Genomic DNA, 57,671 nt, shown 5'->3' with positions numbered 1-57,671 from the left:
AAGATTGATCGCTCGTTTGTGGCGCAGATTGGTCATAACAAGAAAAGTGAAATGATCATCAAAGCCATTATTTCACTGGCCAATATTCTGTCTTGCCATACCGTTGCCGAAGGTGTGGAAAATAAGGAACAAGAAATTTTCCTGAAAGAGATAGGTTGCGACTTCTTCCAGGGATATTATTATTATCGTCCGCTGGAAGTATCGGCACTCGAATTATTGCTGGTGGAATTGCCGGCCAAAGAAGACCTCCCTCCTTACCAGTTCAAGCTGGCGTAAAGCGCATTTCATCCGTCATGGGCGCAATGCGTTCTCAAGTCACAATCCACAATTCATCATCCACCAGCGCTGTCAGCTTGTATGTGCACTCGCACACATGTGTGCCACATTATTTCTCACCATATTTAACAAACGGGTCAACGTTCATGGGTGATAGTGCGTTGCATGAGAAAGTCTGCATCATGCGTAATAAAGTGAATATGTTTATATCAATGCTGTTGCAAATTTAAGCTAATGTAGTTGTATCGCTATGTTGTTTTGTCAGATGTGAGTACTGCTTGCGCCGTCATTGTTGTTTCGTCCCGGATTTACAACAGTGCTTTGATCCAACATTTTGCACAGAGTAACAATTTGCGCTGCACGTTTTGATAATTTCAACTACACTAAAGTTGTAATGTGCTGGCGGCAATGAAATTGGTGTTGCCACCAGACCGGTTCGGAATTTGCTTTTTGCTTATCCATGGAGGTCGGGATGAATATCTTTGACAACTACACCGCACGGTATGAACGAACACGCGAAGAAGAGTATTCCATGCAGGAATATCTCGATCTGTGTAAAAAAGACAGGCTGGTGTATGCCAGTGCATCTGAACGCATGCTGGCAGCGATCGGTGAACCTGAATTGGTGGATACCCGTCATGACTCCCGTCAGTCGCGTATTTTCTCCAACAAGGTCATCAAGATCTATCCAGCCTTTCGTGAATTTTATGGCATGGAAGAAGTCATCGAGCAGGTTGTGGCGTATTTCCGCCATGCTGCTCAAGGCCTGGAAGAGCGCAAGCAAATCCTGTATCTGCTGGGACCGGTCGGTGGCGGTAAATCTTCGATTGCCGAACGCCTGAAATTCCTGATGGAAAAAATCCCTTTTTATTGCATCAAGGGTTCCCCCGTCAATGAATCACCTCTCGGCCTGTTCAATGAAGAGGAAGACGGTATCTTGCTGGAAGAAGATTTCGGCATACCACGTCGCTACCTGAAAAGCATACCCAGCCCCTGGGCCGTCAAGCGCCTGCATGAATTCAATGGCGACATCAACCAGTTCCGCGTGGTACGCCGTTATCCCTCGGTATTGAAACAGATTGCCGTGTCCAAAACCGAACCCGGTGATGAAAATAACCAGGATATTTCTTCGCTGGTAGGCAAGGTCGATATCCGCAAGCTGGAAGAATATGCGCAGGATGATCCAGATGCCTACAGCTATTCCGGCGGTCTTTGCCTGTCTAACCAGGGTTTGATGGAATTTGTCGAAATGTTCAAGGCCCCGATCAAGGTCTTGCATCCTTTGTTGACGGCGACCCAGGAAGGAAACTTCAAAGGTACCGAAGGCTTTGGTGCCATACCTTTTGAGGGTATTGTACTGGCCCACTCAAATGAATCGGAATGGAAGACATTTAAAAACAATAAAAACAATGAAGCTTTTCTTGACCGCATCTATATCGTCAAAGTGCCGTATTGCCTGCGTGTGAATGATGAAATAAAAATCTATGAAAAACTGGTGCGTACTTCGTCATTGGCGAGTGCCCCATGCGCCCCCGGTACCTTGAAAATGATGGCCCAGTTTGCCGTGTTGTCACGCCTGAAAGAACCAGAAAATTCCAGCATCTTCAGCAAGATGCAGGTATATGACGGTGAAAATCTCAAAGATACCGATCCCAAGGCCAAGTCACGCCAGGAATATTCAGATTATGCCGGTGTCGATGAAGGCATGAATGGCTTGTCCACCCGGTTTGCATTCAAGATTTTGTCCAAGGTATTTAACTTTGATAATACCGAAGTCGCTGCCAATCCTGTGCATTTGCTCTACGTACTGGAACAGCAGATAGAGCGGGAACAATTTGCACCAGAGATCGAGCAAAAGTATGTGTCTTATATCAAGGAATATCTGGCACAGCGTTATGCAGAATTCATAGGCAAGGAAATTCAGACGGCCTATCTGGAAAGTTATTCAGAATACGGCCAAAATATTTTCGATCGTTATGTGACCTTTGCTGACTTTTGGATACAGGACCAGGAATTCCGCGATCCCGATACCGGTGAAAGTTTTGATCGCGATGCGCTCAATAATGAACTGGAAAAAATCGAGAAACCGGCTGGTATCTCCAACCCCAAAGACTTCCGCAATGAGATCGTGAATTTCGTGTTGAGGGCCAGGGCGCAGAATGCCGGCAAAAATCCGGCCTGGACCAGTTATGAAAAACTGCGTACGGTCATCGAGAAAAAAATGTTTTCGAATACCGAAGAATTATTGCCCGTCATTTCCTTCAATGCCAAGGCCAGTGCGGATGACTCCAACAAGCATCAGGAATTTGTCGAGCGCATGGTGGCCAAGGGCTATACCGCCAAACAGGTTCGCTTGCTGTGTGAATGGTATTTGCGGGTAAGAAAATCGTCTTGATGGCAGGAGGACGAATGGGAATCAGGCAAGTGAAAGATTTTGCGGCAAACGGGAGAGCATTTTGGTTCATCTGATTGACCGGCGTGTCCAGGGTAAAAATAAGTCTGCACCGAATCGTGAACGCTTTTTGCGGCGTTATAAAGGGCAGATCAAGGATGCTGTAGCTCGTGCAGTCAAGGGGCGGTCCATTACCGATATTGAGAGCGGTGAACGTATATCGATACCGGTCAAGGATGTCAGTGAACCGACCTTTGGTCATACGCATGGTGGGGTGTGGGAAGGCGTGCAACCTGGTAATGAACAATACCAGCGCGGTGATCAGGTTGCCCGACCCAAAGGCGGTGGTGGCGGTTCTGGCAAAGGGCAGGGTGGCAATAGCGAAGACCCGTCCGAAGATGACTTTGTGTTCCAGCTATCACGCGAAGAATTCATGAACTATTTCTTCGAAGACCTGGAATTACCGAATATGGTCAAGACGCAATTGACTTCCACGACCGATTTCAAAAGCCAGCGTGCCGGTTACAAAACATCAGGCACCGCATCCAGCATGCATGTGCTGCGCTCATTGCGCGGTGCCATGGGGCGACGCATTGCAGTCGGCGGTAAATCAGCACGCAGACTGAAAGTGGCTGAAGCAGAAATGACGACGCTGCTTGATGCTGGCATAGACAACAAAGATAGCAGGGTGATTGAATTAAAACAGGAAATTCATCACCTGCGCACGCGCCTGCTGGCGATTCCATTTCTTGATCCATTTGACCTGCGTTACAGCAACCGCGTCAAGGTACCCAAACCTGCCAGTCAGTGCGTGATGTTTTGCCTGCTGGACGTATCCGGCTCCATGGATGAACAGAAAAAGGATACGGCCAAACGCTTCTTCATTTTGCTGTACCTGTTCCTGACCCGTGCCTATGAAAAAATCGAGGTGGTGTTTATCCGCCATCATACGACTGCGATGGAAGTGGATGAAGATGCTTTTTTCCATTCACGCGAATCGGGCGGTACCATTGTTTCATCTGCATTGAACCTGTTATCGCAAATCGTGCGTGAACGATACACCGCCAGCGACTGGAACGTGTATGTGGCCCAGGCTTCGGATGGTGATAACTGGGACAATGATTCGGCCACCTGCGGGCAACTGCTGACCAATACCATCATGCCGCTGGTGCAGTATTATGCCTACGTGGAAATCACCGATGGTCAGCCGCAGAACCTGTGGCTGGAATATGAGAAAGTGACCGAACATCATGCGCACTTTGCGATACAAAAAATAGAAACACCGGCTGACATTTATCCGGTGTTTAGGGAATTGTTCAAGAAGCAGCCGAAATGAGGTCCAACATGGAAGCCAGCCATGCCAGTACCAGAAGAAAGCATCCCCGTGCCTTGCCCGAGCAATCTGAATGGACTTTTGAACTCATAGAGCAGGCGCATGAAGAAATACGTCGGGTAGCCGAACAGTTTGGGCTGGATACCTATCCCAACCAGCTCGAAGTGATCACTGCTGAACAGATGATGGATGCCTATGCGTCCGTGGGCATGCCTGTGTCCTACAATCACTGGTCATTCGGCAAGCATTTTCTTTCTACAGAAAAAAGCTATAAGCGCGGACAGATGGGGCTGGCCTACGAAATCGTCATCAATTCCAATCCCTGCATTTCTTACCTGATGGAAGAAAACAGTCTGACCATGCAGGCACTGGTGATCGCCCATGCAGCGTACGGACATAACTCCTTTTTCAAAGGCAATTACCTGTTCCGCACCTGGACCGATGCTGAGGCGATTATTGATTACATGCTATTTGCCAAGAATTATATCGCAGACTGCGAGCAGCGCTATGGCATGGAAGCGGTAGAACTGATCATTGATTCTTGCCATGCCTTGCAAAACTATGGCGTTGACCGCTACAAGCGTCCCGCCAAAATATCGCTGGTTGAAGAACGTGTGCGTCAGGCCGAAAGAGAAAAATACATGCAGTCACAGGTGAATGACTTGTGGCGCACAGTCCCGCGACGCAATGAGGTGCCAGAAAGCCTGGCAGAGCAGCGTGTGCCGTCCGAGCCACAAGAAAACCTGCTGTATTTCATAGAAAAGTATTCGCCGTTGCTTGAACCCTGGCAGCGCGAGATTGTGCGCATTATCCGCAAGGTGTCACAATATTTTTATCCGCAACGCCAGACCCAGGTCATGAATGAAGGCTGGGCGACGTTCTGGCATTACACCATACTGCAGCAATTGTATGAAGAGGGCGTGGTCGGCGATGGCTTCATGATGGAATTTTTGCAAAGCCATACCAATGTGGTGTATCAGCCACCGGTTAGCAGCCGCTATTTCAATGGGATTAATCCCTACGCCCTGGGTTTCGCCATGATGCGCGACATACGCCGCATCTGCGAAACACCGACGGCAGAAGACCGCGAATGGTTCCCCGACTTTGCTGGCAGCGACTGGCAAAAGACCCTGCAGTTTGCGATGCGCAATTTCAAGGATGAGAGTTTCATTGCCCAGTACTTGTCACCCAAGCTGATGCGTGACTTTCATTTTTTCGCCATCCTTGATGATGACAGTAAGGATAAGTTGCTTATTTCGGCGATTCATGATGAACAGGGTTATCGTTATCTGCGCGAACAATTGGCGGGACAATACAACCTCGGTAACCGTGAACCGAATATCCAGGTCTGGTCCGTCGATATGCAGGGCGACCGCGCTTTGACCTTGCGTCATACCCAGTATCAGCGCCGTCCCTTGAACATGCAGACGGGCGAAATGTTGAAGCATGTCGCCAGGCTATGGGGGTTTGATGTTTACCTGGAGACTGTGGATCCGACCAATAAAGTGCTGGCCAGGCAGGAATGCAAATGGGAAAAACGCAACAGGGCCTGAGTTTCCTCCGCCTGTGGCGCAAGCATGCCAAATGTCGATAGCCGTGGGCAGACTGATGCGATAGAATAAAAAACGACCATCTGAAGACGGAGACTGCACCATGTATCTGGATCACCCGAAAATTTCTGCTACCAATAGTGAAACCGAGCCAGACCGCATAGAACGTCTGAGCCGTGTTTACGGTTATGCGATAGGCCTGGCAGATATTGATGGCAATAAGGAATGCATTTCCAAGCTGGCCAAGATCCATGACCACAAGGGGACGCTGATGGTGATCTGGTATGTCGCCCCTACCCAGGTAGAGAAAAGTTATTTCGCCCGTGCCTGGAATAGCCGCATCGGTGACGAAACCGAACTGGTGGAACATGCACTGATGCTCGAAGAGCCATTGTAACGACAGGATGGCGAGGCGGATATGACATCCGCCTGCCTCATGCAACTCTCCTTGGTAGCTCTCTTTGCGGTTTTGTGCGCTGAGTTTTACTATTCAATTGTTTGCGAGTTTGTGACCTGCGCTGATGAATGCGGGCATGCTTTGACTAGACGACCTCAGTGTCGCTTCAGTGCAGTTTCAGGTCACCAAGCAGGTCAGAAATACCTGCCCAGCCAATTTCTATTCCTATACACAACAAGATAAAAGCGGACAGGCGCATCAGCACGGTTGCGCCTACGTCACCCAGCAGTCTTTCCATATTGCGGGCGAAGCGATAGCACAGGTAAATCACCAGCGTGGTCAGCAACACACCCAGGGCAGAAGCAATGCTGGTGATCAGCCAGTCCACTGGTTTGTTTGGCATCTGGGTACCCAGGGTCACCGAGGCGGCGATGGTGCCGGGCCCTACCGTCAGCGGAAAACTGAAGGGGTAAAACCCGCGGCTACGCAACTCTTCACGGGTCCAGGTGCTGCCACCATGCGAGGCAGCGACGGAATTACGCAATTTATCCTGGCCCTGATCATTCAACAGCTTCCAGCCTGCCATAGCCACCACGATACCACCGGCAACCCGAACGATAGGCAGAGAAATGCCAAAAAAATCCAGTACGTAAGAGCCGATAAAGACCGCACCCATCAGCAGGAAAAAACAGTTCAGGGCGATACGCTTCGCCAGCCGGTTGGCCAGTTGCGGCTCTATCGGGCCGGTCATGGATAGAAAAATAGGGGCAATCGCGATGGGGTTCAGGATAGGTAACAAGGTGATCGGTACTACGATTAATGCCTTGAAAAAAATGATCATCGTGATACTCATGCTTACTCCTGAAAGATTGGGGTTCGATTATGCAACAGAAATGCCTGCTTGGCGACTGTCAGAGCAGGGCTGGCAGGGTAGGGATGGGTGAATTCAGCATACAAAAAGATACACGGGACAATATTGCATTGCCAGAAATAACATATACAATCAATAACGCTGACAAAAATTGATTTTCCTCTCAAAATAAAGGAAACACATGAAATCCCTGATGAAAGTAGTCATTGCTTCTGCCCTGAGTACCGCATTTCTGGGGGCCTGTAGCATGGCACCGCTATCCTACCTGAATGGCAACCCTGACCGCCCGTTGCCCAATCATGAGTATCCCGTGCGCATTGTTGCAGTGGATCAGCAAGCCTACTTCAAAGGGCCGGTACAAATCGCCCCAGGCAAGCATAATGTCTTGGTACAGATCGGTCAGTCTATGGCCCGCGCACCTTCACAAAAAATGCTGGTGCTGGATGTACAGCCTTGTACACGCTATTACATCACAGCCAAAAAAGACTCCATCATGGAAAACAATTGGGAACCTAAAATATTTGACAGTGAAAATGTAGGTGGTTGTGACGCCAGCGAAGAGCTGAAAAAGGCGAACGCCACTAGCACAGTGACTGCATCCAGGTAATTTTTCATTGCAGCAAGCTGTGTAGAGGTCTTTTCCCTGTGTGAATGCATACACAGGGACAAAGGCCTCTTTTCTATTTGGTGGGGCGAATTGCTCACACCTTGCAGTCCAGAGCGCGTACTGAGGTAAACCCTTCGGGAGCTGGCCGCATTTGCACTTTGCGGGCGCATTGCTGCGCAGTAGTGTCACATCGCGCTTGCTAAGGCAGCTTTAGCTGCAAGAAGGCTTACCCTTACGCCTTGCTCGCACTCATCCCTACGTATGAAGTGAGTTCTGGCTGATGCTGGTACAGTTGTAGTAGTCAGCAAAGAATCAAAAACTGCCAGACCATAATCGAACGAACAGATATAGGACAGCTATGCCACATTTCACCATCGAATACTCCGCCAATCTGCCAATGCAGGCCAGGGAACTGCTGCTGGATATCAATACTGCCCTGGTGGCGACGAATCATTTCAAGGAAATTGATATTAAAAGCCGGGCCATCCGTTTTGACACCTATGTCGTCGGTACCGCCAATGCAGAAAGGGCTTTTCTGCATGCCAAGCTGGTGATATTGAAAGGCCGCACGACCGAAGTGAAACGTGATCTGTCAGAACGCGTACTCGCCGTTATCAACAATGCCGGGCCATGGCCGTCAGGGCTGGATGTGCAATTGTGTGTCGAGGTGCAGGAACTGGAGCGTGAAACCTATGCCAAGGCGCATTTCAGTACCTAAAGCCCGGTCCTGTAAGAACGTGTTTACGATCTGTAGCGAGCGAGCGTCAGCGGGGTGAAGAGCAGCGCAAAAAGCGGAATGTACTCTAAGTACATGAGCATTTTGAGCAGCGCATGAACCCCGATCACGCACGCGCAGTAAGATCGCAAACAGGTTCTAAACAAACAAGCTGTCCATGCCTGAAAGCCTGGATTTCAAAGTATCGATATTTCAAAGTATCGATTTAAAAATCGAATTTCAATTCACCCACGACACTGCGTTGTGTGTACGGGTGGAAGGCCCAATATTTTTTGTTGTTCAGATTGTCTATGCCTATCGATGCCGCCCACTGTCTGGCGAGCTGATAGCGTACCCGTACATCCACCACCACAAAGCTGGAAAAACCCTGATAGGTAAAGGCATTGGTATCGCTATTATCGAGTGAACCATACTGTTTGCCGCTATAGCGCAAGCCCAGGCTGGTGCTGAGTTTTTCATCCGGTCGGTAATTGATTACCAGATTCGCCCGCCAGGCCGGTACACGCGGCTGCCATTTACCCACACTGGCCGGGAATTTGTCGTTCCTGGTGATGACAGAGTCGGCATACGTCAGGCTGGCAGCCAGGTCCAGGCCGTGGGTAAATACATCGCTGGCCTGATACGCCAGCTCCAGCCCCGTGGTATGAATTTCATCGACGTTCTGGATGTTCGTGACGTTCGGCGTTACCAGCGTGTTGACTTGCGAATACAGCGCATCGCGGGTTCTTTCGTGGAATACCGTTGCCCGCAAAAAGCCCTTGCCTTCATCCAGTACACGTTCTGCCGTCCATTCCGTGGTCCAGGATTTTTCCGGTTTCAGCGTCGGGTCATTGTTGACGATGGCGGTGGTGGAAATCGTACCCTGATACAGTTCCGACACGGTAGGCATGCGCACTGCGCGGCCCAGCGATGCTTTCAAGGTCCAGTCGTCACTGGCCTTGAAGGCGAGTGCTGCCTTGGGTGAAAAATAGGTTTCGCTACGGTCGATAAAGTTCAGGCTGGAACTGGCATTGGCAATAGCCCCCTTATCTGCCTGCCATTGTTCGATGCGGCCACCGACGATGGTTTTCCATTGCGGACTGATGCGCCAGGCATCTTGTGCATACAGGCTTTGCAACTGGGTATTACCCTGGAAGGCAGAAAAGCGTTTCATTGCATTACCGCTGATCCAGTTATCGGTATCCGATACCAGGGTGCGCAATTGATAGGCTTCACGCTGATAGCCGAATTCCGTCGTGTGTTCTGCGTTCGGGCGCCAGATACCCTTTAGTGCCAGGGTATTCCAGCCGGTACCATTGCCATCTGTAATGCGGCCAGCACCACCGTTATCTGCCTGGGGAATGGCTACTGTCGGTGCACGGGCTATGTCCTTGCTGTAGTCATACAGGCTGGCGGCGATTTCCCAGTCAAATTCGCCCTTGGTATTGCTTCTCAGGTTCAGGCCATGGGTAATATGTTCGAGCTGGTTTTTACTGTTCGACATATCGGTCGCTGCCAGGGTATATTTTTTGCCGCCTATATTGATGTCGCCGCTATACACGGCATTGCCAGTGGCATCGTGCAGATAACTCTCGACGCCACTGTTCATATTATTGCGCCAGTAACCCAGCGTGTAGCTGGCCCGCAGCGTGGGGCTGAAGTCATACGCCAGCTTGATCTTGGCATGATCTTGCGTGGTATGGTACTGGCCGGTTGCGCCGAGTATCCACCAGTCCATGCCTTGTGGATTTTTATCAGCGATGGCACCGCTGACGACTGTGCCTGCGTTGCTGTTGACACCTGCAGATAACAGTTTGTTGGCAAAGGCGATAGGGTGACCATTGCTATCAAGTTGATTCAAATTCAGCCACCAGGAAAACGCGCCCTGTTTATCGCCCAGGCTGGCACTCAATTGCTTGCCGCTATAGCTTTTGTCCGTGCCATATAGCTGGAAATTTTCACTGAAACCAACCAGCTTGACATGCGCTTCAAATTGTGTGGGCATGCGGGTCACGTAATCCACCACTGCACCGGCAGAGTTGCCGGCATAGGCGGCTGAAAATGGGCCGTACAATACATCAACGCGTTCGATTTCTTCCGGCGTCACCAGGCCCCAGCGCGGGGTAAAGCTGGCACCATTACCCAGCAGGTTGGACAGCAAGATACCATCGGCATAGACCAGCGAACGTGCACTGTTGCCAGTGCCTGATGCCCGCGTCGCCAGTACCGCATGATTGTAATCACCGACATAGCGCTTGCGCACCAGCAGGCTGGGCAGGTATTTCAGTGCATCTTCAGCATCAATGGCATTGATGGTACGTTCCATGGTCCTGGCGTTGATGCCTTCGATGGTGGTCGGTATTTCTTTTGGCAGGGAAGAGGGACGGTCGCCATTGATGGTGACACGTTCCATTTGCTGTTGATCGTCAGTGGTACCTGCGGCAAAGGCTGGCAACAAGGGGAAAGCCGTCATCAGCGCAGCACTCAGGGTGCGCAGACGCAGCTTGGTCAAGGAATTGGGCATGGGTAGTCAGAAAAAAGGACTGCGAAGGAAAGCGCAAAGCAGTCTGTAGCAATGTCAAAAACACTGTTACAGCTGAACCGGATCGTTTTTTTAGACTACAGGTGGGCCGCGTGCGGGCAGCGGGGCAGCAACAATGGCTGCCAGGCGGGCTGCCGGTATGGAGCGGGTGGCGTAAGACAGTGCATGCTGCGGTATAAAGGCATCCATTTGCGGCAGTACCGGGGGCAGGGCAGTTGCCAGGCATAAAGAGCAATCCAGCAAATGCGTCATACTCTTGCCGGCATTCTTGCCTTCTTCAGTTGCCCCTGACTGGCTGATGAATTTATACCCGGTACTGGTACAAATCAGGTTCATGCTGTCAGATTTCACCAGCGACGATGCCATGGCGACACCCAGCGTCAATACATATAACAACAGTACTGTACGCACGATGTGGTGAAAGCAGGAGCGGGAAATTCTGTAGGCAGACATGAGGCCGCATTGTATCACCGTTCTGCCGGGGTATAAATTCAGTTTATACAACACGCTAAAAATAAGCGATCCGCCATCAAGTCCGACGGATTTACCGCTATGATTGCGATTTTCGGGACCGGACTGGCATGTTTAATGCTGCTCCATTTCCAGAACAGCCGACCCAAGGGTGGCTGACATGATAAAGACAGGATTGCGGGCCAATTTGCCCGGGCAGGCGTGGTGGTGGTGAACTTCGATTGAGCAGCTTGACCAGGCTTGACTAAGCTTAATTTACTCAGGCACACATGCAATGACGCCATTGCCATCGCATGACATTGCCGCAGTCCTATTGCAACAAGAAGAAGGGATTATCTTGAGACAACAAACATTGGGGCAGCAACTGACCCGCACCAAGCCGATCGATCATAGCGAACAGGTGACTGACGACCAGGGCCACAGCCTGCATCGTTCACTGGGCTTGTTCGCACTTACCATGATAGGCGTCGGTTCCACCATCGGTACCGGGATCTTTTTCACCATGGTGGAAGCCGTGCCCAAAGCCGGGCCCTCCGTGATTCTGTCATTTTTGATTGCTGCGGTCACTGCCGGCTTGACGGCATTATGTTATTCCGAGTTGTCATCCAGGATTCCTGCTTCTGGTTCGTCGTATTCGTATGCCTATGCCACTGTGGGTGAATTTGGTGCGTTTGTGGTGGCTGCCTGTCTTTTGCTGGAATATGGATTGGCTGCCAGTGCAACGGCGATAGGCTGGTCGGCGTATCTGAATAATTTCCTGGCGAATGCCCTGGGCTGGCACATACCTGAAATGTTGCGCTCACCCATGATCGTGGCCGGTGCCAACGGGGTAGAAATCCATGCCAGTCAGTTCAATCTGCCGCCCATGATACTGGTCGCTATTTGTTGCTTCCTGCTGCTGCGCGGTGCCAAGGAATCGGCCACGGTGAATGCTGTCATGGTATTGATCAAGCTGGTGATTTTGACCTTCTTTGTCATCATCGCTTTCTCTGGTTTCAATGCCGAACACTTCACGCCCTTTTTTAATACCGATAACAGCAAGGGCCTGGCAGGCATGGCCGGGGTGACTGCTGCTGCCGGTACCGTGTTTTTCTCTTTCATTGGCCTTGATACGGTGGCAACTGCCGGTGCTGAAGTCAAAGACCCCAAGCGCAATGTGCCGCTGGGTATCATGGTGGCGCTGATCGTGGTCACGGTGTTTTATTTGCTGGTGGCGGTGGCTGCAGTGGGGGCACAGCCGGCCAGGATGTTTGAAGGGCAAGAAGCTGGTTTGGCCGTTATTTTGCAAAATGTGACCGGCAAAGCCTGGCCGGCGCTGGTGTTGTCGGCAGGTGCCGTGATTTCGGTATTCAGCGTGACCCTGGTGACCATCTACGGCCAAAGCCGCATCCTGTTTGCGATTAGCAAGGATGGCCTGATACCAGCATCTTTCCAGCGCGTGCATGCGCGCACCCGTACCCCTGTCAGCAATACCATTATTGTTTGCCTGCTGGTGGGTATTGTTGCCGGTCTGGTCGATTCCACCTTCCTGTGGGATATGGTCAGCATGGGCACGCTGGTGGCTTTCATGGTGGTATCGGTGGCGGTGCCTGTCATCCGCCGTCAGGGTCTTGGTGAGGGTGCCAGCGGTTTCCGCGTACCTTTTGGGCCCTACCTGATACCAGGTTTGAGCATAGTGGCCAGCCTGTATATCCTCAAGGACTTGCCGCCGACAACCTATCACGTGTTTTTCATCTGGATGGCAGTGGCAATTGCGATCTATTTCTTTTATGGAAGAAGCCATTCCCACTTGAATAAAAACCAATAAGCCAGATATCGATGAGGCGTATGTCATTTTCACCACTTTACGGAAAGAAAAGAATATGAAACTTTCACACCTCAATCGTGCCCTGCTTACCAGTGCATTGACCTTGTTGACATGGACCGCTCATGCCGAAACGGTAGGCAGTGTCGATACCGCCTTCAAGCTGATCGGCCCCGACCATAAGGTCGTGGTCGAAGCCTATGACGATCCCAGAGTCAACGGCGTGACCTGTTATGTGTCGCGCGCCAAGACCGGCGGTATCAGCGGTGGCCTGGGGCTGGCAGAAGACAAGGCAGAAGCCTCGATTGCCTGCCGTCAGGTTGGGCCTATCAGTTTCCCTGGCCCCATGAAGCAGCAGGAAGAAGTGTTTAACCAGAGCCTGTCGATTTTGTTCAAGAAATTACGCATCGTGCGCATGGTGGATCAGAAACGCAACGCGCTGGTATATCTGACTTATTCTGACAAACTGATAGACGGTTCACCCAAGAATAGTGTGACTGCGGTGGCGGTAGACCACAGCACGCCTATTCCGCTCAAATAAAATAGCTTGCATAAAATATCCGGGAGGGCGAAAAATCAGCATGGATTTTCTATCCGGCAATCATTTGCGTTTACAATGCAAGTTGTAAGAACCTGTTTATGATCTTAAGCGCGTGCGCAATCGGAGTCCACGCGGGGCTCATGCGCTGCTCAAAATGCGCATGGTCTAGTGTATATTCCGCTTTTTGCGCGGCGTTTTTGTTACCCTTACCCCGCTGATGCAGGTACATTTGCTCGCTACAGATCTTAAACACGTTCTAAGCGTAATCCATTCTGACGTATCCCTATGACAAGCTCCGCCGCCCAGGCAGCCCCCAGGCTGACTACCGAACAATCTGTCGATGCGCTGATCAAGACCATACGCATCCCGCCTCGCCCCAGTCTTCTGGCAGACGTGCAGGCGGAACTGGCGGTGGAAGATCCTGATCCGCTCAGGCTGACGACCATCATTGCCAATGATGTTGCCATGTCGGCATCTTTGCTGAAGCTGGCCAATTCCTCATTTTTCGGCTTACGCCTGAAAGCCAAGTCGGTTGAGCATGCGGTGAGTTTGCTGGGGATCACGCAGTGCGGTAATTTGATGACCGGTATTATTGCCCGGCAAAGCCTGCAGGTGGAAAAAGTATCGCTGATCAAGTTCTGGGATTTTTCTACCAAGCGGGCGCAAGCCATGACACAGCTGGCACGCCGCATGCGTGTCTGCACCGGTGATCTGGCACATACTTTTGGTCTGTTTTGCGATATTGGCATCCCCTTATTGCTGGAACGTTTTCCGGATTACGCTGAAACACTGGAGCTTGCCAATAAGGAAGCAGACCAGAGTTTCACTGCCCTTGAAGAACGGCGTCATACCACATCCCATGCTGCTATCGGCTCTCTCATGGCGCGTACCTGGGGTTTGCCAGAAAGCGTATCGATGGCCATTTTGTTGCATCATGATTATGATGTGCTGGATGACCCAGGCACTGAAGAATCAGTGAAATGCCTGATCGCGCTGGCTGTGCTGGCCGAATACGGCATACAGAAATACCATGGACAGGAATTTTCCTGCGAGTGGGAAAAAGGCGGAGAAGCAGCCTGTGCGTTTCTGGGGCTATCGGCAGACGATGTCGAAGACCGCTTTGAAGAGTTGCACGAATTATTCAATCATGGCCATTAGCTGATTGGTCATTAATCGCATCTCTGGTCGTTGGCGACGCGCATCAGGGGCGATTTCCCAGCATGCGGGCTGGCAACAGGAAGATGGCGCGCAGCAATTCAAACACACCGTCAACAGCAATCCCCAGTATCCGGAATGGTAATAGCAGTAACCAACATACCGGGTAAATCACCAGCGCTAGCAATGCCAGTGGCCAGCACAATACAAATAAAGCCAGCCAGATCAAAAATGTCAGCATGATCTGCTTTCCTTAAGCGATCAAGGCACGCAAGAGATTACTCAGCATGACCAGGGCGATGGTAGCGATGACTACGGCGTCCATGTTTGCGGTGATGTTCATGATATTTCCTTTCAATTCGGGTGGGAGTGATTGCACTGTAGTTGTTTGCAGAATCACTCGCCATGGCAACGCGACGAAATGCAGTTTTACTGGTTCAGATTGCCTATGCAGCGGACGAATTGAGAATGACTTTGTGCTCCCTGCCCAGGCGCTTTTTTAACCCTCAATCCACCCCCTTCGGTTTTTACAAATTGGCTTTGCAAATTCACAAGTGCTTAAAAATGGTGCTTGACATGCTGGTCTGGTGATTGCAAACTCCAATTATTAGTCAACTGCATAATAATAGTGGAATTGAAACTGCATGGCACGCCCCTCGCAACAACTTGATGAAGTCCTGCTGCAAAGCGGGCGGGTACTATTCGCCCGGTACGGCTGTAGCGGTCTGTCCCTGCGCCTGTTGGCAGAACACGCAGGTGTCAATGTCGGCATGTTCCATTATCACTTTCGCAGCAAGGACAATTACCTGGCACAGTTGCTGCAAACCATGTATGAAGAAATGTTTGTGCAGTTGCAGGCCGAGGTCGATCATGCCGGTTCACCAACGCAACGCCTGCGCCAGGCCCTGTGCCTGCTGGGACGTTTATTACGTGAGCATGGCAGCTGGATAGGGCGGGTCTGGACCGATGCCAGCATGGGAGAAACCGTCGTCACACAGTTTCTGCAAAAAAATGGATCACGCCATGTACAACTGATCGTCGGCCTGCTCATGGAAGCCATGCAGGCAGGCGAACTTGCCATGCAAGCGCCCATGCTGGCCCTGATTTTTCTCATGGGTAGTGTCGCTGCCCCGATGCTGGTGGCACCACGTGCGCTGGAACTAGGTTTTGTACCCCCCATATTGCAACTGCCATTGCAGCAAGTGCTGAGTGATGAAGGCATTGCTGACCGTGTCAACCGCGCCCTGTATGCCCTGGCCGCAAGCAAAGAGGATGTGAACTATGACTGATCAATTCTGTCGCATAAAAAATATTCTGCATATCCTTTTACTCAGCAGCCTGCCGCTGTTAATGATCGCCTGTAAGGGTAAAATTGAGACGGGCTGGTCTGGTTATGCAGAAGGAGATTACGTCTATATCTCGGCCCCGCTGGGTGGCCGCCTGGATCAGATCAGGGTCCAGGCTGGTCAGCAAGTGAGCAAGGATGCTCCCTTGTTTTCATTGGATGCAGAAGTCGAAAATGCGGCACGTGATGAAGCGCAGGCGCGTTTGCTGAGTGCCAGGGCGCAGGCCAGTAATACTGAAAAAGGCAAGCGCAGCGAAGAGATTGCTGTCAGCCAGGCCCAGCTTGTCAGCGCCCAGGCCCAGGCTGCGCTGGCAAGACAGGAACTGGCACGCCAGCAACAATTGCTGAACCAGGGTTTTGTGTCGAAATCGCGTATTGATGACGCCCGGACCAATCTCAAACTGAGCGAGGCGAAAGTGGCCGAACTAAACGCCGCCGTGAACGTGGCACGCTTGCCGGCAAGGGTTGATGAACGTGCAGCAGTGCAGGCCAGTGCCGACGCCGCCAAGGAGGTGGTACGCCAGACCGCCTGGCGTTCCGATCAAAAAAATCAGGTCTCGCCAGCGAATGCTCTGGTAGCCGAAGTGTTTTACCGTCAGGGGGAATACATACAGGCCGGCCAGCCGGTACTGTCCTTGTTACCGCCAGAAAATCGCAAGGCCAGGTTTTTTGTGCCCGAGGCCGAGCTTGGCAACATCACTGTCGGCCAGGCAGTAAGGCTGAATTGCGATGGTTGTGGTGCGGCTATTCCAGCCCATATCTCGCGCATAGCCAGCAAGGCTGAATATACACCGCCAGTGATTTATTCGAATGTGCAAAGAGCCAAACTGGTCTTCATGGTAGAAGCCATACCAGATCAGCCCGCGCGCTTATTGCTGCATCCGGGCCAGCCGCTGGATGTCAGCCTCAGTCCCTTGAGTTTAAGTAATGGCGCTGCAGGGAAGGCACAGTGAGTACCGCCAGTGACCAGGGCCAGTTGGCCATCGACGTCCATGGCCTGAGCAAATCCTATGGCGGGCGTGCTGTCGTCGACAAGGTCGAATTGCAGGTTGCCAAAGGCCGCATTTGCGGTTTCCTGGGGCCGAATGGCAGCGGCAAGACCACCACCATACGCATGCTGTGCGGTTTGCTGACTCCTGATGCGGGTACCGGCACTTGCCTGGGCCTGGACATCATCAAACAAGCAGAGAAAATCAAGCGGCAGGTAGGCTACATGACGCAAAAATTCGGTTTATATGATGATTTGTCGATACGCCAGAACCTGGATTTTGTCGCCCGCTTATTTGAATTACCATCCCGCAAAAATGCAGTCGATCAATCGCTGGAAAGGCTGGGTCTGACGGCACGCCAGCATCAACTGGCTGGTTCACTATCTGGTGGCTGGAAGCAAAGACTGGCGCTGGCGGCCTGCCTTATCCATGAGCCGCGCCTGCTATTGCTGGACGAACCTACCGCCGGTGTAGATCCCAAGGCGCGCCGTGATTTCTGGGACCAGATTCATCTGCTGGCTGATCAGGGCATTACCGTTCTGGTCTCCACGCATTACATGGATGAAGCAGAACGCTGTCATGAACTAGTATATATCGCTTACGGAAAAATCCTGGCACGCGGTACCGAACAGGAAATCATTCGCGATTCCAAACTCAAAGTCTGGACAGTGCAGGGTGAGCAATTGGGTAGCCTGCTGGCACCGTTGAAATCAGCGCCGGGAGTATTGAGTGTTGCTGCCTTTGGTAATGCCGTGCATGTGGCCGGGCAGGATGAGGTGCTGGTGCTGCAGGCGCTGGACAGTATCAGCAAGCAGGCTGCCATCCAGATATCTGCATCCGAAGCCAACCTCGAAGATGTCTTCATCAGCCTGATTGCCAGCGCACCTGATAATTTCTCGAAAGATGACCTACGGCAGAAGGTGCGCGCATGAAGCGTTTTTCCTGGGCCCGTATGTTTGCCATCTTCATCAAGGAATTTCAGCAAATGATGCGCGATCGCCTGACCTTTGGCATGGCTGTCGGTATCCCCATCTTGCAGCTCATCCTGTTTGGTTATGCCATCAACACCGACCCCAAGGGTTTGCCAACGGCGGTTGTCAGCACAGACAATAGCCCCATGGCGCGCAGTTTTGTGGTCGCCATGCAAAACACGGGCTACTTCCGCGTCGATTCAGTCGGGCAAAGTGAAAAAGAAGCTGAAGCCCTGCTGGAAACTGGCAAAGTACAATTCCTGCTGGTGATACCGCCGCAATTTACCCAACAACTGGTGCGGGGTGAAAAACCTGCTTTGCTGGTATCGGTGGACGCGACTGATCCTTCGGCATCCGGCAATGCCATCGCTGCGCTGAACGTGATTGCCACCCAGGCCCTGCAATATGACCTGACCGGCCCATTGCGCTATTTACAGACCGGCTCATCGGCGTATGAGGTAAGGGTACACCGTCGCTATAATCCCGAAGGACTGTCACGCTACAACATCGTGCCCGGCCTGATCGGTACCATACTCACCATGACTATGGTGATGCTGACTTCACTCGCCATGACACGTGAGCGCGAACGCGGCACCATGGAAAACCTGCTGGCAACACCGGTACGCCCGGCCGAAGTCATGGTAGGCAAAATTCTGCCCTATGTATTGATGGGGTATATCCAACTGGCCGTTATCATCAGCGCGGCATTCCTGTTATTTGAAGTCCCTATGGTGGGCAGCTTCAGTCTGTTGATGGCGATGATAGGCGTGTTCATCCTGGCCAATCTGGCGGTCGGTTTCACTTTTTCCACCATCGCCAGGAATCAGTTGCAGGCCATGCAGATGACCTTCTTTTTCTTCTTGCCGTCCATGCTACTGTCGGGTTTCATGTTCCCTTTTCGCGCCATGCCAGAATGGGCGCAGGTATTGGGTGAGGCGCTGCCCTTGACCCATTTCCTGCGTATCGTTCGCGGAATTTTGTTAAAGGGGAATGATGCAGGACAGCTCTTGCCCGAACTATGGCCCATGCTGGTATTTTTATTACTGGCCGGAGTGTTGGCATTGAAAAGATACAGGCAGACTTTGGATTGAAACTGACTAAAATTGCCTTGATGTGTCAGAGCGCATGTGCTTCCATGAGATGCGCTCTGACATGCCGGGTACCTTGGCTTGCAACTTATTTTTTATAGCCGAACTTGCTTTCGCACAGTTCCAGCGAAACGGTCGATGGCCATGCTTTATCCACAATGTCATCGGCCATTTTTTTGCGTAAGCTCAGGAAAGTTTTTTTGTCTCCCGCATGGCAGGCGAACATCGCAAAGTTATTTAAATTCCATTTGCTCTTGGGGTGACGGGTCATCAAATCTTCAAATCCGGCACGCATTTTGGGCCATTTTGCCATAGAGACGGCAAACAAATTATCCCTGTAAACCAGATTTTGCCCTACCGACCAATAAATTCTGGCATACAAGGTTTGTCCTTCCGTATCTTTAGTATTGTTGACTGACCAGGTCACCAAGTCATCAACTGCTTTCCAGCTACCACCCCACAAAGGCTGTGTAAAATTGGCCATTTGAAAATATAGTGGCAGATAGGTCTTATATTTTTTTGCTCCTTCGTAGAAAATCTTGCTTCTGTCTTCTTCTGATCGTCCCAATGCACCTTTTACTTCCAGCATCAATTCATACCAGTTAGGCAAGACATCGCCGGCAGCCTTATTTTCTGTCAAAACCTGTTCGGCTTTTTCCATGCGTTCATGAAACAGACGCCAACCCTCAGGGGTAACGGATGAATTGTACCCATGTCCTCTTGCATGCCATGCATAAGACGACCAATAGTTCGCTTCCGCCAACACACCCAATGGAGAATTGGGATACGTAGCTTTTAACTCCATAATTCTTTGCAGCTTTAATTCCTTATCTGGTGCATTGTCAAATGCACTTGATAAGATGCTCAACAAAGCAGACAGTTTGGGGCGACCGTCATTGAAAGTGCAATCAGGAGAATCCCAATCACGAATATATCCCATGAGGTCTACTGCATTTTTGGCGGAAGCGTTGGCGGTTGGTGCCAATAAAGTTGCCAGATGGGCAAAGGCTTCAGGCCCATCCCTCTCACGTGCTCCAGAAATGCATTTTCCTTTTGGTACCTGAGAAAATGGATCAACGAAGACGGGAGCCGAGTCCTGCTCTGCATGGACGAAAGCAGGTAATGTCAGTGCAACAGTCAGAAGAATTTTGGTGAATTGAGCTTGAAATGATTTCATTGTTATAGCTAAGGTGTATTTTGAAAAATTGATGTGATTTACATTTTTTCTTTGAAGCGATACGTACAAATATCTGGCGTATAGTTAGCAGGCCAAATGGTTTTTTCCGGTTTCCCCTGAATTTTCGTCCACAGGTCGTTGAAGGTATCTTTGTCATTTGCACGACAAGCATATACTGCCATTTCGTTCAACAATTTTGCGTTCGGGGTTTTCGCCAACATATGCTCATAGCCCTGTTTGATTCTTGGCCAGCTTGCGAGGCTGTCCCGGAAAATATCAAATTCGAATTGCTGACGCGAGGCTATGTACTGATAAATAGTGGCATATATGATAGCGCCGTCGCTATTGGTGATATTCTTGACCCCGGTTTCTATCACTTTTTCCACTTTTGCCCAATCAGCCAGGCCATATGGAGGGGCATAAATCAAAGCCATTTCCTTGTACAGATTAGTAAAGCGTGGATGACGTTTAATCGCTTCTTGATATAAATTTTCCGAGAATGTCAGGCTCTTACCATTTTCATTGCTTACCAATAAGTACATTTCGTACCACGTAGGATTGCGAGAGGCATATTTCTTTGATTTGGATAATGCAAGCTCTGCTGCATCCATTCGTTGCTTGAATAGTTTCAACGCAAATGGATCGACATTGACATTCGCCTGATTGCCGCGTATGCGCCAGGCCGCTCCTCTCCAGTATGTTGCTTCCGCAATAGGAATTCCTGTTGATTTGGGATTTACAACTTTCCATTGTTGAATGCGTTTCAGTTTGCCGGAGTCATCTCTGTCGCTGAATTCCATATTCACCGCAGAATCAAACCACGACAGTTGCCAGGTACCCGAGGTATCGGTAATTTCAGAGCGAATGAGTTTGTCAAGCAACTGGTCGATCGCGGCAAATTTACCCTCATCGAAATTTAATCTGAATGCTTGCCAATATTGATATTTTAAATCGGTTTCGTTGATTGGCAGGCTGGTTGCCTCCCACACATAAGGCATATCAAAATTGCGAATCAAAAATGAGCCTTCTTTATTTGATATCAGATGAAGGCGCAAGACATCTGTTTTTTGAACACCATTGTCAGGTGGTCTTCTGAATGAAGCTGCGACTTTTACGTTTTTTCCTATAGGAACAATGTCAAGCTGCTCTTCGGATGTGCGAACTGTGCCGTCACGCGAATTGACGGACGCGCCTAGAAGGAGTCTCCCTTTAGATCCATCATTATTGCAATCCACTTCAACAGTGACGGACATCGCGTCACTTTTTTTGATGGTAAAAGAATTGATACTGAAGTTATCTTGTTGAGCGGCTGCAGAAGAAAGACAGGAAATAAAGACGGCGAACAGGCTGAAGCGTATCAAATTCATTGGCATAGGATAATTAAAGTGGAGGCTTTGATGCCGGAGCTACTTTTGCTGAAATGGAGAATAGGTAGATGCAATATTGGCAATGGATATATTGTAAATCATAATCACTTGCCAGTGAGCATCTTTAATGACATAACTACTATGTTTTGCGGAATATTTTGCGCATGAATATAGATTATCATGTGGTTGTATAATTGACAATATTCATTGTCACCCAATGCCGGGCTTGATCTCCATCTCACCTGAAAGCGATATCGAAATGCGCACTCCAAAATCTGTTGCAAGCCTTGAAAATCTTGGCCGCGAAAAATTATCCAGCTCATTTTTCATGCGCGATTTTTTGTACAGTGAAATAGGTAATTTTTATGGGGTGCCAAACATACCAGATGACCCTGATCTTGCTATAGAAGTGGGACGCAAATTATGTGAAGAATTATTGGAGCCTTTGCAAAATACTTTTGGCAGAATGGCCGTGCGATCTGCATATCGTTCACCTGCAATTAATGCGCTTGGTAATGAAAAAGGGCATGGTTGCGGTTCCAACGAAAGTAATTTCGCGGGCCACATTTGGGATCATGTTGATAGTAATGGCAATAAAGGCGCGATGGCTTGCATAGTAGTACCATGGTTTGCAGATCGCTATCAAAAAGGTGAGGACTGGCGAGCGCTCGCGTATTGATTCACAATCATTTACCCTATGCCGAGCTCCAATTTTTCCCAAAGTTATGTGCGTTCAATATTGCCTGGCATGAAAAACCGGTACGATCAATTTATAGCTATATTGAACCAAAAGGTTTGTTACTACGTGGTGAATCCGTAAACCCTGAATATGAAAAATTTTATCAAGGGTTTCCCGAGCTTAAGGGTTAATTAGTTTCAGGAATCAGCATAACACCAATGCCAAGGCTCATACTGAAACCCGCTGCTATTACCTGGCGGGTAAGACAGATGAAAGCCAAAGCGGCTGGCGTTGACTTGTAGCCAGGCGAAAGCTGGAGTGGTGTCGAAAGAAATTTCCAGTTCCGGGTCTTCCGGTGTGGCGATGTCGATGGCGCGGCCGGTATGGTGTTCGCTGTAGCCGGGTGGTGCGCATACCAGCAGGATATCTTGCAATACCATGCCGGCAGCGAGTTTGTCGCGGATGATGTCGGTTTGCCTGGCGATGCTGCGAAAGGCCGATATCATCAACAGGGCGATGCCATCCTGCATGGCGGCGGTTTTCATGGCTTGCCATGCCTGATTGGCGGCAGGGGTCAGTAAATATTCCCTGCCATCTTCACCGGTTTCTGCCAGTACCAATTCCTGTGCTTCATCCTGTTCAATCAGGCCACGTTGTTGTATCAGTTGCGGCGGAATGACGAAGCTACCAGCCATTTTCATTTGGCTTTCAGATTGGCGAGCAGGGTATCGAGCATGGCGGCGGTTTCTGCATCAGGTGTGCCATCAAATTTTGCTGGACGATACTTGGTCTGGAAGGCGACCAGTACACTGCGGGTCGCTGCATCAAGTACACCACTCTGCGGGATGCCATAACCATATTGCGCCAGCTTTTGCTGGAACCATTTTACGTCCGGCAACTGCGATTCGAAGGCGGGCATGCGCTGGGCGACTTCTTCTGGCTGGGGCCAGGGTATCAAACCGGCATCGGCCAATTGCTTCCAGGGGAACATCGGGCCTGGGTCGGATTTGCGCTGTGGCGCAATGTCAGAATGGCCGAGTATGTATTCAGGGCGTATCTGATAACGGGCAGAGATATCTTTCACCAGCGTGATGACGCGGTCTATCTGCGCCTGCGGGAAGGGGAAGTAGATACGGCCTTCAGGCGTATCCTTGAAGCCCTGGTTGACGATTTCTATGCCTATGGAGCTGGCATTCAGGCGGCTATAGCCTTTCCATTCGCTCAGCCCGGCGTGGTAGGACATGCGGTTTTCCGGCACCAGTTGCCAGACCTTGATGGGGTCTTCATCACCGACCAGATAGTGGGCACTGACACCCTGTTCGCTCAGCACGCGCAGTGAGGTAGGCTGATCGATGGCGGTGTAATGCAGGATGAGGAACTGCACGCGCTCTTCCTGGCTTTTGGCAAAAATACTTTTGTCTATGCCATTTTCAATATAAGGCTCTGCTGCTTTGATGGCTGGCTTGGGGGCCGTGTTGATGCTTGTTGCAGTATTCACGGTTGTGCTGGCACAGCCGCTGAGGAAGATGCTGAGGACTGCCATCAAGCTATATAGATTAGTTTTTTTCATAGTCTGTTTTTGAGTTGTCGGGCAGCCAGTCTGGCTGCGGAAAAATGGGCCTGGCAGGTACTCTGGCGCAGACTGACTTCTGGCGGCAGATGGGTGCGCAGGGATTCAACGATGGCAGGGTGCAGTTCCTGTACCCTGCCGCTGAGTGCGATCGGTTTATTGCCAAAGCGGGTACACATGGCTTGGCCCAGGCGCGCCAGTTCTTTGCCGGCATTTTGCAATATGTCCATGGCTACAGGGTCGTTATTGGCGGCGGCGGCAACTGCCAGTGCCAGTTTGCCGATATCACCGCGGCTGCGGTGGTAAATGAAATCGCGTGAGGCATTCCAGTCATTACCGCCTATCAGTTTAAACAGGCGTTTCGCCATGTCAGATTCTTTCCAGTGATCGGGATGTTCATCTTCGGCACGCCATAATTTGCGCATGGCTTCGCGGGCTATCCAGAAACCTCCACCCGCATCATCCAGCAAATACCCACGCCCACCGGCACGATGGAATTTTCCCTCGGTATCAATAAAGGCGGCGATGGAGCCAGTGCCTGCATAGATCAGGTAACCAGTACCGGGTTTGAAAATATCCATGTAAGCGATTTCTATGTCATTGCTGACAGAAATCCAGTTGTCTTCCAGGCCAAAGCTGTCAGCTAGTATGTTTGGCAAGGTATGGGCATCGCCACCAAAACCGGTAATGCCGGCACGTATGCTGCCAACCTGGCCATGGCTGCTCGCCGTGGCTGCCAGGCCGGCAAAAATCTGGCGCAATGCTTCTATGCCTGCGGCGTTATCGGTTTGTAGTGCAGTCAGGCCAGCGGCAGTGCCACTGGCAAGTATCTGTTCGTCCTGGGTTGCCAATGCCCAGCGTGTTTGCGTGCCGCCTGCATCGATGCCCAGGGCGATCGGCTTGGCCTGGCCTGGCGCCTGTTCCTGCCGGTCAGATGCCATGTCAGCGAGCATAAACGGAAAATTCCTGGGAAATTGATGGGCCATCGTTGAACTGAATCGTAATAACGTGCAGTTGTTCGTTTATCATAGGGCGCTTCTGGCGCTGGCAACGAATGAAAAGATGCACCCGGGTTATAACTTTTTGCTATGAACCCGCCGCAAAATTTCAATCGTATTTTCCCCGCTTTACTGGGAACATGTATCGTAAGAACCTGTTTGCGATCTTACTGCGCGCGCGTGATCGGGGCTCATGTGCTGCTCAAAATGCTCATGTACTTGAGTACATTCCGCTTTTTGCGCTGCGTTTTTGTTACCCTTACACCCGCTGATGCACGTACGTTTGCTCGCTACAGATCGCAAACAGGTTCTAAGACCAGCCTTGTAACTTAGCTCACGATCAGATTTCAAGAAAAAAGACCACAATGACAAGCGAGATAGTAAACAGCAAGCAAGCTACCCCGGTGCCCGAATTATGGCGCTGGATACCGTCATTGTATTTCAGTCAGGGAATTCCATACGTAGTCGTAATGACACTTTCCGTGATTATGTACAAAAAGCTGGATATTTCCAATTCGGATATTGCTTTTTATACAAGTTTACTCTACCTACCTTTTGTGATCAAGCCCTTGTGGGCACCTTTCGTGGATATGTACAAGACCAAGCGTTTCTGGATCATCACGCTGGAATTGCTGATCGGTGCGCTGTTTGGGGGGGTGGCACTGATCATACCCATGCCTGGCTTCTTCCAGGCGACCTTGCTGGTGTTCTGGTTGCTGGCTTTCAGCGCCGCCACTCATGACATCAGTTCTGACGGGTTTTACATGCTGGCGCTGGAACAGCATCAGCAGGCGGCATTTGTCGGCGTGCGCAGCATGTTTTTCCGGATGGCCATGCTGACCGGACAGGGCGTCCTGGTGTATCTGGCCGGTACCTTGCGTGACCTGACCGGCAATCCCAGGCTGGGCTGGGTCGTGGTTTTTGCCGTGCTGTCGGTGATGTTCATCAGCCTGTCTGCTTATCATAAATATGCCTTGCCACAGCCAGCTAGTGACCGTGCGCATGGCGATCCGAATCAGGTGCTCGCTACTTTTCTGACGATTTTTGGCAAGTTCATCAAAAAGAAAAATGTGTTGATCAGCATTGCCTTCCTCTTGCTGTATCGTTTTGGTGAAGCGCAACTGGTGAAAATCGCACCGCTGTTTTTGGTGGATGCGGTCGACAAGGGTGGACTGGGTCTGACGACACAAGGTGTGGGCCTGATCTATGGCTCCATAGGCATGGGAGCGCTAACCGTGGGTGGGCTGGCTGGTGGTGCGCTGATTGCACGCTTTGGACTGAAGCGTTGTCTGTGGCCAATGGCAATGGCGATCAATGTGCCCCATCTGGTATATGTGTACCTGGCATTTGTGCAGCCCCAGAGTGACATACTGATCGGTATCGCCGTCGCTTTTGAACAAATGGGTTATGGTTTTGGTTTTACCGCCTATGTCCTGTATATGATCATGATTGCCGATGGTGAGCACAAGACCGCCCACTATGCAATCTGTACCGGCTTCATGGCCATGAGCATGATGCTGCCTGGTCTGTTCAGCGGCTGGTTGCAGGAACTATTGGGCTATTCGCACTTTTTTGTCTGGATCTGTATTGCCGCCATCCCCACCTTTGTGGTGACGGCCCTCATTAAAGTAGACCCGGCTTTTGGCAAGAAAGCCGAATGAACCATGAATAAAACAAACTATCCTTATGCTTTTCAAAGCACTAGTTTCCAGTCGCCGCAGACCGGAACTACCGTCATCATTACCGGTGCCGTGCATGGCAATGAAACCTGTGGTAGCCAGGCCATCCGGCGCGTCATCAGCGAACTGGAAAGCGGTATCCTGCAACTGATTTCTGGCCGCGTGACCCTGGTGCCGGTATGTAATCCACTGGCTTACCAACTTGGGCAACGTGAAGGGGAACGCAATCTGAACCGTCGCCTGATACCTACGAATGATGTCAAAGAATTTGAAGATCATGTCGCCAACTGGTTATGCCCCCTGTTTGCCCAGCACGAAGTCTTGCTGGACCTGCATTCCTTTCGCAGCCAGGGCGAGGCCTTTGTTTTGATCGGGCCGGAAAACAACCGTGCGCCCCTCGAATCCTTCAGTTACGCCAAACATGAACTGGCCATGGCCATGCGTCTGGGCGTACACCGGCTGGTAGATGGCTGGCTGAGTACCTATGCACGTGGTGTGCAGCGCCGCCAGCAGCGGCTCGCCCATGATGCTGACGCCAAAACCCTGGCGAATGCGAATACCCAGTTTGGTGTCGGCACCACAGAATACATGCGCTCTGTCGGTGGCTATGCGATGACACTGGAATGTGGCCAGCATCTTGATCCGCAGGCACCCGCAGTCGGCTACCAGGCCATTGTCAACAGCCTGCGTCATCTTGGCGTGATCGCCGGCCCGGCGCCCGGGCCGGTGGCACAGATGGAAGCACTGAGAATCTATGACGTCATCGATAAATTCCATGTGGATGATTGTTTTGTGCGTGAATGGCGCAGTTTTGACGCATTGAAGCAGGGCGATCTGATCGCCATCAGGGCAGATGGCAGCGAACTCAGGGCTGACCAGGATGGTCGCATTATCTTCCCCGATGCTGGTGCCAGCCCTGGTGAAGAATGGTTTTACCTGACCATGCCGAACCCGCGCCTGGCCAGTTTGTCAGGGGGCTGTGCATGAATTGTCGCCTGTTTTCAAGCCTGTTTTTTTCGCTGGCTGCTGCCAGTGTCGCAGCTTTGGTGCATGCTGCACCAGTTACATCAGCAGCACCCGCCGCAGAAAAAATATTACGGGTACTGGTGACCACGCCCGAAAGCGCACTGGATCCGGCTGTTGCATCGGATGTGCCTTCTGTCAGTATCAATGAAAATATTTTTGAACCCATGCTGCGCTATGACTATCTGGCGCGGCCACTCAAGCTCAAGCCGAATACCTTGAAAGCCATGCCCGAAGTGACGGATGAGGGCAAGACTTACACCCTGCATTTACAGCAGGGTATTTTCTTCACACCCGATCCGGCTTTCAACGGCAAACCGCGTGAACTGACGGCGGATGATTACATCTATAGCATCAAGCGCTTGTACGACCCCACCGTTAAATCGCCCTGGCTTTTCATGTTCGAAGGTAAGTTGCTGGGGGATGAAAAATGGCGTCCGGCCAAAGACGGCAAGCAGCAGGATTTCAATCTGCAGGCCAGCATCCCAGGCTTGCAGACCCTGGACAGGTATACCTTGCGCATACGTCTGAATGCACCGGACAGCAATCTCCTGTTTATCCTGGCGACTACCGCCACGGGTGCAGTGGCCAGGGAAGTGCTTGAGGCTTATCCTAACCAGGCCGGCAACCATCCGGTGGGCACCGGCCCATTCATGCTGGGGCAATGGCAGCGCAGTTTCAGGATTGAATTGCTGGCCAATCCGCAATACCGCAAAGTGGTTTTCAAGGACCAGGGTAACGATGAGGTTTCACGCAAGATTGCGACCGACCTGGCCGGGCAGACCTTGCCCCGGGTCAGCAAGGTTGAAATCAAGGTTATTGAAGAACAGCAGTCGCGTGTGCTGGGATTTCTGAATCATGAATTTGATTACCTGGAACAGGTCCCGGCCCCCTTGTCGAACATGGTGCTGGACGAAGGCAAGCTGAAACCCGCGCTGCAGCAGCAAGGCGTGCACCTGTCCCTGTTCACCCCCTTGCAAACCTATTACATGTGGATGAATATGGAAGATCCGGTCATAGGTGGTTATACCCCGGAAAAAATTGCCCTGCGTCGCGCGATTGCACTGGGCTATGACAGCCGGGAAGATATCGCCCTCATGGAAAAGGGCCTGGCAATACAGGCGCAATCAGCTCTGCCGCCAAATGTACTGGGCTATGATGCTGCCTATAAAAGTCCGGTGCAATATGACCTGAAACTGGCGAATGCCCTGCTGGATAAGTTTGGCTATAAACGTGGTGCTGATCATTACCGCAGCCTGCCGGATGGCCTGCCCCTGCAATTGCAGATGCATACCCTGGCCAGTACCACTGGACGCCTGCGCGACGAAGTCTGGCGCAAGAATCTGGATGCACTCGGTATCCACGTCACTTTCAAGACGGACAAGCATTCGGAAATAATACGGGCTGCCCGCCTGGGCAAGGTGCAGATGACCGAAGCCAACTGGATTGCTGATTTTCCCGATGCAGAGAATTTTTACCAGCTGTTGTATGGTCCTAATGCAGGTCGAGCCAACTATGCACGCTTTAACCTGCCGGCTTTCAACAAATTATATGAGCAGGCAATACGTCTCAGTGATTCGCCGGAACGTACCGCCCTGTACCGCCAGATGGCGCAACTCATGCATGGCTACACGCCGTGGGTGACGCGTATCCATCCGGTTACGGCTGATTTGTCGCAAGCCTGGCTGCAAAACTACTATCGACATCCGGTAGACTTTACCAACTGGCGTTACCTGGATATTGATGTAGCAGCACGTAACAAGGCGCTTAAGTAGTGGCTGTAAATCGCGAATGTAAAAAGATGTTGGACGGCAGTAGGAAAAGCACGAAAATGATTATTCCTTCTGGTTATATGTTATCGGTAAGTTTTCATTGGCAGGGGAGGGGGACTATCCCTATGCTGCCAGTATGAAAAACTCTGTTGTATGGAGCCTTTGTGCGTTGTGAATTCATTGCTGATCACCCGGATTTTTGCCGGCTCGATACCGTAGACGGTATCGTCATCGATTTGCGCTATGTTGGTGCCGACAATTTTGTTGGGCGCGACTTGTATGGCAACCTCGATTGCAGTTGGTTGCACAGGGAAGCGGCACAGGCATTGCAGTCAGCCGTCCACTGGCTGCGCGACCATTACCCCGTTTACCGTATTCTGGTGCTGGATGCCTTGCGCCCCCACCGTGTCCAGGAAATGCTGTGGCAACATCTGGATGGCACGCCCCTGCGCATGTATGTGGCGGACCCGGCGCGCGGTTCCATCCATTCCTTTGGCATGGCGGTCGATGTCACGCTGATCGATGCCGATGGCAAGGAACTGGAGATGGGCAGTGGCTTTGATGCGATGGAAGAAAAATCCCATCCGGTACTGGAACAGAAAATGCTGGCAGACGGGCAAATAAGTCAGGATCACCTTGATCATCGTAATATCCTGCGGCAAGCCATGTTCCATGGCGGTTATCGCGGTATCAACAGTGAGTGGTGGCATTTCAATTGTGGTGACCCGGTCGTCGTACGCCAAACTTATCTGCGCATAGATTGATATGCGCGCCACCATGCAGATGGGATACCCAGGCCGGTGCAGGAATTTTTATCAGCGAGGGGCAGCTTACTTCTCAGTTGCCGTGATGGTCTCGTCCTTCTGGATGCCGGCAGCCATGGCACAAAACGTTACTGGTGTTCAGGCAAAGCTTGATCGCCAGGTGACCAAAGAGCTGGCGAGCATCGTTGCCAATCCCCAACGACCTCTTGCCGGGCTGTCGGTAGTGAGCATTAAAGACGGCAAGATCGCGTACCAGCAACAGTTTGGTTATCGCTATATTGATCGCGACAATCCCGACCATACGCTGGCGGTGGATGCACATACCCTGTTCCGGGTGGCGTCGCTGTCCAAGATGGTGGCGGCTATTGGTGCAATGTGCCTGGTCGAGCAAGGCAAGCTGGACCTGGATGCCGATATCAGCCGCTACCTGGCTTATGTGGTCAGGAATCCGCATTTTCCCGATGCCGTGATTACCACCCGCATGCTGCTTAGCCATACTTCATCCCTGCGGGACGATGGGGGCTATAATTTCCCGTCCAATGTGAGCATGCAGAGTTTTCTCTTGCCTGCCGGTGCGCATTTTGATCGTGGCCTGCAGTGGGCTAATGCGGCAAATGCGGCAAATGCGGCTAGCGCGTCGGCGGGTGAAGATGTCGCACCGGGCAAATACTTTCACTACGTGAACTTGAACTGGGGTGTCCTCGGCACGGTCATGGAAGCCATCAGTGGCCAGCGCTTTGACGTATTTATGCGTGATACCGTCTTGCGTCCGCTGGGTATCACAGGAGCCTACCATCCCGACCTGCTGTCAACGGATGAATTATCCCGGCTGGCTGTGCTCTACCGCAAGCAGGAAAATGAGACCTGGAATGTGCAAGGTCCGTGGGTGGCGCAGGCTGATGATTTTCGTACCAAGCCGCTGGTCAAACGATCACTGGACAATTATGTGCCGGGCACCAATGCCACCCTGTCCAGCCCACAAGGCGGCTTGCGGATTGATGTGCTGGGGCTGGCCCGCATCATGCTGATGTTGATGAATCAAGGCGAGATGGATGGCAAGCGTTTCTTGCAGCCAGCCAGTGTGCGTGCACTGCTCAGTGAACAGTGGCATTACGATAAAAATACCCGCAATGGGGATGCTTATCATGGCTTGTTCCAGGCCTGGGGCCTGGGTTTCCAGCGTTTCAGCGATGTCAGTGCCCCTCACTATGGCGACCGGCTGGTAGATGGGCTGGTAGCTGAGGTGAAAGGAAAACCGTCATTCAAGGCTGTCGGGCATCTGGGTTTTGCCTATGGTCTGCAATCCGGCTTCATGTTTGACCCGGCTACACGCAATGGCATGATATATGTCATCAGCGGCGTTGCTGCGGATCCCGAAAAAAATCCGGGCAGGTATTCCAGTCTCAGCCTGTGGGAAGAGCAAATTCTCACTGCCTTGTATCGTCTTTTTTAATCGATACGCGTTGAAAATTACGAGGTGCGGGCAATAAACTCTGCACCCGCTTCTTTGATGGATTCTACAAAAGCGCGGGCCGAACGTGACAGCGGGGTGGATTTTACGGTCAGTAAATACAAATCCACTGGCACATTCGGGGACAGTGGGCGGCACTGTACCTTGCTGTGATCAGATGTCGCTGCGGTGAAAGGGTCAATCACTGCCGCGCCGGCACCCAGTTCCACCAGAGTTCTGGCTAGCAGATAAGTCTGCACCACCGTGTAAGAAGTGAAACTCAGGCCCTGTTCTTCACAGGCATCCATGACGCGGCTGACCAGATGGTCATCCAGGTCCAGCGCGATCAGGTTTTTTGGCAAATCGCTGACCGGCAAGGCAGTATTGTCCAACTGCCTGGACCAAGTGCCTATGGGCGCAATGGCTGTCATGCTGCCGCGTATCAGTGGTTCAGACGCAATGTTCGGATGGCAGGGGTCATACAGGGACAGGGCAAAGTCTACGTCGCCCAGCAGTAAAGCATTGACGATTTCGCTGGTATGGTGGGTCGCCAGCGTGCAATGGACATGGGCAAATTTCTTGCGCCATGCTGCAAGTGCGGCAGGCACGACGGTAATCGAAAGCGTAGGTGTCGATGCCAGGCGCACCGCTTCGTCAGGATGATTTTTCAGGTTGCTGGCCAGTCGGCGGACTGATTGCAGATCACGGTTCAGGCGATCCACTTCGGCAAACAGCTTGTGTGCTTCTGGTGTCGGATGCAATTTTCCCTTGATGCGTTCAAACAGCTTCAGGCCCAGTTGAATTTCGCAGTGTTGCAAGACCTTGGTCGCTGCCGGTTGTGAGATATTCAGCAATTGCGCAGCGCCACTGATTGTGCCTGCCTGCATGATGGCGTGGAAAACTTCTATGTGACGCAGTCGCATGATTCAACCTGGGAGACAAAAACGAACTAAATTGTAACGCGTTGCCAGCGTTGCTGTGCTTACTTTTGCTGCACCTGCAAGGCGCGCCGCAAATCGTCACCACATTCTGCCAGTCTGGTGTTGGCATTTGCCACGCTGATATGGCGCAGAATGGCAAGAATGGCGGTCTTCACATGAAAATCGCATTCTTCCAGTACGCGACGGCAATGGGTTTCATCACGACCTGTGGCGTGCATGGTCAGGCTGACTGTGCGTCGCAATAGTTTGACATTGGTGGGTTTGACATCCACCATCAGGTTGCCATAGACCTTGTGCAGCCGCACCATCAGTGCAGTAGAAAAACTGTTCAGTGCTACTTTTTGCGAGGTGCCGGCCTTTAACCTGGTGCTGCCGGAAATGACTTCATTGCCGGTATCAAGGGTAATACCGATATCGGCCGCGCTGGTCACCGGTGCATCCGGATTATTTGCAAAGCCTATGGTCAATGCGCCGGTGGCGCGTGCCGCCTGCAATGCACCCAGTACATAGGGGGTGGCACCGGATGCCGCTATCAGCAACACCACATCATTCGCAGTCAGTGCCAGTTCACGAATTTCGCTGGCACCTTGTCCAGCATCATCTTCCGCCCCTTCCACCGCAACAAACATGGCCTGTTTGCCACCAGCCAGCAGCGACAGCGCACGCTCGTTTGGCCACGAGAAGGTAGGCAGCAATTCCACCCCGTCCAGCACTCCCAGGCGGCCCGAGGTGCCGGCACCCACATACACCAGTCGGCCACCAGCCAGTATGCGCGGGGCGGCTGCATCGACTGCAGTGGCAATACGGGTTGCTACCTGACTGACGGCCCGTATGGCATTGAACTGGTCATCAATCAGGACATGCAGCAATTCTTCCGTGGGATACAGGTCCAGATCGGTGTGGCTGCTACTGGGGGTTTCGGTATTCAACATGGTGTTCTTTCTGGTGCTCATTCTCATAACTTATAGGCTGGGAATGAAGTACACAAATGAAAGCTCATCGCTGGTCCATAACTTCAGGTAATGTATCCAGCTACAAGAAGTATTTGCGGGTAGCTTTTGTTCAGCTTAAGCTCAATTTCTATTTTCCGAAAGATGAGAAATGTCCACACGTCATCGTAACAATTTCATTGTACTCATGTTGATGTCAGTACTGCTTTTGGCAGGCTGCCAGTCAACCTGGTTTCAAGTTGCTGATACACGACATCAGTTGATCATTTCTGTGCCTGAACAAAGAATGCATGTATTGGAAGATGGCAAGGAAATCGCCAGCTATCCGGTCTCGACTGCCAAGCGCGGCGTCGGCGACTTGCCTGACAGTTACATGACTCCCGGTGGCCGCATGCAGGTGGCAGAGAAAATTGGTGATGGCGCACCCATGGGCACGGTTTTCAAGGACCGCAAGCCAACTGGCGAAATCGTGGCAGCCGATGCGCCTGGCCGTGACCCTGTCGTTACCCGTATCTTCTGGCTGCGCGGACTGGAAGAACGTAATCGCAATGCCTATCCCCGTTTTATCTATATCCATGGCACACCACAGGAAAGCCTGCTGGGGTCGCCAGCCAGCTTTGGCTGCATACGCATGCGTTCGGTCGATATCGCTGAATTATATGAGCGTGTCGGTACCGGCGCCCAGGTTGATGTCATAGAGACAGATTTTGTTGCCAGTCTGCCATAAAGCAGGTCTATATTCTGGTCGTACAATTCGATGGCAAATTGCATACATTTGCAGGCTGATTTGCTTATCGGGCACAAGGCATTGATCAATGTCGACGAAAAGGGAACTGAAGCGGCAGCCGCTACCGGCGTCGTGGCTGGGGTGACCGGCGTGATTGTCGATACACCCATCCAGGTGACACTCGATCACCTTTTCCTGTTCATGATACGCGATCGTCACACGGGGTTGATCGTCTTTATCGGCAAGCTCATGAATCCGGCGGGCAATTAGCCCTCAAAAAAAGCCGATGAAAAAATCCCCTGATGTGGAAAACATCAGGGGATTTTTTATTTGCCAGACGATTACTTGAACTTGTAATTTGCCAGCAAGGTGAAAGAACGGCCGCGTGGGTCTGCTACGCGCGGTTCCCATGAACTGCCGGCACCGGTATTGCTGTCATAGGTGATGGCAAACGGTGGGTCGGTATTGAAGATGTTCTTCATGCCTGCCGTCAGCGTCAGGCTCTTGATGCCGCTATAGGTCACGCTCATGTTGTAGATGGTATAGGCTTTGACATCCGGATTGTAGTCCGAAGGCATGACCAGACCGCTTTGCACACCAGGCAATACCTGATCTTTATAACCGGCACGATAAATCTGTGTCAGCATCCCTGTCCAGTTACCTTCGGTATAGGTGACAAAGGCAGTGTGCTTCCACTTCAGGCCAAGATCGCCGGTGAAGGTGAATCTGCCGACTTCGCTGGCACCATAGGGGGCGTTAGCCATAGGGCGGGATTTTTTCTCCAGCAGGTATGAACCATCCAGACCGGCTGTCCATTTGCCACGCAGGATTTCGCCATTCGCTTTAGCCCCCACTTCTACACCACGGGTGATGCTGGAGCCAGCATTGACCCAGCGTTGATCAACAAAGGCCAGGGCGCCAGTGCTGTCACGCAAGAACTGATCCCTGAACAGGTCATAATTTTGCAGCATGGTGGTCAGGTCTATGGACATGATGGAATTTTCCTTACGGATTTCCCAGATGTCAGCATTGGCACTGAAGTTACTGCTTGGTGCCCAGACTACGCCTACTGTGCCCTGTTTGGCTTTTTCCGGGCCCAGTGTGGTTTTACCACCGGTCAGGATATTCGGTGTAATGGCGGAGCAGCCGGGTTTGCTGCTATCGACTTTCAAGGTCGGGCAAGTGGCCGGATCGGCCAGGTCTTTGCCTGCATAAGGTGAATCGGTAATGCCGTTAAACAACTGGTTGAAAGACGGTGCACGGAAACCCGTATTGTACGAACCACGGAACAGCAAGGTATCTGTCGGCGTATAGCGGAAAGCTACTTTGGGGTTGAAGGTATTGCCAAAACCGGAATAGTGATCCTGGCGACCGGCAACGGTGACTTCCAGTGATTTGAACACTGGCACCAATACCTCTGCATAGACGGCACGTATATCGCGGCTGACTTTAGGCAAGGCATTGCCGTCATCGAATGGTGCATTCAGAATGGCAGGGCGGACACTGGATACTCGCAGATCGCCATTGAAAGTATATTCTTCCTTGCGCACGTCCGTGCCAACGGCGGCCATGACCGCACCTGCAGGCAATTGCCAGACTTCACCAGAAAGGGCCGCGTCTGCCTGCGTCAATGTGGTTTTACCACCATACAGGGTGACACCAGCAGCAGACGTGCTATTGATCAGATCAAGCGCAGCTTGCGACTGTTTTTCACCGGGTTTCAGGAAAGGATTGATGATTCCGGTACCCAGCGCATTCGCCAGGGCCACCGTGTAGTTATAACCAGTACCCAGTTTCGATTCGGATTCGCTGTAGGCGCGCGACAAACCAACGCGGTAGTCCCATTTGCCGATCTGGCCATCAGCGCCCAATTGCAGGCGGGCAGCTTCTGTCTTGGTAGTGATCTCACGGTTACCGCATTCCATACAACGCCAGCGGTAGGCGATAGGCGCACCACGATTCGCTTCTATGCTGGGGAATACCGCAACAATCGCATTGAAGACAGAATTATAGGCAGCTCCTGTGCTTGGATAAAATGAAGAAGCAGGGAAGTTGGTGCCAGGGGAAACCTGATTCGGCGAAAAACGCTTGGATACTTCAACCTGAGAGCCGACTGCTTCAGCAAACAATTGATGGGTACCTATCTTGAACGTGGCACGTCCGACAAAGTTATCATTTTTGACGGGCTGTTGCAGTACCGCAGCGCGGCCAGTATCCCAGGCGCAAGCATATTTGGAGGAAGCCACATCCCACAGCTTGGCGTCATAAGCCGCCATGCCATCGACGGCACCACAGCCCGCGCCACCTGGCAGGTTAAGTACATTGATGGCACTCATGACCTGGGTCGTACCAGGCAAGACCGGGCCGTTATTACTCTTGTTGCTGAGTATGGTATTGGCCAATGAGGTTGCAAATACCGTGGCATTAGGTGTACCACGCGTATCAACCGACAAACCGCGATTGGGCTGGAAGGTATTGACGAAATCGCGCTGGTCGCCGCGCAGGGCATCATTTTCGCTATGGGCTGCCGTCAGCAAGACATTGTAATTATCCTTGTCCAGATCACCAAAACCACCGACCACGGAAACGCGTTTGATATTGCCGCCACCTTGTTGTGTCACGTCGGTGAACGCTTGTGCTTCCAGCCCGCTATAGTTCTTGCGCAGGATGAAGTTGATGACACCGCCTATGGCGTCAGTACCATAAATTGCCGACGCACCATCTTTCAGGACTTCAATTCTTTCGACTGCCGCCATGGGGATGGAGTTCAGATCGACTGCCGAACCTTTCATGCCGTGGGTGGCGACGCGTCTGCCGTTCAGCAGCACCAGCGTACTGTCCGCACCCTGACCGCGCAGATTGGCGGAAGAGGCGCCATTATTGCCGCGTTGCGCACCAGAGGTGACGTCAGCATTGCTGGCCAGGTTGTCAGAGCCATTGCCATTGATGTTCAGATTGGCAATAAACTGCTCGGCCGTCACAATGCCTGCGGCTTCCAGTTGTTTGCGGGTAATGATTTCAATCGGTACCGCACCTTCCACCGCAATACGTTTGATGCTACTACCAGTAATTTCAATTCTTTGCGGTACGTCTGCAGGTTTTTCCTGCGCCAGCACCAAGCCGCTACTACCGGCTGAGATGCCTATCAGGGCGATGCACCGGGCTATTGTCTTTAACTTCACTGGTCTCTCCTTGAGGTCAAACTACATTGATTTTTAAGCTGAATTGAAGGCAATTCCGACGAAATGCGATCAGAATTGATATAAATATTTATTATGTATTCCAGACTAGGGTTTCGCGCTTGTTGGTGACAAATGAAAATTTCATGACGGGCGATAACCAAAAGATATGGGATTTGGGCACTATGTCAGCCTTCCCAAGCACGGCGCAGATTTTGTTCTGGCCGCAATGGGAAGTGAACGAAAAAATGTGCGTGATACAGCTTGCAGAACGTATCTAAAAACCACACTTTGATATCTGTTTTTTTGCCGGGCGCTGGAAAATCAGGGATGGACAGGGTGGCTGCCCGGCCTAGTCTGGCCATATGCCACCAGACCCGGGGGAGAATACTGGCAGTCCTATGGCAGGCTATAACTGGAACGCATGCTTTCCTGGCCGGTACGGCTGATGGCCGATACGGTAATCTGTTTGATGGCACCGGATTGTGGGTCATCGGATAAATCCAGTCGCATGCTCTGTGCCGGGACAACGCTGAACAGCCATTGCTGACCAGTACGCTTCCAGATTGCCAGCAGGCGGGTATTGGCCAGATCAGGGATGGACACCTGCAGCGACTTCTTGTCCTCACTCAATTCTAGCACTGGGCTGCCGGGCGGTTTCTTGTCCAGCCAGGAGCTGGCAGGTATCACAGCCTGCGACGTGTATTTCTCGGTGGCCAGGCGTTTGCGTATGTCCTTGCGATTCTGGTTCAGTGCCGCCATGCTGAAATGCACGTGACCGTTTCCGCCTTTTTCGCGCATGGCATCCACCTGGTTCAGGATTTCATCTGCCATCCAGGATTTGTCGCTGTTGTCGATGCGGCTGGTGTACAGGCCAGGCCAGACATGGCGGGCCATGACATTCTGTTCCAGCCAGTAATCATGCAAGACCTTGAAAGCCTGTGGCCCCTGGCCTATGGGCCAGTACAGTTGTGGTGCCAGGTAATCCAGCCAGCCATTGGCCAGCCACAGTTCCACATCTGCATACAGTTTGTCGTACTGGCTAAAACCGCTGATACCTGCCGGCAACCTGTCCGGGCGACCTATGCCAAAGGGACTGACGCCAAATTTGACCCAGGGTTTTTCCTGATGTACGCGCAGGTTAACGGTTTCCACCAGGTGATTCACGTTGCTGCGTCGCCAGTCGGCCCGCGCCATCCGTCCGCCGGACTGTAGATAGGCTATCCATGATGGATCATCAGGAAAATCCACTTCGTTGCCGTTCGCAGCCTTGATCGGGTAGGGATAGAAATAATCGTCGATATGGATGCCATCGACATCATAGCGGCGCACCACATCCAGGATCACGTTCAGGGTTTGCTGCATGGCGATTGGTTCACCCGGGTCCATCCATTGCAAGTCACCGTAAGTCTTGACGGCTTGCGGTGCCATGCGGCTGATATGGTTGCTGGCCATGATACTTTTGGATTGGGCAGTCCGCGCGCGGTAGGGGTTGAACCAGGCATGCAGTTCCAGCCCACGGGCATGGGCCTGTTCCAGCCAGAATTGCAATGGGTCGTAATACGGTTGCGGAGGCTTACCCTGTTCGCCGGTCAGGAATTCTGACCAGGGTTCAATGCTGGATGGATAAATGGCATCCGCTGCCGGACGCACCTGCAAGACGATGGCATTGAGTTTCAGTTGCACTGCATTGTCGAGAATGACAATGGCTTCGGCTTTTTGTTTGTCACTGTTCAGGTCGCGTCGTGAAGGCCAGTCTATATTTGCCACGGTAGATACCCACACCGCCCGGAACTCACGCGGCAACGGCGGGGCCTCACGCGGCATCACCGGAAAACTGACCGGTGCATTTTGCGGGACCATGGGCAGCTCAGTTTTAGTAGCCTTGGCTATGGACTGTGGTTTTTCTGGAGGTGTGCTACAGGCCAGGAGCATGGCGCCCATACTGGCTGCTAACAGTGGAAGCCTGATCTTTTTCAGGAACGAGGTCGTCAAGGTAAAATTCTGAAGCGAAAACATGCGTATGCTGATGCCGTAAGGAGGCGACAATGCGCCAAAAAATGCAAAAACTGCGAAAGACCTGAGATGCTACTGCATTACACTTTCACAAACCAGCGTTTCTTCCACATTCCCCAGGCAAACAGCAACATCATTAAATTGAACAGCAGGGCATACAGTAACGAGGCATTCACTGCAGTCAGCGGCAAAGCCTTGATCGGTGCATACAGCACCGCATGCAGGCTGGGGTTGCTGCCATCGGCTGCGTTGATATGGATAAATCCCATCATCTTGGCAATCAAGCCTGACAAGGTGAACAAAAACAGGGCGTTCATGCCATACATGATCAGCGGACGGCAAAACCTGGCCATACCGGTTTTGAGGCTGGCCGAAGGATTCGCATCCAGCAGCCAGTAAAAACAGGCCAGGCTGATCAGCGCCCAGCCGGTCATGAAGATGCTGTAAGAGGGTGTCCATAAACTTTTATTGATGGGCATCAGCACGCTGTCCAGTATCTGCCCCAGCGCCAGACAGGCCAGTCCGGCAGTGAATAACCAGGCCGTCTTGACGGCGGGATCCAGCTTGGCCGACAGGTAGCGCCCGGTCAGTACCCCCAGCATGACGCTGGCGACGGCTGGCAAACTGCTTAGCAAGCCTTCCGGGTCCCAGGTTTTGGAGCGCTTCCACAGATGACCATCCAGCAGCCAGCGATCCAGGTAAGCACCGGCATCCTTGCCGGGTTCCAGTACGGCTCTGGCCCAGTTGCCGTCTGCATCCGGCACACTGACAGCCAGCATGATGAGGGAATACACGGCCATCAGGGCGACTATCCACAGGCATTGCTGCTGCCAGTTACAGTAAATGACCAGCGGCGCTGCCAGCATGGTACACAGGGCGATGCGCTGCAATACGCCAGGAATGCGCACGGACTGGAAATCAAAACTGGGGATCAGGTTCAGCATCAGGCCAATCAGGAAAATCCAGCACGCACGCTTCAGCAATTGCCGCAGCAAGGGGCCTTGTGCATAGCCGGCCAGGATTTTCTGATTGGTCGACAGATGCAGGGAAACCCCGACAATGAACAGAAAGAAAGGGAAAATACAGTCGGTAAATGTCCAGCCCGACCATTCTGCATGCGCCAGTGGCGGATACAGATGACCCCAGTCACCCGGATTATTCACCAGGAACATGCTGGCGATGGTGAACCCGCGAAACGCGTCTAATGACAGCAATCTTGATGTATTCGTTGACATGCTGGTCCGGATGGCTGAATGGAAAAAAAGGGCGCTTGCGCGCCCTTGAAAAATCTCAATCGTCTTGGGGGAGTCCTGAGAGCAACCCAACAAATTCTGAAGGATTGCCATCATGATATGCACTAATACCAGTTTACTGCGATTGACTTTTTGTTAGGCACGTATAGACAAAGGTTATCCTTGTCTTCAACTTTTAGAATTGTACTGCGAGACTTTCTCTCTCCCTTCCTCTCTCTCCTTTTCTCTCCTGGGTAATTTTTGATGCAAAAAAAAACGACGCATCACTATGGCGGGAAATCATGTTGTTTGAATTTTGCCGAATTGTTGAAGTGCGGCAACAAGACAAGATGCCCGGCCCAGTCCACGCGTAATAACACGGCAGGTGCATAAACATCAAGTCCAATTTGCTGCCAGGTCAGGAGATGTAAGAAATAGCAACATTCTGCTTGTGGTCCGAATTGGATTGCAGGATACTTCGCTTGAGCAGGCATTCGCCTATTTCTTTTGCACATGTTCTGATTCCAGAGCCCACAGAGCAGCTCGTTTCTGTTTGGATGTAATACCGCAGTATTTTTCGATCGCTACCATCGGTATGGAGGAATGCAATCCCTCCTACTGTAAGAACTTGTTGACATGGCACGACTCAGCAACCGGGAAATCTTAGTATGAGACCGTTGAAGAACAAGCATTTCACATATCACCTTTCTGTTTGCCTGGCATTTGCCATTGGCCTGGGAGCCTGCTATCCGCTGGCAGCACAAGACACTGAAAGCGTCATTGGTCGCTTTGAGATCAGTGGTTTTGATGTCAAGGGCAATAATTTGCTGGCACCCGCAGCGATTAATGCATTGTTGGCTCCCTTTACTGGCAAGAACCGCAGTTTTGCCGATGTGCAGAGAGCATTGGAGGCACTGGAAAAAGCCTATCGCGACAAAGGCTATAGTCTGGTGCAGGTGGTGTTGCCGGAACAGGAATTGAATCAGGGCGTGGTCAAGTTCATTGTGGTGCAGGCACGCATAGGCAGTGTCAGTGTCAAGGGCAACAAGTTTTTTGATGAAGCCAATGTGCGTCGCAGCCTGCCGCAATTGCGCAAGGGCGATACACCGAATGTCGGGAAACTTTCTGAAAGCCTGAAAGCAGCGAATGAAAACCCTGCCAAGAAAACCAACCTGCAGTTCCAGACCGCCAATGATGACGGCGAAGTGAATGCCGTATTGAATGTGACCGACAGCAAGCCATGGACCATCGGTGCCACCGTGGACAATTCCGGTGACAGCAATACCGGCAAGAACCACGTGGGATTATTGTTCCAGCATGCCAATATCAGTGGCCGTGACGATGTACTCAGCCTGCAATACACGACGACCATGCAAAAGCCCAGCCAGTACAGTGTGTTTGGCGTTGGTTACCATCTGCCGATTTATGAGCTGGGGGATACGGTAGACCTGTATGCCAGTTATTCAAATGTCGATTCCGGCTCAGTCGTTGCTGGCATTTTCGACCTGGCGGTTAGTGGCCGTGGTTCGGTGGTTGGTGGCCGTTACAACTATAACCTGGGCCGCAAGGAGGATTTTGAATCGCGCCTGAGCCTGGGTTTTGATCATAAGGCCTACAAGAACAATGTTTCCCTGCTGGGTGTGCAACTGGGCAGTGACGTTACTGTGAATCCAGTCAGCCTGACGTATTCTGGCACCCACAGTTCTGCCAGTGGTGAAACCAGCGCCTACCTGACTGCCGTGCACAATTTGCCGGGCGGTGAAAAAGGCAAGACCGAAGATTTTCAGCGAGTGCGCAGCGGTGCTACTGCTGGCTACACCATAGTCCGCTATGGTGCCGGCTTCAGCCGGGTATTGCCGGCCGCATGGCAAGTGAAGCTGATGCTGAGCGGCCAATATACGCGGGACAGCCTGGTGCCAGGCGAACAGTTCGGTGCCGGTGGTGCCAGTAGCGTGCGCGGGTTTACTGAACGTGCACTGGCCAATGATTATGGTTCCCTGATCAGTGCAGAGATTTATACGCCGAATCTGTGTACCAGTTTTACCGCCAGTTTCACACAATGCCAGTTACTGGGGTTTTATGATGCAGCCCATCTGTCGCGCAACAAGGCCTTGCCTGGAGAATCAAGTTCGACTTCCCTTGCCAGTGTCGGCATCGGCGTCAGGCTGGCGATGTCACGGGCCATGTCCCTGCAAATGGATTATGGCAAATCCCTGAAAACACCTGACGAACTGAGCAAAGATGACAGGCGCTTGCATGTCAGGCTTGGCGTGAACTATTAATGATTGGTGAGGAAGAGCATGAGGAAAGAAATCAGTATGTTCGCTCAATCTGAATCCACATTGGCGGCGAACCGGCGCATCGGGTCTTTACCCCGGCTATTACCAAAGCTACTACCAAAGCTACTACAAAAATTCCTGCCGGCTTTGTTGCTGGCCTGTTTTTGCCATGCGCCTGGCATGGCCAATCCGCTTGGGCCGCAAGTGGTCAATGGCAAGGTGATTTTCAACAAGGACGGTAATCTGTTTACGATTACCAATACGCCGGGTGCCATCATCAACTGGCAGGATTTTTCCATCAATGCCGGTGATATTACCCGCTTCATTCAGGAAAACGCCAATAGCGCAGTATTGAACCGCGTCACCGGCCAAAACCCTTCAAAGATACTGGGTGCACTGCAATCAAATGGACGGGTGTTTTTGATCAACCCGAACGGCGTCCTGTTTGGCAAGGGCGCGCAGGTGGATGTGAACGGGCTGGTGGTGTCCAGCCTGGGCATGAGCGACAGCGATTTCAAAGCTGGCAAGCTGAATTTTTCTGCGGGTGAACAGGCCGGCAAGGTCAGCAATCAGGGTGCCATTACCACTCCGGCAGGCGGGCACGTGTATCTGATTGCACCTGACATTGAAAACAGCGGCATCATCACCTCACCCAATGGCGATATCCTGCTGGCCGCTGGTCAATCTGTGAAACTGGTTGATTCCGCCAATCCCGATGTGCATGTGGTGGTCAGCGCCAGCAAGGATCAGGCTGTCAACCTGGGACAGGTGATCGCTGCCGGTGGCAAGATCGGTATCTATGGTGCGCTCATCAATCAGCGCGGGCTGGTCAGTGCCAATAGTGCCGTGGTCGGCGAGAATGGCAAAATATATTTCAAGGCCAGCCAGGATACGGTATTGGATAGCGGCAGCCTTACTACCGCGACTGGTGCTGGCAAGGGTGGTGACATCCAGATTCTGGGGCAGCGCGTGGCACTGGCTGGCAATGCCCAGGTTGATGCCAGCGGCGATACGGGCGGCGGCCAGGTTCTGGTTGGCGGTGATTATCACGGCGACAATGCCGGCGTGATGAACGCCAGGCGTACCTTTGTCGGCAGCGATGCGACTATTTCCGCCAACGCTGGCAAGAGTGGGGATGGCGGCAAGGTCATCGTTTGGTCAGATGAGGTGACACGGGTCAATGGCAGCATTTCTGCACGTGCAGGCAGCGCAAGCGGGAATGGCGGCTTTGTCGAAACTTCGGGCAAGCAAAACCTGGATTTTCATGCAAAAGTAGATGTCAGTGCCTCGCGTGGCAAGAACGGTACTTTATTGCTTGACCCTTCCTCCATCACGATTGGTGGCGGTACTGGTGACGGCGCATCCGATGGTACTGGCACCTTTCAGGGTTCTGGCATAGGTACGATCAATTTTGCTGATGCCAGCCCGACCACTGTGTATCAGTCAGAAATCCAGGGGCTTGCCCCAGGTACGAATATCGTGCTGGAAGCAAGCAACTATATCGATACCAGTGGTATTTTTTTTAGCAGCCTGATATCCCTGCCCAGCAATTCCAGTCTGACGCTCAGGACGCGTAATGCAGCAACTGATGTTAGCGCCACCCGTGGCATCAATCTGATAGCGGCTGACCCCAATCTGGAAATCAAGGCCGCCGGTACCGGCACCATCACCTTGCAAACCGGCACCGGTGCTTCACCACAGACGGCCGATATCGTGGTCGCCAAGCTGACCACCAATAGCGGGCAGATCAGTACCAGTGCCAGTGGCAATACCACCTTCAAGTCATTGGTAACATTGCCGGGCACGGTAGGTGTGGGGGGCGACGTCCTGGTCAATAGCACGGGGTTTATCAATGTCGGTTCGGGTGGTATTGATGCACGCGGCAACTCCTCGACGAATGGCAATGTCACGATCAGCACTGGTGCGGATGTCATCCAGCAAAACGGTAGCATCATCTACGCCAAAGACTTGAAGCTGAGTGCTGTGAGCGGCCTGCATGGGACGATTGCAACGGATAATATGGGGGTGCAAGCGGCCAAAGTGAATGCGCTCAATACCGGCAGTGGGGATATTCGTATCGCCAGTATCGCTGCCAATCTGGTGGTCAATGATATAGGTGCGACTGGTTACGGCGTCAAGCAACAGACTTCTGGCGCAGGAATTTACCTCAGTTCGCCCTCTAGTTTTACAACCGATATCAGTGCACCGGTGATTACCAATAACGGACTGGTGACCATCAATGGTCAGGGCGGTATCAACCAGTTTGCTGGGGGAAATATCAATAGCACCGGCGGTATCATTACTTTGCAGGTTGCCGGTGTTGATGCGTTGACCAGTACGGCTGCTGGTGCCCAGATCAATAGTTCTGGCGCTGCCATCTCCATCAAATCCGACAAGATGGATTTGCTTGGAACAGTGAATGCCGGTAGCGGCGCCGTTACACTGGATACGAATGGCGGTGGCAGTATTCATCTGGCCACGGGTGCGACGAATGCGCTGGCCAGCACACTGGAATTGTCTGCTGCCGAATTAAACAAGATCACAGCCACGCGCCTGAAAATCGGCAACATGGGTGGCGGTGCAATCGACATCAAAGGCCCCATGAGTTCTGGCGCCGGCGGTGCTTTGCAAAACGTGAACACCTCGCTTACCTTAAATTCCGGTAACACTATTTCACAACAGATAGGTGCCATTATTGATGGTGCCAGCTCGGTGCAGGCGCGCGGTTATAGCGTTAACCTGTCCGAAGCCAATACCATAGGTGTCATTTCAGGTTCGGCCAGCACTGGCAGTTTCCTGTACCGTTCGGCCAATCCCATCAATGTGACTACGGTAGATGGTTATAGTGGGATCAATACGATATCGACCATCAAGCTGACTTCTGATTCTACTTCTGGTATCAGCCAGACAGCAGGTAATCCCATTGTTGGGAATGGCCTCGCCTTGCAGACCAAAGGACCGGTCAACCTGACCAATACCAGCAACAGTTTCAGCTCATTGGCGGCAGATCTGAATCCTGCCGGTCTGGGAACTGGCGGACTGAATGTCTTTAACGCAGGTAATTTGAATGTCACCAACATCGCCTCCATTACTGGCATTGTCACCAATAACCAGCCTGTTATAGTAAGCTCGGGTACTGGTACCCTGACGATTTCTGATAACGTCAATGCTGGCACGGGCAAGATCGGCTTCATTGCCGATCAACTGGTGCTTGGTGGTCCGGGTGGCGTGACGGCTAGCGATTTTGGTATTCGTCCCTATACCGTGGGACGTGCCATTACCGTCGGGTCTGCCACTTGCAGCGCTTCCCCTTGTCTGGCGGTGACTAACCTATACAGAGTCAACGCTGCCAATATTGCCATCGGCACCGACAGCCTGACTGACGCATCCGGCCCGATTTCTGTGGTTGCCATCACCGATACCAATGCCAGCGCTGCCACCGACATCAAACACCTGACCACTACACGCATAGGCTTGTTGAGCGGGTCGAATATCACCCAACTCAATCCCATTACCGTGCAGGATTTGGGCGTGGTCGCAAATGGTACTATCACACTGAATGGCCTGAACGTGATTAGCAACCTGGCAGCAAAAAGTGCTGGCAGTTTCAGTTTTGTGAATACCCAGGGTATCAATGTCAGTAACCTGACGGGTGGTAATGGTTCCAGCAACTATAGCCTGAATGGCATCGCCACCAACGGCAATGCCATTCTGACGGCAAATGCCGGCAATATCACTATTGGCGCACCTATCAGTGCTGGCACCGGTGTGGTGACACTGTCGGCGACGGGTGGCAGTATTGTTCAATCCAGCGGTTTGATCAGTGGCGCTTCACTGGATGCCTCAGCCAGCGGCGGCATCGGCAATGGAACCGCCTTGCAGACCCAGGTGCCTTTGCTGCTCGCCAATAATAGCGGTGTCAATACCGATATCAAGGTCAATAATACGGGTGCTCTTACCTTGCGCAACGTGGTTCAGAGCACTGCCGGCAGCACTGGCAATATCATCATCGACAATGTGGGCGCCATTACACTGGCCAATGGTGATGCAGTGCGTACCAAGGCGGGCAGTATCAGCCTGGTGGCGCATAGCCCTCTGACTGTCAATGGTACCGTCGCCAGCGCCAACGGTGGCAATATCACTCTGGAAGCTGGTGCCAGCGGCAGTACTGCCGACAAACTGACCGTGGGAAGCACCGGTGTGGTGTCGACTACCGGCAATATTTTGCTGAAAGCGGGTGATGCCATCCTGATTTCCGGTACCGTCAGCGGTGGTAGCGTTACCCAGCAAGCTTTCCTGAATGCGCCACTGCCCAGCCTGGCTGCCTGTATCGCCACGCCGACCTTGCAAGGATGCAGTTCAGTGTTGCCCAGTCTGGCGGCCTGTATGGCTAAACCTGACCTGAATGGTTGCAGTGTGGTCTTGCCCAGCATCGAGACTTGCCGTGCATCGCCGACTGTGGCCGGATGCAGTGCGGTACTGCCGACTATCAGTGCCTGTATCGCAAATCCCTCGCTGTCTGGTTGCGCCAGTGTCTTGCCCAGCCTCAGTACCTGTCTCGCCAACCCCACCGTTGCTGGTTGCAACCTGATCTTGCCAACGCTGGCTGCGTGCATAGCCAATCCATCGACCGCTGGTTGCAGCGCCATATTGCCTAGCCTGACAGTCTGTATTGCCAATTCCGGCGTCAATGGTTGCAGCGCAGTGCTGCCTAGTTTGTCGCAATGTACGGCTGCACCAACGCTGCAGGGATGTAGCGTGATCTTGCCGGCATTGGCGGCCTGTATTTCTGCACCGAATATTGCTGGCTGCTCTGCCGTATTGCCGTCGGTCGCTGCATGTACTGCCAGTCCTTCGCTGGCAGGTTGCAGCGCAGTCTTGCCGACGCTGGCGGCCTGTATACAGACCCCGAGCCTGGCAGGTTGCAGTGCTGTCTTGCCGACACTGGCAGCCTGTAGCGCCAGCCCCAGCCTGCCAGGATGCAGTGCCGTCCTGCCAAGCCTGGCGGCTTGCATCGCCACACCAACACTGGCCGGTTGCAGCAATGTCTTGCCTGGTCTGGCAGCCTGTACTGCCACCCCGACCTTGCCAGGCTGTAGCGTGGTGTTGCCGACACTGAGTGCCTGTATCGCCAATCCGGGTCTGGCCGGTTGCTCAGTGATATTGCCTAGCCTGGCGGCTTGTATTGCCAGCCCAAGTTTGCCAGGTTGCAGTGCAGTATTGCCTAGCATCAGTGCCTGTATTGCGACACCTACGCTGGCTGGTTGCAGCAATGTGTTGCCAAGCCTGGCCAGTTGTATCGCCACACCAAGCTTGCCGGGTTGCAGCGTGGTATTGCCAAGCGTCGCCAGTTGCGTAGCCAATCAAAGCTTGCCTGGCTGTACGCTGGTATTGCCTAGCCTGGCAACCTGTACTGCGGCACCTTCAACCGCAGGTTGTAGTGTGATTCTGCCAAGTCTGGCCGCCTGTACTGCAAATCCTGCGCTGGCGGGCTGTTCAGCGGTGTTGCCTAGCCTGGCTGCCTGTACCATCAATCCGGGCACTGCCGGATGTGCAGCTGTTTTGCCGGGCTTGAATGCCTGTGTGGCCAACCCTGCCTTGCCAGGATGCAGTGTGGTTTTACCCAGCCTGACTGCCTGTATTGCGACACCGTCAGCGGCTGGTTGCAGCGCTGTGTTGCCGACACTGAATGCCTGTATCGCTAGGCCGGCTGCCAGCGGTTGCAGCGTGGTGTTACCAAGCCTGGCAAGTTGTGCGGCTAACCCGGCAATTGCCGGCTGCTCGGCAGTCTTGCCTACGCTGGCGCAATGCGCGGCCAATCCTGGTTTGCTGGGTTGCACGATAGTCTTGCCTATTGGTGATATCCGGACTGGCAATGTGCTGACCAATTCTATCAATGCGGCCCTGAACAGCTATATCAGTTCGACCCTGGCCATCACCAATTCAATTACCAATTCATCGAGTTTCTTTGAGAGTGGTAACGGTGATTCAGGTCGTGAAACCAGGTTTGAACAAAGAAGCAGTATTGCCGGCACAAGTGATAACGGAGTATTAAAAAATGCTACTGATAAAAAACTGTACTGCAATTAAGTTTCTTTTCCTGCTATCGCTATGCCTGAGCTGCGCATTCAGTTTCGCAGCCCAGGTCGCGGGTACGGTCACGCACCTGAGTGGCCCCTTGCTGGTCAAGAAAGCCGACGGTACGGTCAAGGTATTGACGCAGAAATCGACAGTCGAGCAGGGCGATATCCTGATTGCAGAAAAAGATACCTATGCCCGTATCAAGTTTGCCGATAATAGCGAAGTCACCCTGCGCCCGAATACACAATTGCGCATAGACCAGTTTTCTTTCGAAGAAGACAAACCAAACAATGATGGGTTTGCCATGACCCTGATCAAGGGCGGCATGCGTGCCGTGACCGGCATATTGGGCAAGCGCAACAAGGAGCGGTTTGGCCTGAATACACCGACCGCATCGATAGGCATACGCGGCACCATCTTCATTGCCGAATATGTACCGCCTGAATTGTCTGGTGTGAATGATCCGCAGGGCGCTGGCAGACCGCCAGGCCTGTATATCCAGGTGCTGGATGGAACAATCTTCCTGAAAAACGATGCCGGCTTGCTGGAGGTATCAGCCGGACAGTTTGCCTATGCCGTCAGCTTCTCGAAACCACCGGTACTGTTGCCGAATAATCCAGGCATGCAATTCAGCCCGCCAGTCAGCTTCCCTGCCGGTAACAGCCAGGAAAATGCCAGCAATGAAAAAAAATCGGGTAGCCTGATTTGTGAGGTGCGTTAGGTCACCTGGATTTTGGCCAATCCTGCGCTGTCCATCAGTGCAGGATTGGCAATCAAGACTTAAAATGCTGGCAGATCGGCGCTGGCATGCTGTCGCAACTTGTCGCGAGCCAGTTCAAAGTCAGGGAATACGGATTGCACCGTCGCCCAGAAACGCGGACTGTGATTCATTTCCCGCAAATGTGCCAGTTCATGTGCGATGACGTAATCAATAATCATCGGTGAAAAATGAATCAGCCGCCAGTTCAGGCGTATTTTCCCTTGAGAAGTACAAGAACCCCAGCGTGTGGTCGCCGCTGACAGTGCCATGCTCTGATAGCGCACATTCAGTTTTTCTGCAAACACAGGCAAGCGATCATTGAATACCCGCTTGGCTTCCTGCTGCAACCAGCTTTGCACACGATCTTTCAATTGCTGTTCACCGGCATCGGCTGGCAGATTGATGATCAGTGTGCCCTGGTCTGCCAGGAAATGGGTGCCGCTGATAGAGGCCGGCGCAATCTGCAGCGCGATCTCGCCACCAAGGTAAGGTAGCTTGGCCCCATCCTTCCAGTGCATTTTGGGTTCGAGCTGGCGCTGGGTACGTTCCCTGCGCTCGGTCAGCTTGCGTAATATCCAGCTCTGTTTTTCCTGTATTGCTGTTTCAATATCGGCAATCGTCACCCAGCGCGGTGCCGTGATGCGCAATCCGTCTTCATTGATCAGGAAACCGATACTGCGGCGTTTTGAACGCTGCAAATCATATTCCAGCAAATAATCCTGTATCAGTATGCGTCGCTTGTTGCTGGTATTGACAAAGGTGGAAGGCGGAGGCGTGAGCGGCCGCACTTCATCCCTTTGAATTTTGTCTTTGGCTGGAGTGGGTGGCACAGCAGGCGCGGGACGCAGTTTGTCCGGCACCAGAAAATCACTGAATAAATCCAGTTGCAAAGCCATTTGTATGGCCTTGCCAATAGATGGAATGCGGGGTTTCATTTCAGCTTGGGTAATCCTGATTCAATATGACGTGGAACTTATGGCCAGTTTTTTTGCTGACATATCCAATAGTGTGACCTATTTTCAGGTTTTCGTGTTTTTGCGTCAAAAAAAGGATTTTTTTGATTGCTTTTCTTTTGTTTATTCTAGTGGACTGTAACAGTTGAAACAGAAGTGAAAGACGCTTGCCCGGCGATCAGGGCAAGGCAAGGTTAACACTTATGCACAGCGATAGTGAACTATCGCGAGCATTTGCAACGCAGCCATGGTCGTCGCGCAAGCGGAAGGCACTCTGTTTTCAATTGTTACAGTTCACTAGGTCGCTTGAATTCTGCGCAAGTAGCTCAACCTGCCTGAACACGAGAAAGCTCAATTCGCCACATAGCCAACAGGGTCACATGCATACACTGACATTGCTGCAGAATTACTGGGACCGTCTTGTTAAAAAGATTTCCTTTTTGTTGCACCTTCCTCACAAGAAGCCAGTTGATTTTCCTTTCGCCCGTAGCGATATTGCCATGTTGTACCGCAGTGCAAAAAGTTACGATGTAAAGCTTATTGACGAGCATACAGCCAAGGATATGTTACTGGATGCTTACGCCGATAGACTGGCCGTGGGAAGCAGTATTTTTGCTCAGCAAATGTTACACCAGCGCTTGCGCGTAGATACGCAGGACAATGATGGCAGGCAGCGCTTGCAGAAACTGATCGCTGATCCTGTATTGCATGGTGTATTGCAGCAGCACTGTCTGCCCTTACGTGAAGTCGAAATAGAGATCAGCGAACAGATCTTCACGCATGCCATTCCTGATCCGGCAGCATGGTACAAATTCATGTGGCTACTACCAGTCGGCACCATTTTGCTGCTCTTGCTTGCACTGACATCGACGGCTTATGCCTGGTCAGCAGTTGTGCTGGCATGGGGCGTTTTGCTGGCGCTACAGTCACGCTACTCCGACCGGATCGCGGAATGGTCAAAAAAACTGCAAACCTTGCGTGCCTTATTGAAAAGCTTCAATTTGCTGGAGAACCAAGCACCATCGGATACGTTGACGCAGAACGAAGATGGCAATCAAGCGAATAGAATTATGCGTAGCCTGAGCCGACCAGCACTCCTGTTCCTGCCGGTTGTGAAGGAGTATGCTGAATGGTTCTTGCTGGACAATATCCGGCATTATTTTAAAACCTGCATGATAGTACGGAATAATCAGGATTTTCTACGCAGGGTATACCTGCGCGTGGCAAATCTGGAAGCTGATCTGGCACTGGTCAGGCACTTGCAATCGGTTCCACAATATTGTTGGTCGTCGCCTGCAAGTGGGAAGCGATTGCACTTGCAGCATGTCGTGCATCCATTGTTACAGCAGGCTTCAGCCTTAAGCATTGCACTGGAAGGGAAAGGTGCTTTTGTTTCAGGACAGAATGGTATAGGCAAGAGTACCTTGTTGCGCACCATAGGTTTGAATCTTATCGTTGCCCGTGCTTTTGGTTTTTGTTATGCGGCTTCTGCCAGTGTTCCCGTGGGAGCGGTGTACTCAAGCATGCAGAGTGAAGATTCCCTGATGGCAAGTGAAAGCCTGTATCAGGCAGAACTCAGACGTGCCAAAGAATTACTGGATGTCGCCGGAAGCTATCAGCAGACCGTGTTCGTGATTGATGAAATCTTTCGGGGTACCAATCACCAGGAATCCATCTCGGCTGCGGCCGCAGTTTTGCAAAGTCTGTCCAGTTCCAGCATGGTGATCGTTTCATCCCATAATCTGGTGCTGGCACCATTACTGGAAAGCTATTTGACACCTCTATGTGTCGTAGCTGACCACAGTGATAAATCCAGATTGCATTTGGCTGAGGGCGTACTGGCTGATCCCAACGGCATACGCTTGTTGTCTTCGTACGGTTTTGGGGAAGACATAAAAAACAAAGCCAGTCGGGTTTTTGACTGGCTTAGTGATTATCTTATTCATCCAGACAAGTGTGAACAACTATTGGAAAGCTCCGGTTCAGCTTGAGGCATGCTGCGGAAAATTACTTTGATTCCGATTGATACACCTGTGGCGAAATCACACGCATTTCGGCCTCTATCCATTTTTCTACTTCTGCCATCAATTCCACCGCATTCATATCATTCGGTGGAATCGGTTTGCCAACAGATACGGTGACGGTGCCTGGCAATTTGGTGAAAGAGTTTTTGGGCCAGCATTCACCAGAATTCACGGCGACAGGTACGACAGGAGTATTGGTTTCCACTGCCAGACGGGCACCGCCGCCTTTGTACTGGCCTTTTTTACCCACAGCGATACGTGTACCTTCGGGGAACATGATGATCCACTGACCATCGGCCAGACGCTTGCGGCCCTGGGTGACGACATGGGCGAAGGCGTCCTTGCCCTTGCTACGGTCGATAGGGATCATGCGCAGCATGGAGATAGCCCAGCCAAAGAAGGGGATATAGGTAATTTCTTTTTTGAAGACGAACACCAGTGGGCGCGGCGTGGCCATCAACAGGAAAATGGTTTCCCAGGCTGACTGATGTTTGCATAGCAGGATGGCTGGCCCATCCGGGAAGTTCTCAAATCCTTTGGTCTGGTAGCGTATGCCACAAATCACTTTTGCTGCCCAAATGATGGTGACATTCCAGCGTGCTGTAATGTAATAGCGCTGGTTATACGGCAAGAATGCAAACAGCATACTGATGGGAGCCCAGACGATGGTAACAATGCCCATCACCAGTAAAAAAATCAGCGAGCGTACAAAAAGGGTAAAACGAAGCATGTAGTCTCCAGTTGCGGCGATGCTGAATACATTCAGATCGCGATATTAAATTCGGATGGTGAGTTTTCCACCAGTTTGTCTACCATCGCGGCCAGGTCGGGATAGACCTGTGTGCCGGGTGGCAGGCCGCCTTTTTCCTGGGCCTGGGCACCTTTGCCAGTCAATACCAGGTGCGGGATGCAACCCATCACAAACCCCGCTTGCAGATCGCGCAGCGAATCGCCAACGCAATGTACACCTTTCAGGTTAACGTCATAGCGGCGGGCAATTTCCTGCAGCATGCCAGGCTTGGGTTTGCGACAGTCACAGTTTTCATCGGCCATATGCGGGCAGAAAAAAATGGCGTCGATGGTGGCACCCAGTTGTTGTGCTGCCGTGTGCATTTTCTGGTGGATGGCATTCAGGGTCGCCATATCAAACAATTTGCGGCCCACGCCAGACTGATTGGTGGCAACGACCACGCGATAACCGGCCTGGTTCAGGCGGGCAATCGCCTGTAGCGAACCGGGAATGGGTTTCCATTCATCGGGCGATTTGATAAAGGCGTCCGAATCCTGGTTGATGACGCCATCACGGTCAAGAATGATGAGTTTCATAGCCTATCCTTCTCATTTGTCATCAGTTGCATCAGTTTGCAACAACAGCCCGGTGTTCATGGCGCTGTTGTTGCCTGCACTGTTGTTTCCACAGTTGTTGTTGGCACTGCTGTAGTTCACACTATATCAATTATGCTGCCAGCTTGGAAATGTCGGCTACCTGATTCATCATCCCATGCAGGCTGGCCAGCAAGGCCAGGCGGTTGTTACGCAAGGCCAGTTCTTCGGCATTCACCATCACGTCATTGAAAAAACTGTCCACGGCTGCACGCAGGGCGGCCAGGGTTTTCAGGGCGCTGGTGAAGTCACCTTTGGCAAAGGCTGCATCGACTTCCGGTTTGACATCGGCCATGGCCTTGGCCAGTGCCTGCTCGGCGGCTTCCTGCAACAGGGACGAATTAACCGCACCTGGCGCAGCTTCGGCTTTTTTGAGGATATTGGTAATGCGCTTGTTGGCAGCGGCCAGTGCTTCTGATTCCGGCAGGGCAGCAAAGGCTTGTACGGCTTGCAGGCGTTCAACGATGTTGGCTAGTGTGTCTGGTTGCTGGGCAACCACGGCTTCCACTTCGCTTTGTGAAAAGCCCTTGTCGCGTAATTGACCACGCAGGCGGTCAAACAGGAAGTTCAGCACGTCGCTGGTCGGGTCGGTGAAGTTGGCATTGCCAGCAAACAGGGCCACGGCTTGCGCCAGCAAGGTATGCAGCGACAGGCTCAGGCGTTTTTCCACCAGCATGCGCAAGATGCCAAGAGCATGGCGACGCAGTGCAAACGGGTCACGGTCACCGGTAGGCTGCAAGCCTATGCCCCAGATACCGACCAGGGTTTCCAGTTTATCTGCCAGGGCGACTGCTGTGCCTGTCAATGTTGCAGGCAGCGCATCGCCGGCAAAACGTGGCTGATAATGTTCTGACGCTGCGGCAGCGACATCAGCATGTTCACCATCGTGCTGGGCATAGTAAGTACCCATGATGCCTTGCAGTTCTGGGAATTCACCGACCATATCGGTCAGCAAGTCAGTCTTGGCCAGCAGGGCCGCGCGTTCGGTCAGGGCAACATCGCCTTTCAGGCTGGCAGCAATCTGGCCTGCCAGGGTTTTGACGCGTTGTGTACGGTCCGCCTGGCTGCCCAGTTTGTTGTGGTAGACCACGTTCGCCAGCAAAGGTAGACGTGATTCCAGAGTCTTTTTCTTGTCTTGTTCAAAGAAGAATTTTGCATCTGACAGGCGCGGGCGCACGACGCGCTCATTACCCTGGATGATGTGCTGCGGGTCGCTGGTTTCCAGATTCGAGACGATCAAAAAGCGGGAACGCAATTTGCCATTGGCATCCGTCAGGGCAAAATACTTTTGATTGGTCTGCATGGTCAGTATCAGGCATTCTTGCGGTACCGCCAAAAATTCCTGCTCGAAATTGCATTCATATACGACTGGCCATTCCACCAGGGCTGTGACTTCATCCAGCAGCGCTTCAGGCATCAAGACCTGATCTGTACCCGCTTTGCCAAGCAAGGCAACACGTATCAGTTCTTTACGCTGATTGAAGCTGGCGATGACCTTGCCTTCAGTTTTCAGGCTGGCGGCATAGTCATCTGCCTTGGCAATGCTGACATCACCAGCGGACAGGAAGCGATGGCCCTTGGTGATACGGTCGCTGTTCAAGCCCAGCAAGGACAGTGGCACAATATCGGCACCATGCAGGGCGATGATCTTGTGCACAGGGCGCACAAAATGCACGGTCTCGCCATCCGGACGCTGGTAGCTCATGACTTTCGGGATGGGCAACTTGCCTATGGTGTCTTCCAGTGCAGTTTGCACGGCGGGTGCCAGCGCGGTACCTGCGGCGGTATAGCTGTAAAAGAAGCTTTCTGCCTTGCCATCCACCGCACGTTCCAGATCGCTTACTTGCAAATTGGGAAAGCCCAGCGCCGCCAGTTTCTTGACCAGCGGTGGGGTGGCGTTACCAGCCGCATCCAGTGCGACGGATACCGGCAAGACTTTTTCGCGCATTAGTTTGTCTGGCGACGTGGCCCGCACGCCAGTGATGCTGACAGCCAGGCGGCGTGGTGATGCATAGCTGGTCGCGACGGTTTCAGCTTCCAGAAAATCGCGGGATTTCAAACCAGCTACTATGCCGGCACTGAATGCCTCGCCCAGTTTAGCCAGGGCCTTGGGTGGCAGTTCTTCGGTAAATAATTCAACTAACAGTGTTTGGCTCATGTTTCTTATCCTACGTTCCGGCGTTGTGCCAGAATCTGTTTAATGATGGTCTTGTGGGCTAAGCGTAAAGCTGATGCAATGCTTATGCAGAGGCGGCAGTAGCAACAGTAGCAACAGCGGCGGGAGCAGGCTTATGCTTGTCATCCGCAGCGCACATGGGGAAGCCCAGTGCTTCACGCGACGCATAGTAAGCCGCAGCCACGGCACGCGACAGGTTACGGATGCGGCCAATATACGCCGCACGCTCGGTCACCGATATCGCACCACGCGCATCCAGCAAGTTGAAGGTATGTGCTGCCTTCAAAATCATTTCATAGGCTGGCAGAGCCAGGGATTTTTCGGTCACTTCCAGCAGACGCTTGGCTTCCGCTTCGTAGTTGGTGAACAAAGAGAACAGAAAATCGGTATTTGAATATTCAAAATTGAAGGTTGATTGTTCGACTTCATTTTGATGGAAGACATCGCCATAAGACAGGCGCACGGTCTGACCGTTTTCTTCACGTTCTGTCCATACCAGGTCATACACGTTTTCCACGCCTTGCAAATACATGGCCAGACGTTCGATGCCATAGGTGATTTCGCCCAATATAGGCTTGCAGTCAATGCCGCCGACTTGCTGGAAATAAGTGAATTGCGTGACTTCCATGCCGTTGAGCCAGACTTCCCAGCCCAGACCCCAGGCACCCAGAGTGGGGTTTTCCCAGTCATCTTCGACAAAGCGGATGTCGTTTTGCTGCAAATCCAGGCCGAGGGCCTTCAATGAACCTAGATACAGGTCGAGAATATTTTCCGGTGCCGGTTTCAACACCACCTGATACTGGTAATAGTGTTGCAGACGGTTGGGGTTTTCGCCATAACGGCCATCTTTAGGGCGGCGGGAAGGCTGTACATAAGCTGCACGCCATGGTTCCGGCCCGATGGCGCGCAAGAAAGTACCCGTATGCGAGGTACCCGCACCCACTTCCATATCGTAAGGCTGCAACAGGGCGCAGCCTTGTTTGTCCCAGTAATCTTGTAATGTCAGGATAATTTGTTGAAATGTGAGCATCGTGCTATCTGCCTTTGTCACTTCTTTAAGAAGCGATGAATAAAGTTTGCCAAACCTTAGATTTTAACGGCTTTTGCGCTATATAGGCTAATTTGCTGGATGTTGTTTTGTTAATTTTAACCTGTAGATTGTGGAAATACTGAAGACCTTTCACCACAGAGACACAGAGGCACAGAGAAAGTCAGGAGAAAACCTGAAGAAATGAAAGAGTAATAATTGTCTTTTTAGTAAAAGTAATTAAAAAATCTATGCGGCCCTTCTCTTTGCTTAAACGCAATTGCAGCATGAATAGGTAGCTTTGTGGCTGTGGTTTTTGTTGCAATTCGTTTGGCTACAGGTTATAAAAATCTACTTGCCAAAAATAGGACTTACGCAAAATTGTCCCAGCAAGGCTGTCGCTTAAAGAAACCTCCC

General features: G+C 52.0%; 46 protein-coding genes (1 of these 46 only partly in view). 27 read left to right on the top strand and 19 right to left on the bottom strand.

The features are described 5' to 3' along the window. The 5 genes from ACO0K9_RS12860 to ACO0K9_RS12840 form a co-directional block, all read left to right on the top strand. Window positions 1-276 carry the end of a putative bifunctional diguanylate cyclase/phosphodiesterase gene (locus ACO0K9_RS12860; RefSeq protein ID WP_422985457.1) on the top strand. It extends 2,025 nt beyond the left edge of the window, so 276 of the gene's 2,301 nt are visible here — the last part of the coding sequence; its start codon lies off the left edge, out of view; its stop codon occupies window positions 274-276. Window positions 277-748: 472 nt separating this feature from the next. Next, window positions 749-2,671 carry a PrkA family serine protein kinase gene (locus tag ACO0K9_RS12855; protein ID WP_422985455.1) on the top strand — a complete coding sequence of 641 codons (1,923 nt, stop codon included), beginning with the start codon at window positions 749-751 and terminating at the stop codon, window positions 2,669-2,671. 61 nt (window positions 2,672-2,732) lie between these two features. Continuing rightward, on the top strand, window positions 2,733-4,004 hold the full coding sequence (locus tag ACO0K9_RS12850) for a YeaH/YhbH family protein (RefSeq protein ID WP_422985453.1): 1,272 nt from the start codon (window positions 2,733-2,735) through the stop codon (window positions 4,002-4,004). After that, window positions 4,001-5,554 (top strand): SpoVR family protein, encoded by a 1,554-nt coding sequence (locus ACO0K9_RS12845; protein WP_422985451.1) that lies wholly within the window; start codon window positions 4,001-4,003, stop codon window positions 5,552-5,554. The genes ACO0K9_RS12850 and ACO0K9_RS12845 overlap by 4 nt, the downstream gene beginning before the upstream one ends. A 100-nt stretch (window positions 5,555-5,654) precedes the next feature. Further along, complete coding sequence (locus ACO0K9_RS12840) at window positions 5,655-5,948, top strand: hypothetical protein (protein WP_422985449.1); 294 nt, start codon at window positions 5,655-5,657, stop codon at window positions 5,946-5,948. Between the two features lie 166 nt (window positions 5,949-6,114). On the opposite strand, the gene ACO0K9_RS12835 is transcribed toward ACO0K9_RS12840, so the two are convergent. Further along, a complete protein-coding gene (locus tag ACO0K9_RS12835) occupies window positions 6,115-6,801 on the bottom strand; it encodes a MarC family protein (RefSeq protein ID WP_422985447.1) in 687 nt (228 codons plus the stop codon). A gap of 199 nt (window positions 6,802-7,000) precedes the next feature. Between ACO0K9_RS12835 and ACO0K9_RS12830 the strand changes: the two genes are divergently transcribed. Both ACO0K9_RS12830 and ACO0K9_RS12825 read left to right on the top strand, forming a co-directional pair. Beyond that, window positions 7,001-7,426: a hypothetical protein gene (locus ACO0K9_RS12830; RefSeq protein ID WP_422985445.1), complete on the top strand. Its 426-nt coding sequence runs from the start codon at window positions 7,001-7,003 to the stop codon at window positions 7,424-7,426. 358 nt (window positions 7,427-7,784) lie between these two features. Then, window positions 7,785-8,144: a 5-carboxymethyl-2-hydroxymuconate Delta-isomerase gene (locus tag ACO0K9_RS12825; RefSeq protein ID WP_422985443.1), complete on the top strand. Its 360-nt coding sequence runs from the start codon at window positions 7,785-7,787 to the stop codon at window positions 8,142-8,144. Between the two features lie 223 nt (window positions 8,145-8,367). Here the strand turns inward: ACO0K9_RS12825 and ACO0K9_RS12820 are convergent, their stop codons facing one another. After that, complete coding sequence (locus tag ACO0K9_RS12820; protein ID WP_422985441.1) at window positions 8,368-10,665, bottom strand: TonB-dependent receptor; 2,298 nt, start codon at window positions 10,663-10,665, stop codon at window positions 8,368-8,370. A gap of 90 nt (window positions 10,666-10,755) precedes the next feature. After that, window positions 10,756-11,094 (bottom strand): DUF2946 family protein, encoded by a 339-nt coding sequence (locus ACO0K9_RS12815; protein ID WP_422985439.1) that lies wholly within the window; start codon window positions 11,092-11,094, stop codon window positions 10,756-10,758. Window positions 11,095-11,491: 397 nt separating this feature from the next. Between ACO0K9_RS12815 and ACO0K9_RS12810 the strand changes: the two genes are divergently transcribed. The 3 genes from ACO0K9_RS12810 (at window position 11,492) to ACO0K9_RS12800 (ending at window position 14,657) form a co-directional block, all read left to right on the top strand. Beyond that, complete coding sequence (locus tag ACO0K9_RS12810) at window positions 11,492-12,961, top strand: APC family permease (RefSeq protein WP_422985437.1); 1,470 nt, start codon at window positions 11,492-11,494, stop codon at window positions 12,959-12,961. A gap of 55 nt (window positions 12,962-13,016) precedes the next feature. Further along, window positions 13,017-13,499: a CreA family protein gene (locus tag ACO0K9_RS12805; RefSeq protein ID WP_422985435.1), complete on the top strand. Its 483-nt coding sequence runs from the start codon at window positions 13,017-13,019 to the stop codon at window positions 13,497-13,499. A 285-nt stretch (window positions 13,500-13,784) separates the two neighbouring features. Then, complete coding sequence (locus ACO0K9_RS12800; protein WP_422985433.1) at window positions 13,785-14,657, top strand: HDOD domain-containing protein; 873 nt, start codon at window positions 13,785-13,787, stop codon at window positions 14,655-14,657. 43 nt (window positions 14,658-14,700) lie between these two features. Here ACO0K9_RS12800 and ACO0K9_RS12795 read toward each other — a convergent pair whose 3' ends face one another. Then, entirely contained in the window at window positions 14,701-14,895 is a 195-nt protein-coding gene (locus ACO0K9_RS12795) for a hypothetical protein (RefSeq protein ID WP_422985431.1), read from the bottom strand. A 403-nt stretch (window positions 14,896-15,298) separates the two neighbouring features. Here ACO0K9_RS12795 and ACO0K9_RS12790 point away from each other — a divergent pair, with 403 nt between their 5' ends. Genes ACO0K9_RS12790 through ACO0K9_RS12775 form a run of 4 tightly spaced genes read left to right on the top strand, consistent with a single transcriptional unit; the run spans window position 15,299 to window position 19,050 of the window. Next, entirely contained in the window at window positions 15,299-15,943 is a 645-nt protein-coding gene (locus tag ACO0K9_RS12790; protein ID WP_422985429.1) for a TetR/AcrR family transcriptional regulator, read from the top strand. Beyond that, the gene (locus tag ACO0K9_RS12785) at window positions 15,936-16,952 is read left to right on the top strand and encodes an HlyD family secretion protein (protein WP_422985427.1); all 1,017 of its coding nucleotides are present in this window, start codon (window positions 15,936-15,938) and stop codon (window positions 16,950-16,952) included. Before ACO0K9_RS12790 ends, ACO0K9_RS12785 begins: the two co-directional genes overlap by 8 nt. Next, window positions 16,949-17,920: an ABC transporter ATP-binding protein gene (locus ACO0K9_RS12780; protein ID WP_422985425.1), complete on the top strand. Its 972-nt coding sequence runs from the start codon at window positions 16,949-16,951 to the stop codon at window positions 17,918-17,920. The genes ACO0K9_RS12785 and ACO0K9_RS12780 overlap by 4 nt, the downstream gene beginning before the upstream one ends. Then, window positions 17,917-19,050, top strand: a complete 1,134-nt coding sequence (locus tag ACO0K9_RS12775) for an ABC transporter permease (RefSeq protein ID WP_422985423.1) — start codon at window positions 17,917-17,919, stop codon at window positions 19,048-19,050. Before ACO0K9_RS12780 ends, ACO0K9_RS12775 begins: the two co-directional genes overlap by 4 nt. A gap of 85 nt (window positions 19,051-19,135) precedes the next feature. On the opposite strand, the gene ACO0K9_RS12770 is transcribed toward ACO0K9_RS12775, so the two are convergent. Together ACO0K9_RS12770 and ACO0K9_RS12765 are read right to left on the bottom strand one after the other, a co-directional pair. After that, window positions 19,136-20,224, bottom strand: a complete 1,089-nt coding sequence (locus ACO0K9_RS12770; RefSeq protein WP_422985421.1) for a hypothetical protein — start codon at window positions 20,222-20,224, stop codon at window positions 19,136-19,138. 38 nt (window positions 20,225-20,262) lie between these two features. Next, complete coding sequence (locus ACO0K9_RS12765; protein ID WP_422985419.1) at window positions 20,263-21,597, bottom strand: DUF4034 domain-containing protein; 1,335 nt, start codon at window positions 21,595-21,597, stop codon at window positions 20,263-20,265. A 211-nt stretch (window positions 21,598-21,808) separates the two neighbouring features. Here ACO0K9_RS12765 and ACO0K9_RS12760 point away from each other — a divergent pair, with 211 nt between their 5' ends. Then, entirely contained in the window at window positions 21,809-22,270 is a 462-nt protein-coding gene (locus tag ACO0K9_RS12760; protein ID WP_422985417.1) for a hypothetical protein, read from the top strand. A 197-nt stretch (window positions 22,271-22,467) separates the two neighbouring features. On the opposite strand, the gene ACO0K9_RS12755 is transcribed toward ACO0K9_RS12760, so the two are convergent. Genes ACO0K9_RS12755 through ACO0K9_RS12745 form a run of 3 tightly spaced genes read right to left on the bottom strand, consistent with a single transcriptional unit; the run spans window position 22,468 to window position 24,793 of the window. Continuing rightward, complete coding sequence (locus ACO0K9_RS12755) at window positions 22,468-22,971, bottom strand: M15 family metallopeptidase (RefSeq protein ID WP_422985415.1); 504 nt, start codon at window positions 22,969-22,971, stop codon at window positions 22,468-22,470. Then, the gene (locus tag ACO0K9_RS12750; protein WP_422985413.1) at window positions 22,968-23,840 is read right to left on the bottom strand and encodes an N-acetylmuramoyl-L-alanine amidase; all 873 of its coding nucleotides are present in this window, start codon (window positions 23,838-23,840) and stop codon (window positions 22,968-22,970) included. The genes ACO0K9_RS12755 and ACO0K9_RS12750 overlap by 4 nt, the downstream gene beginning before the upstream one ends. Next, window positions 23,837-24,793, bottom strand: a complete 957-nt coding sequence (locus tag ACO0K9_RS12745; protein ID WP_422985411.1) for an N-acetylglucosamine kinase — start codon at window positions 24,791-24,793, stop codon at window positions 23,837-23,839. Before ACO0K9_RS12745 ends, ACO0K9_RS12750 begins: the two co-directional genes overlap by 4 nt. Window positions 24,794-25,203: 410 nt before the next feature. Between ACO0K9_RS12745 and ACO0K9_RS12740 the strand changes: the two genes are divergently transcribed. The 5 genes from ACO0K9_RS12740 to ACO0K9_RS12720 all read left to right on the top strand — a co-directional run bounded on the left by ACO0K9_RS12740 (window position 25,204) and on the right by ACO0K9_RS12720 (window position 31,529). Further along, window positions 25,204-26,499: an MFS transporter gene (locus tag ACO0K9_RS12740; protein WP_422985409.1), complete on the top strand. Its 1,296-nt coding sequence runs from the start codon at window positions 25,204-25,206 to the stop codon at window positions 26,497-26,499. 3 nt (window positions 26,500-26,502) lie between these two features. Beyond that, a complete protein-coding gene (locus ACO0K9_RS12735; RefSeq protein ID WP_422985407.1) occupies window positions 26,503-27,504 on the top strand; it encodes a succinylglutamate desuccinylase/aspartoacylase family protein in 1,002 nt (333 codons plus the stop codon). Further along, window positions 27,444-29,315 carry an ABC transporter substrate-binding protein gene (locus ACO0K9_RS12730; RefSeq protein WP_422985405.1) on the top strand — a complete coding sequence of 624 codons (1,872 nt, stop codon included), beginning with the start codon at window positions 27,444-27,446 and terminating at the stop codon, window positions 29,313-29,315. Before ACO0K9_RS12735 ends, ACO0K9_RS12730 begins: the two co-directional genes overlap by 61 nt. A 161-nt stretch (window positions 29,316-29,476) precedes the next feature. Further along, window positions 29,477-30,076, top strand: a complete 600-nt coding sequence (locus ACO0K9_RS12725) for a M15 family metallopeptidase (RefSeq protein WP_422985403.1) — start codon at window positions 29,477-29,479, stop codon at window positions 30,074-30,076. 115 nt (window positions 30,077-30,191) lie between these two features. Next, window positions 30,192-31,529, top strand: a complete 1,338-nt coding sequence (locus ACO0K9_RS12720; RefSeq protein ID WP_422985401.1) for a serine hydrolase domain-containing protein — start codon at window positions 30,192-30,194, stop codon at window positions 31,527-31,529. Between the two features lie 17 nt (window positions 31,530-31,546). Here the strand turns inward: ACO0K9_RS12720 and ACO0K9_RS12715 are convergent, their stop codons facing one another. Continuing rightward, entirely contained in the window at window positions 31,547-32,449 is a 903-nt protein-coding gene (locus tag ACO0K9_RS12715) for a LysR family transcriptional regulator (RefSeq protein ID WP_422985399.1), read from the bottom strand. A gap of 59 nt (window positions 32,450-32,508) precedes the next feature. Continuing rightward, entirely contained in the window at window positions 32,509-33,399 is an 891-nt protein-coding gene (locus ACO0K9_RS12710) for an N-acetylmuramic acid 6-phosphate etherase (protein WP_422985397.1), read from the bottom strand. Between the two features lie 211 nt (window positions 33,400-33,610). Between ACO0K9_RS12710 and ACO0K9_RS12705 the strand changes: the two genes are divergently transcribed. After that, entirely contained in the window at window positions 33,611-34,144 is a 534-nt protein-coding gene (locus ACO0K9_RS12705) for a L,D-transpeptidase family protein (RefSeq protein ID WP_422985395.1), read from the top strand. Window positions 34,145-34,174: 30 nt separating this feature from the next. Continuing rightward, window positions 34,175-34,414, top strand: a complete 240-nt coding sequence (locus tag ACO0K9_RS12700; protein WP_422985393.1) for a serpin family protein — start codon at window positions 34,175-34,177, stop codon at window positions 34,412-34,414. A 71-nt stretch (window positions 34,415-34,485) separates the two neighbouring features. Here the strand turns inward: ACO0K9_RS12700 and ACO0K9_RS12695 are convergent, their stop codons facing one another. Continuing rightward, window positions 34,486-37,326 (bottom strand): TonB-dependent receptor domain-containing protein, encoded by a 2,841-nt coding sequence (locus tag ACO0K9_RS12695; protein WP_422985391.1) that lies wholly within the window; start codon window positions 37,324-37,326, stop codon window positions 34,486-34,488. A gap of 143 nt (window positions 37,327-37,469) precedes the next feature. On the opposite strand from ACO0K9_RS12695, the gene ACO0K9_RS12690 reads away from it, so the two are divergent. Continuing rightward, window positions 37,470-37,604, top strand: coding sequence for a hypothetical protein (locus ACO0K9_RS12690; RefSeq protein ID WP_422985389.1), 135 nt, complete (start codon window positions 37,470-37,472; stop codon window positions 37,602-37,604). Between the two features lie 118 nt (window positions 37,605-37,722). Here ACO0K9_RS12690 and ACO0K9_RS12685 read toward each other — a convergent pair whose 3' ends face one another. Both ACO0K9_RS12685 and ACO0K9_RS12680 read right to left on the bottom strand, forming a co-directional pair. Further along, complete coding sequence (locus ACO0K9_RS12685) at window positions 37,723-39,267, bottom strand: glycoside hydrolase family 10 protein (RefSeq protein WP_422985387.1); 1,545 nt, start codon at window positions 39,265-39,267, stop codon at window positions 37,723-37,725. A 152-nt stretch (window positions 39,268-39,419) separates the two neighbouring features. Continuing rightward, window positions 39,420-40,574, bottom strand: a complete 1,155-nt coding sequence (locus ACO0K9_RS12680) for an acyltransferase family protein (RefSeq protein ID WP_422985385.1) — start codon at window positions 40,572-40,574, stop codon at window positions 39,420-39,422. Window positions 40,575-41,239: 665 nt separating this feature from the next. Here ACO0K9_RS12680 and ACO0K9_RS12675 point away from each other — a divergent pair. Genes ACO0K9_RS12675 through ACO0K9_RS12665 form a run of 3 tightly spaced genes read left to right on the top strand, consistent with a single transcriptional unit; the run spans window position 41,240 to window position 49,652 of the window. Further along, complete coding sequence (locus ACO0K9_RS12675; RefSeq protein ID WP_422985383.1) at window positions 41,240-42,853, top strand: ShlB/FhaC/HecB family hemolysin secretion/activation protein; 1,614 nt, start codon at window positions 41,240-41,242, stop codon at window positions 42,851-42,853. A gap of 36 nt (window positions 42,854-42,889) precedes the next feature. Beyond that, complete coding sequence (locus ACO0K9_RS12670) at window positions 42,890-48,940, top strand: filamentous hemagglutinin N-terminal domain-containing protein (RefSeq protein ID WP_422985381.1); 6,051 nt, start codon at window positions 42,890-42,892, stop codon at window positions 48,938-48,940. Continuing rightward, window positions 48,909-49,652, top strand: a complete 744-nt coding sequence (locus ACO0K9_RS12665; protein ID WP_422985379.1) for a FecR family protein — start codon at window positions 48,909-48,911, stop codon at window positions 49,650-49,652. Before ACO0K9_RS12670 ends, ACO0K9_RS12665 begins: the two co-directional genes overlap by 32 nt. Window positions 49,653-49,711: 59 nt before the next feature. On the opposite strand, the gene ACO0K9_RS12660 is transcribed toward ACO0K9_RS12665, so the two are convergent. Continuing rightward, complete coding sequence (locus tag ACO0K9_RS12660; RefSeq protein WP_422985377.1) at window positions 49,712-50,626, bottom strand: M48 family metallopeptidase; 915 nt, start codon at window positions 50,624-50,626, stop codon at window positions 49,712-49,714. Window positions 50,627-51,024: 398 nt separating this feature from the next. On the opposite strand from ACO0K9_RS12660, the gene ACO0K9_RS12655 reads away from it, so the two are divergent. Then, window positions 51,025-52,635 carry a MutS-related protein gene (locus ACO0K9_RS12655; RefSeq protein ID WP_422985375.1) on the top strand — a complete coding sequence of 537 codons (1,611 nt, stop codon included), beginning with the start codon at window positions 51,025-51,027 and terminating at the stop codon, window positions 52,633-52,635. A gap of 16 nt (window positions 52,636-52,651) precedes the next feature. Here ACO0K9_RS12655 and ACO0K9_RS12650 read toward each other — a convergent pair whose 3' ends face one another. The 4 genes from ACO0K9_RS12650 to glyQ form a co-directional block, all read right to left on the bottom strand. Further along, a complete protein-coding gene (locus ACO0K9_RS12650; protein ID WP_422985373.1) occupies window positions 52,652-53,398 on the bottom strand; it encodes a lysophospholipid acyltransferase family protein in 747 nt (248 codons plus the stop codon). Window positions 53,399-53,430: 32 nt separating this feature from the next. After that, window positions 53,431-53,994: a D-glycero-beta-D-manno-heptose 1,7-bisphosphate 7-phosphatase gene (gmhB, locus tag ACO0K9_RS12645; RefSeq protein ID WP_422985371.1), complete on the bottom strand. Its 564-nt coding sequence runs from the start codon at window positions 53,992-53,994 to the stop codon at window positions 53,431-53,433. Between the two features lie 130 nt (window positions 53,995-54,124). Then, the gene (glyS, locus tag ACO0K9_RS12640; protein ID WP_422985369.1) at window positions 54,125-56,209 is read right to left on the bottom strand and encodes a glycine--tRNA ligase subunit beta; all 2,085 of its coding nucleotides are present in this window, start codon (window positions 56,207-56,209) and stop codon (window positions 54,125-54,127) included. 82 nt (window positions 56,210-56,291) lie between these two features. After that, entirely contained in the window at window positions 56,292-57,257 is a 966-nt protein-coding gene (gene glyQ / locus ACO0K9_RS12635; protein ID WP_422985367.1) for a glycine--tRNA ligase subunit alpha, read from the bottom strand. Window positions 57,258-57,671 lie beyond the last annotated feature (414 nt).

This window comes from Undibacterium sp. Ji50W, assembly GCF_049340445.1.
GTDB lineage: Bacteria > Pseudomonadota > Gammaproteobacteria > Burkholderiales > Burkholderiaceae_D > Undibacterium.
Note: the sequence above shows the minus strand (reverse complement) of the source record. Positions and strands in the feature narration are given on the sequence as shown.

What these genes read in the sequence shown, in the direction of transcription:
- ACO0K9_RS12660 (WP_422985377.1), bottom strand. Translation starts at nt 50,626, where the DNA reads ATGAAACCCCGCATTCCATCTATTGGCAAGGCCATACAAATGGCTTTG.
- ACO0K9_RS12685 (WP_422985387.1), bottom strand. Translation starts at nt 39,267, where the DNA reads ATGGGCGCCATGCTCCTGGCCTGTAGCACACCTCCAGAAAAACCACAG.
- ACO0K9_RS12680 (WP_422985385.1), bottom strand. Translation starts at nt 40,574, where the DNA reads ATGTCAACGAATACATCAAGATTGCTGTCATTAGACGCGTTTCGCGGG.
- ACO0K9_RS12705 (WP_422985395.1), top strand. Translation starts at nt 33,611, where the DNA reads ATGTCAGTACTGCTTTTGGCAGGCTGCCAGTCAACCTGGTTTCAAGTT.
- ACO0K9_RS12840 (WP_422985449.1), top strand. Translation starts at nt 5,655, where the DNA reads ATGTATCTGGATCACCCGAAAATTTCTGCTACCAATAGTGAAACCGAG.
- ACO0K9_RS12675 (WP_422985383.1), top strand. Translation starts at nt 41,240, where the DNA reads ATGAGACCGTTGAAGAACAAGCATTTCACATATCACCTTTCTGTTTGC.
- ACO0K9_RS12745 (WP_422985411.1), bottom strand. Translation starts at nt 24,793, where the DNA reads ATGCTCGCTGACATGGCATCTGACCGGCAGGAACAGGCGCCAGGCCAG.
- ACO0K9_RS12715 (WP_422985399.1), bottom strand. Translation starts at nt 32,449, where the DNA reads ATGCGACTGCGTCACATAGAAGTTTTCCACGCCATCATGCAGGCAGGC.
- ACO0K9_RS12805 (WP_422985435.1), top strand. Translation starts at nt 13,017, where the DNA reads ATGAAACTTTCACACCTCAATCGTGCCCTGCTTACCAGTGCATTGACC.
- ACO0K9_RS12655 (WP_422985375.1), top strand. Translation starts at nt 51,025, where the DNA reads ATGCATACACTGACATTGCTGCAGAATTACTGGGACCGTCTTGTTAAA.
- ACO0K9_RS12785 (WP_422985427.1), top strand. Translation starts at nt 15,936, where the DNA reads ATGACTGATCAATTCTGTCGCATAAAAAATATTCTGCATATCCTTTTA.
- ACO0K9_RS12690 (WP_422985389.1), top strand. Translation starts at nt 37,470, where the DNA reads ATGACGGGCGATAACCAAAAGATATGGGATTTGGGCACTATGTCAGCC.
- ACO0K9_RS12750 (WP_422985413.1), bottom strand. Translation starts at nt 23,840, where the DNA reads ATGAAAAAAACTAATCTATATAGCTTGATGGCAGTCCTCAGCATCTTC.
- ACO0K9_RS12845 (WP_422985451.1), top strand. Translation starts at nt 4,001, where the DNA reads ATGAGGTCCAACATGGAAGCCAGCCATGCCAGTACCAGAAGAAAGCAT.
- ACO0K9_RS12665 (WP_422985379.1), top strand. Translation starts at nt 48,909, where the DNA reads ATGCTACTGATAAAAAACTGTACTGCAATTAAGTTTCTTTTCCTGCTA.
- ACO0K9_RS12650 (WP_422985373.1), bottom strand. Translation starts at nt 53,398, where the DNA reads ATGCTTCGTTTTACCCTTTTTGTACGCTCGCTGATTTTTTTACTGGTG.
- ACO0K9_RS12835 (WP_422985447.1), bottom strand. Translation starts at nt 6,801, where the DNA reads ATGAGTATCACGATGATCATTTTTTTCAAGGCATTAATCGTAGTACCG.
- ACO0K9_RS12770 (WP_422985421.1), bottom strand. Translation starts at nt 20,224, where the DNA reads ATGAAATCATTTCAAGCTCAATTCACCAAAATTCTTCTGACTGTTGCA.
- ACO0K9_RS12820 (WP_422985441.1), bottom strand. Translation starts at nt 10,665, where the DNA reads ATGCCCAATTCCTTGACCAAGCTGCGTCTGCGCACCCTGAGTGCTGCG.
- ACO0K9_RS12830 (WP_422985445.1), top strand. Translation starts at nt 7,001, where the DNA reads ATGAAATCCCTGATGAAAGTAGTCATTGCTTCTGCCCTGAGTACCGCA.
- ACO0K9_RS12825 (WP_422985443.1), top strand. Translation starts at nt 7,785, where the DNA reads ATGCCACATTTCACCATCGAATACTCCGCCAATCTGCCAATGCAGGCC.
- gmhB (WP_422985371.1), bottom strand. Translation starts at nt 53,994, where the DNA reads ATGAAACTCATCATTCTTGACCGTGATGGCGTCATCAACCAGGATTCG.
- glyQ (WP_422985367.1), bottom strand. Translation starts at nt 57,257, where the DNA reads ATGCTCACATTTCAACAAATTATCCTGACATTACAAGATTACTGGGAC.
- ACO0K9_RS12670 (WP_422985381.1), top strand. Translation starts at nt 42,890, where the DNA reads ATGTTCGCTCAATCTGAATCCACATTGGCGGCGAACCGGCGCATCGGG.
- ACO0K9_RS12855 (WP_422985455.1), top strand. Translation starts at nt 749, where the DNA reads ATGAATATCTTTGACAACTACACCGCACGGTATGAACGAACACGCGAA.
- ACO0K9_RS12710 (WP_422985397.1), bottom strand. Translation starts at nt 33,399, where the DNA reads ATGTTGAATACCGAAACCCCCAGTAGCAGCCACACCGATCTGGACCTG.
- ACO0K9_RS12730 (WP_422985405.1), top strand. Translation starts at nt 27,444, where the DNA reads ATGGTTTTACCTGACCATGCCGAACCCGCGCCTGGCCAGTTTGTCAGG.
- ACO0K9_RS12800 (WP_422985433.1), top strand. Translation starts at nt 13,785, where the DNA reads ATGACAAGCTCCGCCGCCCAGGCAGCCCCCAGGCTGACTACCGAACAA.
- ACO0K9_RS12735 (WP_422985407.1), top strand. Translation starts at nt 26,503, where the DNA reads ATGAATAAAACAAACTATCCTTATGCTTTTCAAAGCACTAGTTTCCAG.
- ACO0K9_RS12755 (WP_422985415.1), bottom strand. Translation starts at nt 22,971, where the DNA reads ATGAAAATGGCTGGTAGCTTCGTCATTCCGCCGCAACTGATACAACAA.
- ACO0K9_RS12720 (WP_422985401.1), top strand. Translation starts at nt 30,192, where the DNA reads ATGGCACAAAACGTTACTGGTGTTCAGGCAAAGCTTGATCGCCAGGTG.
- ACO0K9_RS12740 (WP_422985409.1), top strand. Translation starts at nt 25,204, where the DNA reads ATGACAAGCGAGATAGTAAACAGCAAGCAAGCTACCCCGGTGCCCGAA.
- ACO0K9_RS12765 (WP_422985419.1), bottom strand. Translation starts at nt 21,597, where the DNA reads ATGCCAATGAATTTGATACGCTTCAGCCTGTTCGCCGTCTTTATTTCC.
- ACO0K9_RS12775 (WP_422985423.1), top strand. Translation starts at nt 17,917, where the DNA reads ATGAAGCGTTTTTCCTGGGCCCGTATGTTTGCCATCTTCATCAAGGAA.
- ACO0K9_RS12790 (WP_422985429.1), top strand. Translation starts at nt 15,299, where the DNA reads ATGGCACGCCCCTCGCAACAACTTGATGAAGTCCTGCTGCAAAGCGGG.
- ACO0K9_RS12795 (WP_422985431.1), bottom strand. Translation starts at nt 14,895, where the DNA reads ATGCTGACATTTTTGATCTGGCTGGCTTTATTTGTATTGTGCTGGCCA.
- glyS (WP_422985369.1), bottom strand. Translation starts at nt 56,209, where the DNA reads ATGAGCCAAACACTGTTAGTTGAATTATTTACCGAAGAACTGCCACCC.
- ACO0K9_RS12700 (WP_422985393.1), top strand. Translation starts at nt 34,175, where the DNA reads ATGGCAAATTGCATACATTTGCAGGCTGATTTGCTTATCGGGCACAAG.
- ACO0K9_RS12760 (WP_422985417.1), top strand. Translation starts at nt 21,809, where the DNA reads ATGCCGGGCTTGATCTCCATCTCACCTGAAAGCGATATCGAAATGCGC.